Genomic DNA, 48,143 nt, shown 5'->3' on the forward strand with positions numbered 1-48,143 from the left:
ACGATCTTCCACCCCAGCCCCTACCGCGATCTCGTCGACGTCGAGACAGCGACCGCCGGCTGGGTCGACTGGTACAACAACCGACGGCTCCACAGCACGCTGGGCATGATGAGCCCCGTGGAGTTCGAACAAGCCCACGACGCGACTCTCAACCGAGAGCCGCGACCCGCATAGGAGCGGCACAGAACCTGGGGCGGTTCATTCGGCCAGCGCGCGTAGGGCTGAGTGCAGACTGTTGACGGTGCGTTGATCGACTGTTCGGCCGCTGCCGGGGACGGGCTTGAACGGCACGGTGAGCCGGTCGGCTTCGCCCTGGTATCCGAGGTCGGCCAGGACGGCGTGGGTGTCGTCGGTGAACGCGACCAGGGTGTCGAGCAGGCCGGGGTGGGTACGGGCACAGCGGGTGTCGTGCTCGCGGCCCGGTCGTACCGGGGAGGTCCACAACGGCCATCCGTCGGGTGCGGTGACGATCTGGATGTTGCCGCCGTGGCGGTGGTGCTTGCCCGACCACCACAGGTCCACCCCGGCGGTGGGCCCGATCGCTCGGCACCGATCAGTGGTGATCAACGTTCCGTCGAGACTCACGTGGGTGTGGCCGGCTGCGCGGGCGGCCAGCAGGGCTCCATGGAGCCCGGGCGCGGCCGAGGCCAGGACGTCGATGCCCTCGTGCAGGTAGCGGTAGGCGGTTGCGGTGCTGATCGTGTTGTCGGCCGCCAGGCGCGCCACACGGCTCGCATCGAGGAACCACCGCAGGACCAGGACCGCCTGGGCGACGGGGGCCAGAGCACGGCGACCGGTTCGGGTGCCACGGCGGGCACGTTCACCGGCCAGAAGCCGAGCCAGGGAGCCCACGGTGGGCTCCCCGATCGGGAGCACACCGGTGTAGCTGACAGGATCGTGCATGCAGGACCTCGGTGGTGGAGTCGATCTTTGGTCGGACCGACCTGATCTACCGGGGTCCTGCCTGTTCTCCTGCGACCTCGCCGTCTTCGGCGTGTCGACCGATCTGTCACCGCGCTACTGAGAACACCTCAATGGGTGGACGTTGGCTGAGGTCGCCGGTGACGCGACACCGGATGGGATGCAGCGGCTGCTCAACTCCGCGACCTGGGACGCCGACGGGGTGCGCGACGATGTGCGGGACTATGTCGTGAGCCTTTTCCGTCGTGATTTCGCTGGTCAGCGGCTTTTTGAGGGGTCGGGGGCGTAGTGGGGTGAGGCTCCCGGGAGGGCAGCAGTCGTCCAAGATCGACCATCCTGACCGGGAGCCTCGTCGTGTTGTCCTACCCTGCTGCGATCGCGTTGTCGACTCATACTCTTGCCCAGCTCAGCGCGATGATCCGTCGGGAACGGCGTGGGCGGGCAGGACGCTGGTGGCGGCTCACCGCAGGTCAGCAGGCCCTGCTCGGCCTCGCGCATCTACGCAACGGTGACCACCTACGCCCGTCTCGCGGCCGGGGTCAAGATCGCGACCAGTACCGCTTGGCGCTACGTTCACGACACCCTGACTCTGCTCGCTGCGCTGGCCGAAGACATCGGCCAGGTCGGACATCGAATCGGGGCTCTGGCCTGGGTGCTGCTGGACGGGACCCTGGTCCCGATCGACCGCGTCGCCGGTCAGCGCCGCTTCTATTCCGGACGCCACCGCCGCCATGGAGTGAACGTCCAGGTCCTCGCTGATCCGTTCGGTCGCCTGTTGTGGGCCTCACCGCCGTTACCGGGTTCCACCCACGATGTGACCGCCGCCCGCCGAACCGGTGTGATCGACACCCTGGACAGCCGAAACATCGAGACCTGGGCGGACAAGGCCTACCAAGGCGCCGGCGGGACGATCCGGACCCCCTACAAGCGTCACCGGACACGACATCGTCTGTCGACCGGGCAGAAAGCGGTGAACCACGCTCACGCCCGTATCCGCTGCCGAGTCGAACAAGCCGTCGCTGAACTCAAGGGCTGGCACGTGTTGGACCGGCTCCGCTGCTGCCCCCGCTACGCCGGGACCATCATCGCCGCGATCACCGTCCTCAACCGGATCGAGACCCACCACTGACCTGCGGAATCACGATGGAAAAGGCTCTGTGTAGGGGAATTGGTGCGATCGGCGATCGCCGCTGGCGCGGCCGTCGCCGTGGGTGGTGACCTGGAGGTCGTCGGCGCCGATGATCCTGCTGGCGAGGTGTTCGATCTCGGTGGTGGTGAACTGGTCGGGCAGCGCGGCCGGGAGCAGGCGGAAACCGTCGCGGATGGTGTTGAGCGCGGTCGCGAGCCCGGCGACGGTGTCGCGGGCGACGACGTCGATCTGCACGGTGAGGAGGAGACGCTTGTGGCCCCAGCGGGCCGGGTTTCCGATCACCTCGGCGACCGCGCGGGACAGAACGCCGCGGCGCAGCAGCCCGGTGAAGTGCCCGGCGAGCACCTCCGCAGCCTGGTGGAGGTCTTTACCAGGCAGATCGAAATCTTGGCGGGCGATGACCAGCGCCTCACGAGCCCGGCCCGGCGGCCGGGTGGGTGGCGGTGAAGTGAGCACGGCGATCATTCTATTCACCGGCCGTTGTTCACTCACTCTGGGTGATCGAGGTGCCCGGTTTCGGTGATCGGGATGTTCCCGGCGGCGATGGTCCGGAGCACCCATCACACAGGCCCCGACCCACCCGTACAAGGCCCCGACAGGGCGGCCCTGACGGACGGCCGCGGCAGGGTGGGAGCGGCACCGTCTGGCTGGTGAGGTGTGGACACCGCGGTGCTGCCGCGTCGCTTCCGGTCCTGGCCCGCCCGGGGGCGGGCTGCGGTCCGGGTCGACGTGCCCACGACCCAGATCCAGACCAGGACTCGGCGTGCCCTGGCCCTCTGCTGAACCGCACGGGTTCGTTGCACAGGCCTCACTCTGTGGTGGTCATGAACTGGTCGCGGCGTAGTGGGGACGCTGTCTGCTGGCGGCCTCTACTTCGGCACGATGTGCAGGGTGAAGGTGCCGTCGGGCTGTTCGTCGCAGATCCCGATGTCGGGCGTGGTGCGTTCGGCCTCGGCGCAGGCGTGGATGGTCGGGTAGTTCCCGATTTTCTCGATGCTGAGAGAGTCGACGGCGGCGATCCCGGTCTGGATGAGCGCGACGACAGCAGCGCTCGTTCCGACGACGCGCAGAGCGTGCCCGATTTTCATGCAATCGTTCCCGTTCCCGGCCCGCGGTGGCGAAGGCCGGTGACGTCGAGTTCCAGGAGGTCAGCGCTGCCCTGGGCTCTGGTGGTGTTGGTCAGGTCCAGGTGACGGTGATGATCAGCATGGCGGTCACGAGAGCGAGCCCGACGGCGACGACGGCGAGCCAGATCCCGGCGTTGGCTGGTACGGGCGTCGCTCCGGGCGCGGTGGGTGCGTGGGTGGCGGCGGTGGTGTCGTGGGGGCCGCGGTCACGGCGGGTCCCGTTCTTGCGGCGGCGCCGGTCAGCGCTGCGACCGGTGCCGCGTTCGACGCGTCGGGGTGGGGTGGCCAGGGCGTCGTCGAGCGCGGCCCGGTTGAGCACGATGGTCGCGACCTCATCATCGCTCCCGCTGCTCATGCGAGCGGGCCGGTAGCTGCTTGCGCTGTCGCTGCCGGTATTGCCGTGTCGCGGCAGTGGTGCTGGTGGGCGCGGGTCGCTGCGATGGTGCGGGGCCGTGTTGCGGCGGGTGTCCACCGGCTCACTGTGCGCGATATGTGCGTTGTTGACCAGATTGTCGGAGTGAAGTCACCTCGATGGATCGGCAGAGTCACGACGCCGTGGACTCCCCGGGCCGCGGGCGTGCCCTGCTGTTGCGGTGGTCGGGGTTGATGCGCCCGGTCGGGGTGATCGGGACGTTCCCGGAGGTGACAGTGTCGACATCGCTGCCCGCCGTGATCGGCAGGCCTACGGCCCGCGCGGCTCCTGTTTCTGGAGTAGATCCAGACTAGAATCGCGGGGACCGCCGATCGGCTTTGACAGGCCGCGCTGTCGCTGCTGACAGTTGTGGCCCCCGTAGCCCAATGGCAGAGGCAGACCCCTTAGAGGTCGCGCGGATTGGTCACAGCTTGGCCGCGGTCGAGTGTCTGGGGGCGAGGGCGGGTACGGGCCTGCCGATCATGAAGTTATCTACGCTTCGTGATCGTCTGGAGGCCGCGTGCCCACCCTGCCATCATGGCTGACCGAGCCGTTGTGGGACCAGTTCACCGCGCTGCTGCCTCATCGAGACGAGTTCGATCCCACCCATCCGCTGGGCTGCCATCGCCGCCGGATCGCGGATCGGATCGTGTTCGACAAGCTCCTGCAGGTACTGCGGTTCGGCTGCTCGTATGAGGGCATCGCTGACAGCACCTGCTCGGCGACCACCATCCGCGATCGTCGTGACGAGTGGATCAGGCTCGGGGTCTTCGCCCAGCTGCGTCGGATCGTCCTGGACGCCTACGACCGCATCGTCGGTCTGCTGCTGCACGACATCGCCGTCGATGGCGCCATCACCAAGGCCCCCGGCGGCGGCGAGGTCGCCGGTCCGTCGCCGGTGGACCGGCGCAAACAGGGTATGAAACGTTCGGTGCTCGTCGAGGGATACGGCATCCCGCTGGGCCGAGTCCTGGCCGGAGCCAACCGGCACGACTCCCCGCTACTGGGCCCCACCCTCGACCGCCTCGATGCTCTCGGCCCGCTGCCCGACGACATCACCGTGCACCTCGACGCCGGCTATGACTCCGGCAAGACCCGCGACACGCTGGCCGAACGAGGCCTGCACGGCGAGATCGCGCACAAGGGTGAGAAAGCGCCGATCCAGGCCACCCGCCGCTGGCACGTCGAGCGGACCAACGCTTGGCACAACAGCTTCAACCGGCTGCAGCGCTGCTACGAACGACGAGAAATCGTCGTCGACGCGTTCTTCGACCTCGCCGACACGATCGTCACACTCCGTAGCTTGATTCGGCAGGCCTGGACCACACACCGCTGGAACGCCCGACCTGCACGACGTCCATGATCACCAACCAATCCGCGCGACCTCTAAGACGTCGTTTCAGAAGTGGTGGGCCCGGTTCTGCCGGTGACGGCGGGGCTGGCAGCATCGGCTGATGGTCGCGCCTCGTGTGTCTGAGAAGACGAAGATTTTCGAGTTGGAGATCGTCCTGACCGAGGTGGTGCCGGCGGTCCGGCGTCGGGTGCAGGTGCCGGGCGAGGTCGACTTGGCGGTGTTGCACGAGGTGGTGCAGTCAGTGATGGGCTGGACGAACTCTCATCTGCACGAGTTCGAGATCGTCGGGCGCCGCTACGGGATCCCAGACCCGGACTGGCCCGGACAGGATGTCGCCGACGAGACGAAAGAGAAGCTGTTTCGGCTGGTCAAGGCTGGTGACCGGTTCGGTTACGTCTACGACTTCGGTGACAACTGGGCCCACGAGATCACCGTCGAGGCGGTCGCGGCCGTCGAGCCGGGAGTGTGCTATCCGCGATGCGTCGCCGGGCAGGGGGCGTGCCCGCCCGAGGACGTCGGCGGGATCGGGGGGTATGAGGACTTCCAGGCCGTGCTCGCCGACCCTGACCATCCCGACCGCGCCGAGCGCCTGGAGTGGGCGGGCGGGCCGTTCGACCCGCACCGCTTCGACCCTGACGAGGCCGACCGGGCCTTGGAGTGGCTGGCCTGGCGGCCGCTGGCCCCGACCTCGTAGGCGAGTGCCTCAGCGAGGGCTGGGTCGACCATCACTTCGGCTTCGGCTTGGTGAGGCGGCGGTGGCAGATCAGGGCGCAGGCCAGCGATAACAGCGCGGTGATCGTGGATTCGGCGCGGTCGTAGCGCAGCGCGAGGCGGCGGAAGTCCAGCAGCCAGGACATGGTGCGCTCGACGACCCAGCGGACCCGCCCGAGCCGGGTGGAGTCCTCGATCCCGCGCCGGGCGATCCGCACCCCGATCCCACGCCCACTCAGGTAGCGGCGGCAGCGGGGATAGTCGTAGCCCTTGTCGGCGTGCACCTTGTCCGGCCGACGTCGCGGACGCCCCGGCTGTCCCGCCCGTTCGCGGACGCCGGGGTTGGTGTCCAGCAGCGGGGCGAGCATCCGACTGTCGTGGGCGTTCGCCCCGGTGACCAGCGCATGCAGCGGGAGCCCGCCTCGGTCGCAGAGCACGTGGTACTTGCTGCCCGCCTTCCCGCGATCGGTCGGCGAGGGCCCGGTGGCCTCGCCGCGGCGCTTGGCCCGCACGCTCACGCTGTCCACCGCCGCCCGCGACCAGTCCAGCAGGCCCTGCTGGGCGAGGCGGTCGAGCATCACCCGGTGCAGCTGGGCCCAGACCCCGGCCTGCTGCCACTGCCGTAGCCGCCGCCAGCAGGTCACTCCGGACCCACAGCCGAGCTCGGCGGGCAGCGCGTTCCAGCTGATCCCGGTCTTGAGCACGAACACGATCCCGGCCAGAGCGGCCCGATCCGGCACCCGCGGACGGCCTGTCCGTCCCCGCTTGTGCTTGCGCGGCTTGGGCAGCAGCGGCTCCACCAGCGCCCACAGCTCGTCGCTCACCAATCGCTCGACACAAGATCGCCGCGCCACGACCGGACATGATCAGCTACCAGCGCCGATCCACACAGGACCGACACGCCGACTTCTGAAACGACCTCTTAAACGGGTCGCCGGTGGTAACCATTCAGGTCGGTGCTGCGTGGGGCGGTGGCCAGGGGGTTTCCGGTGATGGCGTCGCGGAGTGCGGTGAGGATGTCGTCGCCGTGTTTGGTGACGGTGGAGATGTAGCCGCGGATCCGTAGCCACGCCTTCGCGGTGGTCTCCGAGCGGTGGCAGCCGCTGATCTTGAGCTGGGTCTTGGTCGGTCGGACGTCGCGTTCGGCCTGGTTGTTGGTGAACGGCACGGCGAGGTCGCGCGCGAACAGCAGCACCTGGTCGTCACGGTCGCGCAGGCGTTCGAGCAGGTTACGGGTCTTGGATTGTCGGCGCCCGGGCACGCGGCGGTGCTCGGCGAGCCCGACCAGCAGCGCGTGGCGCCACGAGTCGAGCAGGGGGTCGACGATCTCGGCTGGGATCGCCGACAGGTGCTGCTCGCGGGCCTGGTGGGCGGCGGTGTTGAGCCCGTGCAGGGCGCGTAGTGCCTGCTCTGGCCAGTCCTGGTCGGGGTGCGTCTCGCCGGCGGCGACCAGCTCGCGGGCCAGGTGCGCCCCGCACAGGGCGTGCCGGGCCTGCGGGTAGGCGTCATAGACCGACAGCGCGTCGTGCACGACGGTTCCGCTGAACGCGGGCAGCACATCGAACTCGGCCACAGCGGCGCGTCCGCGGGAGGGGTGCAGGTGATAGGCGGTCAACTTCTCGGTGCCCGCGACGTGCAGCCACCACCGGGCCCCGTTGATGTTGCTGCTGGTCTCGTCGACGTGGATCACGTGCGCGAGCACGATCAGAGATTTGATCAGCTTCTCGACGTCGACCAGCAGCTCGGCCACGGTGGTCAGCACCGAGCTGATCCAGCCGGTCGACGGGCGCGCCCCGGTCACGTCGGCGATCAACTGAGCGGTGCGGGCGACCGGGACGTGCTGGAACACCAGCAGGTACACCGCCAGCGCACGCAGGTTCGGCCCGTAGACCGCCGCCGCGCCCACCCCGGCCGGAGCGGCCGCGGTCGTCGTCGCGCCACAGCCGCACCGCTTCTGGTGCAGCCGGTGCTCGACCACGACCGGGCGGATGGTCGGGATGTCGTGGACCTGGCGACGCACCATCCCGGCCACGTTCGCACCGGATAGTTCGGTGCCGCAGCCGATGCAGGCATCCGGGACGTGATCGACGACCTCGTCCGGGGCCACTGGTCTGGAACAACGCCGATCCGCCCGCACCGGGCTGTTTGCCGGGCTTGCGGCCGCTGCGCCGCCTGGCCATCCTCGACGGCGAGGCCGTGGGCGCGTCCGCCGAGGGAGGCTGCGAGGAGTTGCCCGAGTTGCGACCCAGTCGGCGCTTGAGCTCGGCGACCTCGCCCCGCAACTCCTCGATCGTGCGGGCCTGCGCCTCGATCAGCGCGAGGAGCTCCTCGCGCGACGGCTGCTGCGACCCGGACACCGCACATGATCAGCACACCGCCGACCTCGGGTCACGCACCGACACACCGGTAGATCATCGAGCCAGGACCTGAATGGTTACCGCCGGTGTCGGTTCGACTCTGACCGGGGGCACCGTCGGGGTGCTGAGTAAATGTCATTCCGGCCGGTCACCTCGCCGGACCATCGTATTCCGGCGAACGGTTTCAGGGGTGCGGTGCCGTCGCACCGGCCGACTTCTTTCTGTAGTGTTTACTCTTGTTCGGGTTGCTCCGATTTGCGGTGGCTTCCATGGTGCGGTTCTGGATGTGAGGTCAGGGATATGGCTCAGGTGACTCGGGTGGAGTTGGTGGATGACCTGGAGGGGGCCGGCGGATGAGACGGTGCGGTTCGGGGTGGACGGGAAGTCGTATGTGATTGATTTGAAGTCGGAGAACGTGGAGTTGTTCCGGTCGGCGGTGGCGGATTTCGTGGCGGCGGCGCGGCGGGACACGGCGACCGGCGTGAAGAGTGCGCGTCGCAGCGGGTCGGGGCTGGGTCGGGCGGAGAATCGGGCGATCCGGGAGTGGGCTCGCAACAACGACTATCCGATTTCTGAGCGGGGCAGGATCCCGGCGCACGTGGTCACCGCCTACCACCAGAGCAACTGAGCATGGAGCCTTTTCCATCGTGATTCCGCAGGTCAGTGGTGGGTCTCGATCCGGTTGAGGACGGTGATCGCGGCGATGATGGTCCCGGCGTAGCGGGGGCAGCAGCGGAGCCGGTCCAACACGTGCCAGCCCTTGAGTTCAGCGACGGCTTGTTCGACTCGGCAGCGGATACGGGCGTGAGCGTGGTTCACCGCTTTCTGCCCGGTCGACAGACGATGTCGTGTCCGGTGACGCTTGTAGGGGGTCCGGATCGTCCCGCCGGCGCCTTGGTAGGCCTTGTCCGCCCAGGTCTCGATGTTTCGGCTGTCCAGGGTGTCGATCACACCGGTTCGGCGGGCGGCGGTCACATCGTGGGTGGAACCCGGTAACGGCGGTGAGGCCCACAACAGGCGACCGAACGGATCAGCGAGGACCTGGACGTTCACTCCATGGCGGCGGTGGCGTCCGGAATAGAAGCGGCGCTGACCGGCGACGCGGTCGATCGGGACCAGGGTCCCGTCCAGCAGCACCCAGGCCAGAGCCCCGATTCGATGTCCGACCTGGCCGATGTCTTCGGCCAGCGCAGCGAGCAGAGTCAGGGTGTCGTGAACGTAGCGCCAAGCGGTACTGGTCGCGATCTTGACCCCGGCCGCGAGACGGGCGTAGGTGGTCACCGTTGCGTAGATGCGCGAGGCCGAGCAGGGCCTGCTGACCTGCGGTGAGCCGCCACCAGCGTCCTGCCCGCCCACGCCGTTCCCGACGGATCATCGCGCTGAGCTGGGCAAGAGTATGAGTCGACAACGCGATCGCAGCAGGGTAGGACAACACGACGAGGCTCCCGGTCAGGATGGTCGATCTTGGACGACTGCTGCCCTCCCGGGAGCCTCACCCCACTACGCCCCCGACCCCTCAAAAAGCCGCTGACCAGCGAAATCACGACGGAAAAGGCTCCTTGTCGAGGTTCCTCAGGATGTTCACGCGGCCCTTGGCGGTCAAGGTGCCGGTCCAGTCCGGGCGCCACAGCTTCCCAGGGGGCGCCATCTCCTCTCGGCGGTGGGAGGCGAGCATCCCGCCGACCGACGCGTAGGTCTCCTTCATCGCCGCGAGCGCAATGGCAGCGCCGAGCTCGTGGGCGGCCTCCTTGATCCGCAGCTCGGCGAGGCCATGGCGGATCCGCTCGGAGAACATAGCCAGCGGGCGGCCGCTGTCGAGCCAGATGTAGGACTCGACGACGTCGAACTGGACGCCAACAGAATCGGCGTAGATCAGGGTGGGCAGGCGAACTGGTCGGTGTCCGATTGGCCGCACCCGCACGCTGCGCACCCGGGGCCTGACCAGCTCGTCTCGGCCGCCGATTCAGCCGGCCCCACCAGTACCCCCGGCCCCGAATCGACGCTGCCTCATCCTGGTTTGACCTGTGGCGCGCGCGGCGAACGCTCCGTACCTAACCGTCGCGGCTGAGGCTGATTGCGTGGCGGAAAGATCCGGGCTAAGATCCGGGCGCCGGTCATCATCAATCGATCGAGGCAACAGATGGACGCAAAAAGCCGACGTTCTAGAAGTCTTTATAGGCCAATAGTTGCGCTTTTCGCAGCGCTTCTTACAAGCCTTCTGACCATCAGTGCACAGCCAGCATTCGCGACTTCGGTAGTGTCGAGCAGTAGTTCCGCTGCAACCGGACTCCTCCAGGCACAAGCTGGCTACCGCCCCCTCAACGCGGCAAACGCTCGATATAATCTGTCCGTGCGGACAGGCAAGAATCCGCCGAACTGTCAAGCTCATCACATGATCCCGCAGAAGTTCGTTCGGCAGGCTGGTGTGGCTGGCGTGAATATCCACGACCCGATTCACCTAGTCTGGTGGACCTCTACTCCGGGTATCGCGAATAACCACCAGAGCATGGCGGGACGATACAACCAGGAATGGGACCGATTCTTCGCTGCGAATCGCGCTCCGACAGCTACCCGGATCATCGCAGAGAAGAATCGTCTCAACGGAATCTATCGGAGCCACTACCGCTGCTAGGGCTGCAATGTTAGATTGGATGCGAATCCAAGCGAAGTCCGGGTCTCAGGATATCTGGCTCGACGTCCAGGCCGACAACAAACCTGAGATTATGAGCGACCCATGGCTTATGCCGGATGGTAAGACGAAGGTTGATCCGTTCGTCGAAGAGTGCCGACTGGATGAGATCCCGTTCGCAGTCTGGTTCGCTCCATACACTCATGGCAAGCAGCTAGGTGATATGTTGTGGACTGGAGGCTCTGGGCTCAAGATTGCATCGCGGCGGATGATCGAGGCGTTACAGGATGCAAACATCACAGGGTATCGAATCTTTGATGTCGACGTACGGGATCACGCTGGAAATCCGATCGAAGGATACGTCGGGTTCGCAACTGACCCGGGTCCAACGACTGACATCCAGAATATCTTTGACCAGGATGGTCAGAACTTCGCGTTCATTACCAATAAGCGCGTGGTTGAAGCACTACGAAATCATGGAGCGGACAAACTCGACATCCAGCCGTATAATCCAAGCGAGTTTGACTGACGCCACCACAGGACGGCCCTTAGAGCGTCCGACATAGACGGACTGGATTCCCTGCAAGATCAAGATCGCCCGAGATATCCAGTACCGATACCTACTCTCTCGCCGGCCCTCGACTAGCGCCCTTCCTCTATTGCCGGACGCTCTTAACCGTGCGGTGCGATAGCTCACTCTAGGCTGAGTCAAGAACGCTCCGTCGCTCTACACTCGGGGACAGAATTCAGCGATGGGAGACAGTAAATCATGATCCTGAGATCGACAATTGTTCGGGCCACTTTGCCAGTGCCCGTAGCTCTCAGCCTCGCGATAGGAGGTGGATTCGATATTGCTGCCGCGGCTCCGCAGAAGGATCCAGTACCAGTGGCTGGCGGCACGGCCGTCGCACCCGAGAACCGCAACATCACTATCAATGATGCCAGACTGGACGGAATCCAGCCACGAGGCGGATCCGTTCGCAACGTCGGTGGCGGAACCTGGAGCTACGGCACAGAGGTAGTAAGTGCTGGTAACAAGCGATGCTACTCAAACTACGTTCATCCGAATACCTACCATAGCTCGACAGCCGTAATCGGCAGTAGGACGAATAAGCAGTTCGCTGACCCCGCGGTCTGGAGCAACGCATCTGCGGTCAATTCCTTGGGCCAGACATGCCGAACATACTGGAACATCTACTAGCGGCATGAAGTCGCAGAGGAAAACTGCACTCAAAATCGAACCATCCGGCAACTTCCTTGCGCTGGGGGATCATCCGCACCTCCTGTAATGGTTATGGAGAGGCGAACGATCACCTTGGGCACTATACCACTGGTATGGGATACGTGCGAATCATACTCGGATTGCTGTTCGTTGGAATCACTGCACTTACGGCGACCTCCGCAAGCATCAGCGGCATCCAGCAGCGGAAGGCTGACGATCAGTCAGCTGCAGAGAAGGTCGGTGCGGCTTTCGTCTGGCCCGATGTCGGACCTGCGGCGGATCCGATTCTAGCGTTGCGGGTTCTTACCGAGGCAGCCGAGACTACGCATTCCAATGTAATCCGGACCTCGATTGGACTGACGGAGACTGACCGAACTCAAGTTACCCACTACACTCTGCTTGCAAACCATGGAAGCCGACTCTTCGAGAATTTTTCTTTAAGCTCCGGACGCTGGCCGAACCAACAAGAGCTTCGAGCTGGCACAACGATCGTCACTAACGCGCAGACCCGTGACTCGGCGATGCCCGTGGGTGTGCCTTCAGTTCCCCTCAATGGCTATGACCTGACCTTCGCAGGGATGAGTACGGCCTATAAGATGATCCCTGCCAGCGGACGCTATATAATCGAATCGCCAAATTCCGCCGCGGCCGATCATTTTATACAGATTGTAGCTGATCGCCTAAGGCAAGCTGGCCTCGTCGACCTTTCGAGCGACGACTTACGCACAAATGAGTCGGCAGACTTACAGGCAAGCAATTCTAGTCTTGATCTTGTTACCTGGCTGCTTGTCGCAGTAGCTGTATTTATGACTATCTACCTACTCCTGCGTGACGCGCGTCGGTTAGGTATCTTGCGGCTGAACGGGCACTCGGTCGGTCGCAGTTGGCTCCAGATTGTTGGCCGCCTTCAGATTTCTGTTACGGTGGTCGCTCTTCTCGTCTGCCTGGGCGCGGTAGCGCTTTCGCCGGGCATCGACATCCGACTAACGCAGCAAGTCCTACTAGCCCTCTTCACTTTCACCCTGGCGACGTTTACCGGCACTTTCGTTGCTGCTGCACTAGTGCTGCACGGTGTTCGTATCGGCGATCTAGTTAAGAGGTCATTTCAGAACGAGGTCGACGTGTCTGTTGTAGACGACAAGCGGCTATCTGACCTGCCGTTTGATCTGTCGTCGAGGGGTCAATGGAAACTCGACAAGTCGTTCTGAAACGACCTCTAAGGGCCTGCCCCTGGCAGGAAAAATGACGATCGGAGTTCTACTCTGCGTCGGAACAGTAAGTGCAGTCGTTCTTTCCATGACCCTTGTACAGTTGTGGAATGAGTCGAATCAGCTTAACAAGCAGGAACAGCTCGCATCTTCGTGGTCGGGAAACAGAGATTACGCGATCTTCTATCCCCGACTAGTTGGCCATGACTTTGTCGAGCTCACTAGTGGCGGGAACTCATCGTCCATAGCAGAGGCTCGTGACCTCTATCCAATCTTGGACTCACACGGAGCGCTCTTTGTCGAGTCGTCGAAGTTCGAGAACCCCCAAGAGCTAATGAAGTCACCCTCAGCGCCGCTGCCGCCAGCTCTTCGAGTAAATACGAACTACCTCGCGCGCTACCCGATTTCGGACGAGTCCGGGAAAGCCATCTCGATAAGCCCCAATGAGAAGCGCTGGGTAGTCGCAGTCCCGGCTCAGTACAAGCCGTATGCTTCCGCGATCGAGAAAATGACCCTCGCAAGCCGTAACAGCAATAGTGAGCGTCAAGGCTCTATCCAAGCGGAGTCTAAAATTGTCGGACCAACGCCGATCGGGTACGCCCCGCAGCAGGCCCGGATCATCTGGACCGCTCCTGGGCAGCAAGTCTACAGCTTCAACCAGAACGTGAATCCTGAAGCTGGAAACATGATCACTGACCCGGTGGTTGAGGTTATCACTCCAGCCAACAGCTTGACCATTGATCGGTTCAACTCGATCACTGGATCGATCGGCACCGCCCTCAAAGTCAAGGTAGATGGCAATCCGGCGCTAGGGCGCGTCTCCTAACCCGGCTGGTCGGGCCTGCGCGATGATCAGTAGGTGTCGCGCCGTGCCGTCCTGACCGATGCCCAGTGGGACCGACTCGAGCCGTTACTGCCCTCGTCGGACGGGATGCCAGGGCGCCCGTTCGCCGATCACCGCAGAGTGATCGAGGGGGTCATCTACCGGTTCCGCTGCGGGCTGGCCTGGCGTGATGTCCCGGTCGAGTTCGGGCTGTGGCAGACCCTATGGAAACGCCACCGCCGCTACTGCGGTGACGGCACCTGGGACCAGGTTCTCGCAGCTCTGCTCGCCGATGCCGACTCCGCCGGTCTCGTGGACTGGGCCGTGTCGGTCGACTCGACGATCATCCGCGCTCACCAACACGCCGCGACCCTGCAGCGGGACACAGGGGGCCGGATCGAACTACAAGAATCTGCTGATCGAGCCGCCCGATCACGCCTTGGGCCGCTCCCGCGGAGGGCTCGGCACGAAGATCCACCAGCTCGTTGACGGACACGGCCGCCCGCTGGTCGTACTGGTCGGCCCTGGCCAGGCCGGTGACGCCCCGATGTTCGCGCACCTGATGTCACATCTGAGCGTCGGACGGGTCGGTCCGGGCCGACCGCGGACCCGACCCGAGCGGGTCCGCGCAGATAAGAGGTCGTTTCAGAACGACTTGTCGAGTTTCCATTGACCCCTCGACGACAGATCAAACGGCAGGTCAGATAGCCGCTTGTCGTCTACAACAGACACGTCGACCTCGTTCTGAAATGACCTCTAAGAGCGTCCGGCAGTAGAGGTGGCCGTGTGTCGGTGTTGGTAGAGACACGGACCTGCAAGTGATCATGGGATTGCTGATGTCCTGATGGTCGCCTGGAGAGTCCGTGCCTCTACCTGCAACGACACCCCCACGACCTCATTTGCCGGGCGCTCTAAGGCCTACTCCTCACGCGCCATCCGCGCCCACCTGCGCAGACGACGGATCGTCGCGGTCATCCCGGAGCCGGCTGACCAGCAGGGACACCGGAAACGACGCGGCACACGCGGCGGCCGACCACCGGCGTTCGACCGGGTCGACTACCGCGGCCGCAACGTCGTCGAACGCGGGTTCTGCGAGGTCAAGCAGTGGCGCGGCCTCGCGACCCGCTACGACAAACTCGCCCTGACCTACCGCGGCGGAGTTGCACTGAAGGCCATCGTCACCTGGTTGCGCACTTTAGAGGTCGTTTCAGAACGACTTGTCGAGTTTCCATTGACCCCTCGACGACAGATCAAACGGCAGGTCAGATAGCCGCTTGTCGTCTACAACAGACACGTCGACCTCGTTCTGAAATGACCTCTTAGGAGACACGCCCTAGTGTTGCGGTAACTAGGTTACTTTACTCACGGGCTGGTTTACGGGATCATGAGCTGTGCCGTTGACTGTGACCGTGGACGTTCCGGCCGCCGACCGCGAGGTGTTGGAGTCCTGGCTGCGTTCCTCGTCGGTTTCGGCGGGACTGGCCCGACGGGGCAGGATCGTGTTGCTGGCCGCGGACGGGGTGGCGGTCAAGGACATCGTCACACTGGTCGGGGCGTCGAAGGCGACGGTGATCGGGTGGAAGAAGCGTTACGCCGCTGAGGGGATCGCCGGGCTGGCCGACCGGCCCAAGGCGGGCCGGCCGCCGGTGATCGACGAGGTCGCGGTCGTGCTCGCCACGCTGGAACCGCCGCCTGAGCGGCTCGGAGTCACGCACTGGTCGTCACGGCTGCTCGGTGCCGAGCTCGGGATCTCCCACGTGTGGATCGGCAAGATTTGGCGGCGGTGGGGGCTGCAGCCGTGGAAGTCCGAGACGTTCAAGTTCTCCACCGATCCCGAGCTCGAAGCCAAGGTCCGCGACATCGTCGGGTTGTATCTGAACCCGCCGGACAAGGCCGTCGTGCTCTGCGTCGACGAGAAATCCCAGGTCCAGGCCCTGGACCGGACAGCGCCGATCCTGCCGATCATGCCCGGTATCCCGGAGAAACGGACGCATGACTACGTCCGTCACGGCACCACCACGCTGTTCGCGGCGTTAGAGGTCGCGACCGGGCGGGTCGAGCAGGCGTGCCTGCCGCGGCATCGCCATCAGGAGTTCCTGCGGTTCCTCAAGCAGGTCGCGAAGGCCTACCCGCGGCGCAAGCTGCACCTGGTGGTGGACAACTACGCGACCCACAAGCACCCCGCAGTGAAGGCCTGGCTGGCCCGCAACCCGCGGATCACCCTGCACTTCACCCCGACCTCGGGATCGTGGCTGAACATGGTCGAGGTCTTTTTCGGGGTCATCACCCGCCAGGCCATTCGCCGTGGCAGCTTCGGCAGCGTCAGAGAACTGATCGGCGCGATCGGCCGGTTCATCGACGGCTGGAACGAACGCTGCCACCCGTTCATCTGGACCAAACCCGCAGACGACCTACTCAACCACTGCCGACCCGGTCAAAGAACATCGTTTACGCGACACTAGAGGATCTTCAGCCGATCCTTAGAGATCTTCGATTAGATGACAACTTGCGCTTCCTCGTCACGCCTGATGAAGCCGCGCTAGCAGGGTTGGAAGAGTTGCGTTCGGGTATTGCACGTACATCGGTAGTCGGTGGAGCTACTGCAGTCACGGTGCTTGGGATCACAGCGGCATCGACCACTATTCTCGTTGACCGATACCGCCGAATATATGCCATCAGGCGCCTGCATGGCTTCCCAATTATTGGTGCAAGTCGAGAAATCGCAGTGATGCTATTCTCCAGCTGGGCGGCTCAATCCCTCCTCGCCTTTACTGTAGCCGGTACAACCAGCGCACCTGAGAACATGGACGTGCTCTTCCTGACAACGTCTCTTATTGTTCTCATTGTGATCCTCATTCAGCTCCTCGTTGCAGCAGTAACGGTGCGAGTGCTTGATATTCGGTCGATCGCTGCAAGCGTGAAAGATTAGTGACATGACGCCTGGTGCCGCTGCAGTCCAGCTGCGTGGGATAAGCAAGAAGTACGACACCCGAGCTGTCTTGGATAACTTCGATCTAGAAGTTCATTTCGGTGAGATGGTGGGTCTTACGGGGCCAAGTGGTTCCGGTAAATCAACAGTGTTGAACCTCGCCAGCTTGCTAGAAGTTCCGGACTCTGGCAGCGTCCTCATTTCGGGAGTATCTGCACCGAGTCCGCGCGGGAGGGCCGCCGCCCTTTTACGCCGAAAGAAGCTGGGCTACCTATTTCAGAACTTTGCTTTGATAGATGGGGCGACGGTCGAGTACAACTTGAGGCTTGCCTCAGCCTATGTTCGTGGAGGCACTGCGAAGGTAGATCTGATAGAGCAGGCCCTGGAAAGAGTAGGCTTGTCCGGAACAAGGAAGCGTCAAGTTTATACTCTATCTGGTGGCGAGCAACAGCGAGTTGCAGTTGCACGGTTATTGGTTAAACCGTACGAAGTCGTGATCGCTGACGAACCGACCGGATCATTGGATCTCGAGAATACCACCGCCGTGCTCGATCTCCTCGACAGTTTGGCCGAATTAGGCAAATCGGTTTTGTTGGCGACTCACGATCCGCTAGTTGCGTCTAGGTGCTCCCGAACGATTCAGCTGTAATGACTGAGTCTTTCTCCAGCTGACTAGCCCCGCTCCTTCAGAGACGACCAGAACAAACAGGTTGGGAAAAGCCCATAGTGATCGCTCAGCGCATTATTGACTCACCCCTCCTGTCGACAGCGAGCCGTTTCCATCGTGATTCCGCAGGTCAGTGGTGGGTCTCGATCCGGTTGAGGACGGTGATCGCGGCGATGATGGTCCCGGCGTAGCGGGGGCAGCAGCGGAGCCGGTCCAACACGTGCCAGCCCTTGAGTTCAGCGACGGCTTGTTCGACTCGGCAGCGGATACGGGCGTGAGCGTGGTTCACCGCTTTCTGCCCGGTCGACAGACGATGTCGTGTCCGGTGACGCTTGTAGGGGGTCCGGATCGTCCCGCCGGCGCCTTGGTAGGCCTTGTCCGCCCAGGTCTCGATGTTTCGGCTGTCCAGGGTGTCGATCACACCGGTTCGGCGGGCGGCGGTCACATCGTGGGTGGAACCCGGTAACGGCGGTGAGGCCCACAACAGGCGACCGAACGGATCAGCGAGGACCTGGACGTTCACTCCATGGCGGCGGTGGCGTCCGGAATAGAAGCGGCGCTGACCGGCGACGCGGTCGATCGGGACCAGGGTCCCGTCCAGCAGCACCCAGGCCAGAGCCCCGATTCGATGTCCGACCTGGCCGATGTCTTCGGCCAGCGCAGCGAGCAGAGTCAGGGTGTCGTGAACGTAGCGCCAAGCGGTACTGGTCGCGATCTTGACCCCGGCCGCGAGACGGGCGTAGGTGGTCACCGTTGCGTAGATGCGCGAGGCCGAGCAGGGCCTGCTGACCTGCGGTGAGCCGCCACCAGCGTCCTGCCCGCCCACGCCGTTCCCGACGGATCATCGCGCTGAGCTGGGCAAGAGTATGAGTCGACAACGCGATCGCAGCAGGGTAGGACAACACGACGAGGCTCCCGGTCAGGATGGTCGATCTTGGACGACTGCTGCCCTCCCGGGAGCCTCACCCCACTACGCCCCCGACCCCTCAAAAAGCCGCTGACCAGCGAAATCACGACGGAAAAGGCTCCAGGTCCCCGTTTTGGGCGGATCAGCCCGGGGGCTGCCACGCCGCTTCCGGTCCTCACCCGCCCAGGGGTGGGCTCCGGTCCGGATCGACTTGCCCACGGCCACTACCGTATCGACACCAACCGAGGACCGAACACCGCATCCACCCAGCCCCGCTCCGGCACATCCCCCCACCACCGCCGACCATCAAGACCCGTCCACCCAATCCCGGGCACACCAACATCAACCGGGACGCTATAAAACATGTTCGTTGCATACGAACCAGCAGAACTACACGACACTCCCCGCTGAGCCGGATCAAGAGGAGTGCCAGTTAACGGGCAGATGTGCAGGTCCGCGAAACGCCCCCCCAACGCGGCCCCGTCAAGCTGATAAGCGAACAGCAACGACAAATCGCAGGAGATCCAGCACTCCTCGATAGCCAGGTTGCTGAGACCTGCTGCAACGCAGAGACGCGCTGCCTCAACGAAGCCGCGGCCTACAGCGGTGGCCCACCCCTCCGCGTCGACATCCGCGAACTCCACATCACCGGGATTAGTCACCTCCCTCCTCCTGATCATGATTCGCCTCTACCGGACCCTCATACATGATCCGTTCCCCATCCGGCCCCATATATACAACCTGCTCCCTCTCCCCGTCAGGATTCACACCCGGAACCGACCGAGCCGGACCACCAAAAACCTGATTGATCCACTCAGGACAACGAGGCCGATCCTTCCCGAACTCACAATACGCAGTCACCACGCCGACCATCCCAGAATTCGGTGCAAGCTTGAAAGGCCTGTAATCAATTACCGCTCGGACCCACACTCTCTCACGAACGGCGCAACCACCGATTTTGCACACTCGCCGAGAAAACTCCCCGCGATGAACCCACACCTTATCCCCTGCAGAGAGGACCTGCATCGGCCCACCCACCACCGCAGCTACTACCTGATCATTCTTGATGTTGTGCTTCCAATACACCTTGTCATAGCCGAAACCCTCCTTTGGGGTCTCCGCATACCAGTAACCCCGCCGGTAAAACACCGGGCCGCCAACAGAATTCTTGAACACCTTCCGCACATACGCCTGATACGACACAGGAGGCTTCGGACGCGCCGCCATCGCCCCCGGCTCCAACGCCTCACTCGCCGCAGCCGAAACCCCTACGACAGAAAACAGGCACGTCGCCACAACCGTCAGAATTAGCCCAGATCGGGACATCGCTCGCAAACCATGACTTTTCACACCCATGCAATAACCCTAGTCGCCAGCCGCCACGCGTCCATCGCCTCCTCTCTCACTTTCATTGCACGCCAGAGGCGCACGCAACGTGGCTGAAGGAACACTCTTCGCGCAACACTATGGACGCACATGCCTCCCCTCGGCTCATCCAAAAAATGCATTGACCTCCGCACTTCACCCATGGAGCACTCCGTGCACCCAGCACTCCCGACCCACAGGTCACCCCCCTGGCCTGGCCTGGCCAGGCCCCAGGAACCCATCAACACCGCTCCACAGGCACTACCAGCCACTTCTCAACCGCTCTCGGCCCCCCGGAAAAACCGTGCCGACGCGGCGGCAGTGGCCCATTCGCCGTTGCGGCGGGCTTGAGCCAGGAGGCATCCGACTGTGCCGACGCCGTCGCCGGTGCTGTCGGCTATCTCGCGGTAGGTGAGACCTTGCAGGCGGAGCTTCACAGCTAGCGAGCGTCGCACTTTGGCTCGTCGCTCGTATTCAGGACGCGGCTCAGCAACCATCGCGCGGATAGTGCGTTCGTGAACACCGAACTGCGCGGCAAGTTCGCGAGCCGTTCGAGCGCGGCGGCGGGGGGTGCGGGCCGCCATCAGAAAGCCGCCACTTCAACCGCAGCATGAAGCTGTCGAGATGCTGAGGCCCGAGCTATTCCTCGTGCGAGTCCTCCTTTGCGTCCTCCTTTGCGTCCGCGTGCGGCTTGGATGGCGGAGAAGGTGGTGTTGTAGGCGGTGGGGCCGTCGTTCCACATTTTGGAGTGGTTGATGGTCCAGTCGGTGATGGAGCGTGAGATGTGGCCGAGTTCGGTGTGTCCTAAAGGGGTGCCGAAGTCGGCGTTGCGGATGGCGACTTCGCGGGTGATCGCGGCTCGGTAGCTGTCGGGGTCGCCGAAGTGGTGGCGCATTTCGCGGTAGGCGTAGTGGCGGACAGAATGGAAGAGGGTTTCGTTGCGGGAGTAGCCGATGGGGGTGCGGCGGCGTTGGTTGTGCCATGCCCGTCCGGGCATGTGCCCGGCGGCGGTCAGGATGGCGCCGAATGTGTTGAGGGTGGAGGTTTTCCCGTGGAGCCAGTGGGTGATCCAGCGGGGGTGGAACGGGTTTTTGATGAGCCGTCCGGGATAGGCCGGGTCGCCGCCCACGGCTCGCCGGAGTGCTTCTTCGATGGACAGGCCGTAGCGGACCGATCGGCGTGATCCGTAATTGGCCCGGGCTCTTCATGGTGTGCTGCCGGGCGGGTGACCCCCGAAAGAAGAAAGTGCCTCGTGACCAGGTAGGACAGGGCTTGCTGAGGGCTCTGTTCACCGCGGTCGAGGAGGCACTTTCCGAGTGCAGGCTACAACTACCCGTCCGAAGATCATCGTGACCGCCGACGGTGCCGGGGTGGTGTCGCATGTCGGGTCGCGGCTGCTGGCCGACGTCGCCGACCACACCACACTGACCGGGGAGTTGTCGCAGGCCCTGGATGTGTTGCGTCGACCGGGGACCCGTCATGATCCGGGTCGGGTCCTGGTGGACCTCGCTGTCGCGGTCGCGGACGGGGCCACGACGATCTCCGAGATCGACGTCCTGCGCGATCAGGGCGCACTGTTCGGGGCGGTGGCGTCGGACTCGACGTGCTGGCGGCTGCTCGACCGCCTCGACGACACCACGCTCACGGCCGTGGCGGCGGCACGGGCGAGGGCCCGGGAGGTGGTCTGGGAGGTGGTCTGGGATCAGCACGCTGAACGCCACGGACGAGCGTTCCCAGCGGCCGCGGTGGCCGGGCGAGAGCGTGATGTGCTGGTCATCGACCTCGACGCCTCGATCGTGATCTGCCACAGCGAGAAGGAGCAGGCCGCACCCACGTTCAAACGAACCTTCGGCTACCACCCGCTGATGGCGTTCTGCGACAACACCTGCGAGTTTCTCGCCGGGATGCTGCGCCGCGGCAACGCCGGCGCGAACACCGCCGCCGACCACATCACCGTGCTCGACCAGGCGCTGGCCCAGATCCCCGACCCGCACCGCCACGGCCGCCCGATCCTCATCCGGGCCGACACCGCCGGCTGCACGAAAGCATTCCTCACCCACATCCGTCAGCAACGAGACAGAGCGGTGAGCTGCGAGTTCTCCGTCGGCTGGGCCATCACCGACCGCGAACGCACCGCCATCGCCGCCATCCCGAAGAAGGTGTGGGCCGACGCGGTCGACACCGACGGCGCCCACCGTGACGGCGCCGGTCTGGCCGACCTCACCGGGCTGCTGCCCACCGCGGCGCTGCAGGGCTACCCGAGCGGGACGCGGGTGATCGTCCGCCGCGAGCGTCCGCATCCCGGCGCACAGCTGGACCTCATGGAAGAACACGACGGCTGGCGCTACACCTGCTTCGCCACCGACACCCCAGCCGGACAGCTCGCGTTCCTCGACGCCCGACACCGCGCCCACGCCCGGGTCGAGGACCGGATCCGCACCGCGAAGAACACCGGCCTGAACCACTTCCCATCCCGGACGTTCGCGATCAACGCGGCCTGGCTGACCGTGGTCATGCTCGCGGTCGACCTGCTCGCCTGGACCCAGCACCTCCTGCTCGACGGGCACCTCGCCAAGGCCGAACCGAAGACGCTGCGCTACCGGCTGCTGCACGTCGCGGCCCGCATCACCCGAGGTCAGCGCCGCACCTTCGCCCGAATCCAACGGTCCTGGCCCTGGGCCGAACAGCTCGCCGCGGCGTTCGCCCGGCTGCACGCACTGCCCGTCACCGCAGGATGAACCCCCATTCCCGGCCGGCACGAGCGGCGCGGAGCTCCCGGCAGAACAGCAGGCCGGACGATCCCGCACGCCCCCAACCCGGAAACCCGAAACGATCATGAACCGGAGATCAACAGCCAACCGTCATGAATGACCAGGGTTGGTGACGTTGATCGGGGTCGTGACGGCCCAGGCGGCGTGGGCGTGGCCGTTGACGGGGTTCTCGATGATCACGTTCGGCTGGGGGTGGTGGTCGACGGTGGAGAGCATCCGTAGGACCGCGTCGGGGGTGTCGCCGTCGACGCCGATCAGGCCCCACACCTGTTTGGGGTGCAGCTCGACGTGCTGGCGGGTCATCGCGGCCGCTCGGGTGTGCCGCCAGACGCCGTCGTCGAAGTCGTCGGCGGCGAGTGGGTACCGCGACGTCCATAAACGCTCCCAGATCGCCGTGGCCGCCTCGAATGGAAGTCCCCCGACTAAGAGGTCGTTTCAGAACGACTTGTCGAGTTTCCATTGACCCCTCGACGACAGATCAAACGGCAGGTCAGATAGCCGCTTGTCGTCTACAACAGACACGTCGACCTCGTTCTGAAATGACCTCTTAGAGCGTCCGGCAGTAGAGGTGGCCGTGTGTCGGTGTTGGTAGAGACACGGACCTGCAAGTGATCATGGGATTGCTGATGTCCTGATGATCGTGTGGAGAGTCCGTGCCTCTGCTGCCAGCATCTCTGATCGAGCCCTTGTGGGGCGAGTTCGCCGCTCTGATCGGGTCTGACCGGCCCGAGTTCGACCCGACCCATCCGTGGGGCTGTCACCGTCGCCGGATCTCTGATCGGGTCGTGTTCGACCACGTCGTTGCCGCTCTGGTGCACGGTAGTGGCTACGAACGCATCGCCACGCCGGGTTGCTCGGACCGCACCATCCGCCGCCGTCTCGATGACTGGGCCACCGCGGGAGTCAGCGAGGAACTGCTCCGCACCGCGCTGGCCGGTTATGAGCTTGGCCCCTGGTACCGGACACCTGTCCTGAGGCGGACGCCGTCCGCCGGGAAGGATGTCGTTCGTGCCCGCTCCTCACCCGCCGGAGTTCCGGCAACGCGCTATCGACCTGGCCCGTTCGAAGGTCAAGCCGATCTCGGAAATCGCCAAGGACCTGTCGTTGTCGGAGTCGTGTCTGCGGAACTGGGTCTCCCAGGCCGACGCAGACGACGGTGACCCGCGCTCCACACGTCTGTCGAGCGCGGAGAAAAGTGAGATCGTCGAACTCCGAAAGAAGGCCCGCCGGATCGAGATCGAGAACGAGATCCTCAAGCGTGCTGCCGCGTACTTCGCCCGGGAGAGCATCCTCCCAAAGTAGTTTTCCCGCTGGTCCGTGAACTCGCCGACGATGGATTCGACGTCGCGGTGACCTGCCGGGTCCTTGGCGTCCGCCGCCAGGGCTACTACGAATGGCACTCCGGGGCGACATCGCTACGGACGCAGGAGAACGAACTGCTCCTCAAACACATCGAGAAAATCCACGCAGAGTCCCGGGGCACCTACGGATGGCCACGTGTGCACGCCGAGCTCACCCTCGGACTCGGTATCACGGTGAACCACAAACGCGTCGCTCGGCTGATGCGCCAGGCCGGGATCCAGGGCCTCTACCGGCGACGCAACCACGGCTGCACCGTCCGGGACCAGCACGCCGACCCGGTCGACCGCGACTTCACCGTCGACGGACCGGATGAGATCTGGTGCACCGACATCACCGAACACCCCACCCGAGAAGGGAAAGTCTACTGCGCGGCAGTCATCGATGTATTCTCCCGGAAAGCAGTCGGATGGTCCATCGCCGACAACATGCGCACCGAACTCGTCATCGACGCCCTCGGCATGGCCATACTCCGCCGACGCCCGCAATACCACGCCACGATCCTACATTCCGACCACGGCACCCAATTCACATCATGGGCATTCGGTCGACGTCTGGTCGCCGCTGGAATCGTCCCATCGATGGGCTCGATCGGAGATTGCTACGATAACTCTCTGGTCGAATCATTCTGGGGTACCATGCAACTCGAACTGCTCGATTCCAGAACCTGGAAAACCCGCGCAGAGCTTGCCACCGCCATCTTCGAATGGATAGAATGCTGGTACAATCCGTTACGGCGCCATTCCAGTATTGGGATGCTCTCCCCGAACGACTTCGAAGCAGCCCACACCCCGCCCGACCACACCCACTGACCCCACACCGTCGGTGTCCGGACTACGGGGCCAAGCTCAAGCACAGCTATGAACGGCGTGACACCGTCCTCAGAGAGACCAGTCAGCAAGATTCCGACACCGCCCGCCGTGCACATGCCACCCGACACTAGAATCCACCACGCAATCAACTTCTTCTTCTCAGACGCTAGAAGAAAGCAGATCGCCAACCACACCAGCAGGCCAAGCGGAAGCGCACTGAAGACCGGAATCGGGCGATTCTGCGCCACATGCTCCGCGCCAGCACACCACGTGTAACTCAGCCCGCCGAGCGCTGCAGCAGCTAACCCACCGATCTTCCGAAACTGATTCATTTACACTTCTCGGGCGGTGCGGGGCGCCATCCGATGTTGAGCGTCTGACTCAGATCCCAACACCGACCATCATTAAGAATGCGGCCCGGCCCAGTGAGATTATCATTCCAGATACGCTCTACCGCATTCCCACACGTCCTCGATCCCCACGGAAGTTTCCCACACAGTTCCTGAAGGCCAGCCTTGCCGAGGTTCCAGAAATCAGTTCCTGTCATGTACAAGCGCGGGCCATTATCCCATCCGACGTTCACCTTCCGGTCTCCCACGCTCTCTTCCGGATCCAGGACGATCTTTCCTGGATCCGCTGGGACGAGATACAAAATCGTGTACGAAGAACTCTTAAGCGTGTACTCGTGCGCCGTTCCCTGGGTCGTCCGAACTTCAGCACCCTTGACATATCCTGCCTGCTCCAAGCGGCGCGCTAACTCGCCTCCGATAATACCATCACGTCCCGCACGAGAAATCGCCTCCGGCGAACCTTTAGACGTGTCAACTGACTGTTCCGCAAAAGCGAGTCCACCAATCGAACCCATCAAAACAACCACAACCAACACAGTTCCGATAACACGCCACCCGAACTCTTTCGTTCTCACGGTCGCATACAAACACGCCCCCCCCAATCAGTCAAGACCAACTACGAAAAACGACCACCGAGATAATCCCGACACACCCAGAAAAACACCACAAAAGAACCGAACTGCGGGCCGAAGCTCCTCAGGCGCTCCACGCCCCTGACGGTCACACCCCAACTCCTGCCAGCCGGCACCCCAGCACCTCATCACCGCCGCTTCACAGGCGATTCCAGCCACTTCTCAGTTGCTCTCGGCTCCTTCAGCGCCTCACTCCACCGCCTCACTCCACCGCCTCACTCCACCGCCTCACTCGACACCACCCCGACGACCCGAGAACCCCCAGCCCGACCACCAGGAACCGGAACGCACCACCCAAAAAAGCGCCCTTCAGATTCAATAACACTACACCTGCGAGAGTCGCCTACGGCGCCACGAAAGAGACCGGTAAATCCTGTCTAATAGACAACTGAGACAAGGGTCAATCCCGGCCAATCAACCACCTTAAACGACAACCCACTACCCAGAAAAGAACCGCTCCAGAAAAACCTCCGCCGCACCGCCCGCGACACATCGAAGACACTTTTCAGCACCATCCTGAAAAAACCACACCGGGCCGGCGAAGTGGCGTCCACCAGAGTGGTGTGCGACCGGCCCGGTGGCGGGCAGAGCCTGGGATAGGGCGGCCACCACTCTGGTGGACGCCACTAGGGAGTGTTTCTTAACTCTGCCAATCGGGACTGCGGGATGATCATCGGGTGTTGCGTCGTGTGGTCCTGACCGATGCCCAGTGGGCCAGGCTCGAGCCGTTGTTGCCCTCGTCGGACGGGATGCCGGGGCGCCCGTTCGCCGATCACCGTCGGGTGGTCGAGGGGATTATCTACCGGTTCCGGTGCGGAGTGGCTTGGCGCGATGTCCCGGTCGAGTTCGGGCCATGGCAGACGCTGTGGAAACGCCACCGCCGCTATGCAGGTGACGGCACCTGGGATCACGTTCTCGCAGCTCTGCTGGCCGATGCCGACTCCGCCGGTCTGGTGGACTGGGCGGTCAGCGTCGACTCGTCGATCATCCGCGCCCACCAGCACGCCGCGACTCTCAGGCGCGACACAGGGGGCCGGATCGAACTACAAGAATCTGCGCGTCGAGCCGCCCGATCACGCCTTGGGCCGCTCTCGCGGCGGGCTGACCACGAAGATCCACCAGCTCGTTGACGGACACGGCCGCCCGCTGGTCGTGCTCGTCGGTCCCGGCCAGGCCGGTGACGCCCCGATGTTCCTGCACCTGATGAGTCACCTGCGTATCGACCGGGTCGGTGCGGGCCGGGCGCGGACCCGCCCCGAGCGGGTCCGCGGCGACAAGGCCTACTCCTCACGCGCGATCCGCCGGCACCTGCGCGAACGGCGGATCGTCGCGGTCATCCCGGAACCGGCTGACCAGCAGGGACACCGGAAACGACGCGGCACACGCGGCGGCCGACCACCGATGTTCGACCGGGTCGACTACCGCGGCCGCAACGTCGTCGAACGCGGGTTCTGCGAGGTCAAGCAGTGGCGCGGCCTCGCGACCCGCTACGACAAACTCGCCGTGACCTACCGCGGCGGGGTCGTCCTGAAGACCATCGTGACCTGGCTACGCGCGTTAGGAGACACGCCCTAGCCGGCCGTCCTGGTCGACCGGCCCTGGGCGCGGGCGAGCTCGGACCGGGCCGACAACCTCAGCGCCACCTTCTCCGCTGGAGACGGCTGAGTGACAGCCGTCGGTCGCTGTCACTCAGCCGTCACTGGCTATTTCTGCTGGTCACAACGTGGTGAGTGACAGAGTGACAGCAGTGACAGTGCCGCCGCCGCGGACTTCCTGGCCACGGTCTCTGGAACCAACGGACTCGCCGGAGCCGCCGACGCCGTCCTCGTCCTCGTCCTCGAACGCGCTCGAGCCCAGGCCGATGGGATCCTGCACGTCACCGGCCGCGACATCGACGAACAGGACTACCCGCTGTCATTCGACTCCGACACCGGAACATGGAACGTGCTGGACGGACCCGCCGAGGACTACCAGCTCCGCGACACCCGCGCGAAGATCCTGCGCCACCTACGCGACCATCCAGGCCGCAAGCCCAAACAGATCGCCGACGCACTCGCCCTCGACGCCGCCACCGTCCGCCAAACCTGCCGCCGCATGGCCGCCGACCACCAACTCATCACCACCGTCACCGGGGAATACCGCGCCACCGAAACACCGGCTGCCAGCGGCGACTAGAGCGTGTCTCCTAAGAGGTCATTTCAGAACGAGGTCGACGTGTCTGTTGTAGACGACAAGCGGCTATCTGACCTGCCGTTTGATCTGTCGTCGAGGGGTCAATGGAAACTCGACAAGTCGTTCTGAAACGACCTCTTATCTGCGCGGACCCGCTCGGGTCGGGTCCGCGGTCGGCCCGGACCGACCCGTCCGACGCTCAGATGTGACATCAGGTGCGCGAACATCGGGGCGTCACCGGCCTGTCCGGGGCCGACGAGTACGACCAGCGGGCGGCCGTGTCCGTCAACGAGCTGGTGGATCTTCGTGCCGAGCCCTCCGCGGGAGCGGCCCAAGGCGTGATCGGGTGGCTCGATCAGCAGATTCTTGTAGTTCGATCCGGCCCCCTGTGTCTCGCTGCAGGGTCGCGGCGTGTTGGTGAGCGCGGATGATCGTCGAGTCGACCGACACGGCCCAGTCCACGAGACCGGCGGAGTCGGCATCGGCGAGCAGAGCTGCGAGAACGTGGTCCCAGGTGCCGTCACCGCAGTAGCGGCGGTGGCGTTTCCATAGGGTCTGCCACGGCCCGAACTCGACCGGGACATCACGCCAGGCCCGCCCGCAGCGGAACCGGTAGATGATCCCCTCGATCACTCTGCGGTGATCGGCGAACGGGCGCCCTGGCATCCCGTCCGACGAGGGCAGTAACGGCTCGAGTCGGTCCCACTGGGCATCGGTCAGGACGGCACGGCGCGACACCTACTGATCATCGCGCAGGCCCGACCAGCCGGGTTAGGAGACGCGCCCTAGCCGTTGGATTTCAATTTTGAATCGGCGTGTCGCGCACGCGCTCCGGGTCGAGTCCGGTAAGAAGATCACATGGAGGAGACCCGACCGCGGAAGAAGCCGGGGCCGAAGCCGAAGGGGCCGCGTACCGCGACCCCGGTCTACCTGCCGAATGATCTACGGGCTGAGGCGCAGGAGATCGCGAGGCGCGATGGCCTGCCGCTGACGTCCGTCATCACGCGGATGGTCGCCGAGGCTCTCGGGCGGCCGGTGCCGTCGTACTGCTACCCGCGCCAGCAGATCGAGGCGCAGGAGGAGCTACCGCTGACCAAAGCCTCATAGACACAGGAACGGGGTGGCCCTTGCCGGGGCCACCCCGTGATTCCTGCGCGTCACACGGCCTGCCAGCCGATGTGACGCCGTAGCCCCGGCGAACCGGGGCGGTTCCCTACCTCACTCCAAGAGAAGGGGCGCTTTCGCGTGCCCAAGTCTACCTCGTCTAATTCTACTACGCACGTACCGGCGGGCCGGGCGTATCGCGTGGCGGCCGCCGCCCACCGTCGGGCCGAGTACGGCCGGCGTCGTGCTGCTCGCCGTGTCGACGGCGGCCGGTTCGCGGTGCACCCGGGTTGGCGGGGCCGGATCCCGCACGGCCTGGTGGTGGTCACCGACCAGCCCGCCGCTCGCGAGCTCATCGACCGGGCCGCGGACGCCGAGGGATGGCGTGCGGACCGGCGCCACATCGCTTTGACCGTCCTGCAGACCCTCGCCGACGCAATGGACTGGCGTACTGGTCTGGTCATCGGGGCGACCCGGGAGAAGGCCGCTCAGCGGGCCGGAGCCAGCCTCCGCACGGTGAGCCGGGTCATCGCCTGGGCGAGCCGTGTCGGACTCCTCGTGTGCGTCGAGAAGGGCGCGACGGGCGCGTTCCTCGGGACCCGGTCCAACCGGGCTCCCGCCTACGTGTTCGTGAGCCCGTCCGGGATGCCGATCCCGCAGCCCCGCCGGGTCGCAGATGACCAGGGTGTGGACGAAATTGGCAACCCCCCCGCATCTTGCGTAAGCACTCAAACCCTTGGGCGCGAGGGCGTGAAGCGCGCTTCACCGAAGCGCCCGGCCTGGCCGAGTCGGGACCAGACCAGGGACGGCCGGGGGCGGGCAGCCGCGACGCAGACCGTCTTGGACCGGGCCGGGGTCCGCCGTGTCCCGTCGTGGAAGGCCTCAGCGATGCTGGCGCGCTGGTGGCGTTCCGGCTGGTCGGTGTCCGGGATGCTCTACGCGATCGACCACCACCCGGCCCGGCCCGGAGAGTCCCGCGGTGACGCGATCCGAGGTGCCCGCGACCCGCTGGCCGTGATCGGGCACCGGCTCGCCGCATGGACCGGCCGCGAGCACGAGCTGCCCGCCGCCGTCCAGGCCGTCGACCCGGACGAGCGCCGCCGCCGCGCCGCCCGCCTGGCCGCGCAGCTCGACGAGCCCGCCCAGCAGCCGCGGTACACCGTTTCCACCGCGGCCGGGCGACAGCAGGCCCGGGACCTGTTCGCCGCCGCTCAGCGGGCACGTCGGGCAGCCGCGTGACCCTCGCTGCCCGCCACCCACGGGACGGGCCGAACAACCACCCCCCGATCCCGCGGCCGGTTCGAGCAGCGGCGAGGAGGTGAGCGCCCGTGTGCGCCGATGGCTGCTACAAGATGAAGCAGGACAACCGGTAGGTCTGCATCAAGTGCGGTCACTGACCCCCGGCTCGGAGGTCGGGCCTGCCAAGGAACGGCGGGCCCGACCTCCGATCAGGTCAAACGATCGTAGATCTCCCGCCGGTGCCCGAGGGCGAGGACCAGGACGACAAGTTGGTCGTCCTGGGGCTCGTAGACCACGCGCCAGTCGCCGACCTTGAGCCGCCAGGCTCCGGGCTCACCCTTGAGCGGCTTCCCGGCCGGTGGTGCCGGGCGCGGCTGGTCAGCGAGCGTGCCCACCGCGGCCAGGATGCGGCGGGCCACCTGCGGGTCGAGCTTGCGCAGGGCCTTACTCGCCGAGCCCGTCCAGGTGATGCGCCAGTGGGGAGCGTCTGGCACGTGTCAGCGCTGGTCGAACTCGGCGAGCAGGGCAGCGTGATCGACGGGCGCGCCGGTCTCGGCCTTCGCCTCGCGAGCCATCCGAGACAACCCCCGGTCTTCCAGCTCGTCGAGCAGGTCGAGGACTTCAGCCGGGACGACGGCGGCGACCCGCTTGCCGTGGCTGGTGATCGCGGTCGTGACACCGGCATGCTGAGCGCGGCCCACGACGTCGGCGAAGTGGCGCCGCGCGTCGGTCGAGGACATCTCCGCAGCAGTCATGTTCAAAATGTACCTCTTGTACAAAGTCGTGTCGACGTGGCTGCGTGGATGACCATGCGCCGCTCACCGGATAAACGGGCATTTCGGGTGCTTGCAGGGCAGATAACGACTCCGGGCCGCGTTTCCGCAGTTCAGTCGAGCCGATATCGCACATTATGTTCGATCGAGCCCAGTGAGACCGCTTGCTATCGCTTGCAAGATCTAGCGTCAGGATTACCTAACAAAGAGGCATCGTCAGGGTATCCTGACAGTATGGGGTGGACCTGGGACACTGGTTACGGACCGGCCTACGAACACGAGGGCTACGCCGCCGTAGTCCTCGATGGCGACACGGTCACCGGGATCCACGACGATCTGACCAACAGTCGGTTCGTGGGCTGGCGCGCCGCGTGTGTCTGCGGTTGGCGCGGGGAGAGGTTCTGGTCCCGCGCGGAGGTGGTGGCCACGGACTCCTGCTACGCCGAGCAGGTCGCGCTCTATCCGAGTTCAGCCAGTGTCGCCCCGGAGTCGGTGGAGGGCCCCGAGGAGGGCGAGGGTGCGCAGGGACAGTGGCGTACGCACCTGGGCGAGGCGCTGCCGGGGCTTGCGGTGCACGATGCCGCGGTTCGGTTGGCTGAGATCCGCGAGGAGCTGGACACCGCGGTCGGCCGGGCCCGGGCTGCCGGGGCGTCCTGGACAGTGATCGGTGACGCGGCCGGCCTGACCCGCCAGTCGGCCCACGAACGCTGGGGAGCGGCCTTCCCGCCCCCGCCCCGTTCGACGGAGGCCAGGACGAGGAGCACGCGATGAGCACCTGCACCCACCCCGGGGCGCACGTCCACGGCTTGGTCGGTTCCGGACCGGTCGCCGTGGCGCCCGAGGAGACCCGTCTTGCCCTGGAACCGGCCGAGTGGGGCCACCTCGACGGACCGTTGCGCCGCGGGGAGCGCATGTCGGCTGCGATCGGGGCGTGCAGCAGTTGCGGGGCGCTGGTGGTGTCGGTGTCGACCTGGCACCCCGCCGACGGTCAGGGGGAGCACGCGGTGCAGTACCGGACTCCCTGGACTGCGATGCACGGTCCGAACTCGGCTGAGGCGGTACCGGCCGATCCTGCGGCGCGGCCGCCGCTCCCGGTGACGCTGGTGGGGTTCGGCGGTCAGGATCTGACGCCCCGTTGAAGCTGAGCCAAGGGACCGGCGGGTGCTATCGGGGGAGCCAGTCCCACCGGTCCGGGGACCGACGGGCGGCTGCGGCCGCGAGCGAACCCAGTGGTTCTGAGGCGAGGTCGTGCACGCAGGTGAGTAGCTCGACGGCGCGGTCCCCGAGCTGATGGCGCGCGGCTGCGGCTTCGTCGTGGGGAGTGGCCCCGCAGACGGTGCAGCAGTACCGCCCGAACCCGGTCCGGGTGATCTGGCAGTCGCGATCGAGCGCGGTCACCACCTCCACCAGGACGTCGGCGGGGTCCCTGCCGGTCCCGGCCAGCCGCCGACCGGAGGCACACGAGAGTTTCCCGGCGCCGTCGATGTCGGTGATCGGCAACGAGGGCCGGAGCATTTCCGTCCATTCCCGGGTGGCCCCGTTCTCCGTCATCTGCGGTGACGGATTGATGATCCCGTTCTCGTCCCACACAGGGCTGTCCGGATCGCCCCACACCTGGTAGCTCCGTTCGAGACGGGCGCATTCCTCCGGTGTGAGAACGACCCCGGTCGCGATTACGCGGGTCACCACTGCCGACCGGCACCGCCGGAATGTCTTGGGGAAGTGGCGGTAATCCGGGTCCGGCCGGTCGACTTCCGGCCGCACTTCGTAGACGTCTCCCGGAATCGTGCGGCCGAACGGATCCACGTAGCGGCTCGCGTAGGCACGGGCGGAGCCCTCGTCAGCCGTGACGTACACCCAGTCCGGCGAGTACTCCGCCCCCGCCATCGCGTAGGTGTAGGCGATGCCGAGCGCCGTAGCGCTGACCAGGCGCGCCCCCGGGCGCAGCCCTGGCGTCCCGCCGTGGAACCAGCGTCCTGCACCGCGACGCCCCGGCGTCGTGTCCTTCGACCGTCGCGCGCCGCTGCCGCGACGCCTGTCTCTCGATGTCGCCACAGGCGCACCATACGAGCCGCCACCGACACCCAGCTGTCCGTTGCACGCTCAACCACAACCCAACATCAGCACCTGCACTCAGCCACTTTTCGATCATCAACACACCTATGCACAGTGTTATGATCTTGGTCGGCTCCGGTACGATGGGCTCGTGCTGCGCATCACCGCCATCGGCTCCGGAGCGGTCGAGTACCTGCTCCGCGGGTCGGGCTGCCGCGAGCACGAGCACCGTCACCAGGCGCCCGTTGCCGGGTCGTCTGCGGAGGCGACGGCCGGGCAGGTCGGGCCGGGGTACTACACGGCCGCGGTGGAGCATGGTGAGGCGCCGGGCCGGTGGGCCGGTTCGGGCATGGAGGCAATGGGGCTGTCGTTCCGCGCCGGGGACGAGGTGGTCCCGGACGACGTGCGGGCGGTGTTCGGTCAGCTCCGTCGTCCGGAGTCGGCCGAGGCGGAGCCGGAGTTCCTGGGGCGCCGGCCTGCGCTTTTCCGCACCGAGGCGGAGCGGTACAACGCTCTGGTCGCGAAGGAGTCCGGGGCGGTCACGCCGGAGCGTGAGCGGGAATTGCGGGCCGAGGCTGCCACATCCGGACGTAAGCCGGTGGCGTACTACGATTTCACGTTCTCTGCCGTGAAGTCTATTTCCGTGTATGAGGCTGCTTTGCGGGTGACCGGTCAGACGGAATTGGCTGACAAGGTGGTGGAGGCGCATAATCGAGCGGTTCAGGTCGCGCTGGATTACGCCGAGTCGCGGGTGATTTTCACGCGGACCGGGTCGCACGCTCGCACGGTGACCGGGAATGAGTCGATCGGTCGGCACGAGGCCGGTACCGGCGCGGTGTGGACGGTGTGGGCTCACTCCACGAGCCGGGAGAACGAGCCGCAGATGCACACGCACGCGGCCCTGTTGAACCGGACGGTGACCGAGTCCGGGAAGATCGGCGCGCTCGACGGCGCGAGTTTCCGGGCCTACAAGGAGGCCATCGCCGCGGCCTACGAGCGGGCTGCCGAGCAGTTCGTGACCGAGGAGACCGGGGCACGGTTCGAGCTGCGCCCGGACGGCAAGGCCCGTGAGATTGTCGGTGTCGACCCCGAGGTGATGGCAGAAGCGTCGACGCGGCGGGGGCAGGTGACCGGGCTGGTCGCCGAGCGGGTCGAGGTCTACCGGGAGCGGCACGGCAAGGAGCCGGACGCGGCCGCGATGAAGCGGATCACGGACATGGCCGTGTACGAGACCCGGAAGGCGAAGGGGCCGGAGTCCGGGCCGGACGCGGTCGCGCGGTGGAGCGAGCAGCGGACAGAGCGGTTGGCCGCGATGGTGGCCGACGTCGAGGCGGCCGGACAGCAGGCGGCCGGGCCGGTGTCCGCGGGTGGTCACGTGTCCGGTGGGGCGGTGGCCGCTGACCGGCTTGCCGGTCACGGCGTGGCCGCGGGTGCGGACACGGCCGCGGACGTGGCCGCTGCGCACCTGCGGGACGTGTCCGCGTCGGCCATCGAGGACGTGCAGGCGTCCTACTCGGTGTGGACGCTGGGGAACCTCGCGGCCGCGATCGACAAGCGCCTGGGGTCCGCGGCCGATCTCGGCGTGGCCGCCGAGGATCGCCCGGCCCGGTTGGAGGAGATCGCGCGGGAGGCGCTGCGGGCGGTGGAGGTTGTGCAGGTCTCCACGCCGGACCCGGTCGAGGTTCCGGAGTCGTTCCGGCGCGCGGATGGCGGGTCGATCTACCGGCGCGCGAACGCCGAGCGGTACACGACGGCCGCGCATCTGGCCGCGGAGCAGCGCGTGTCCGCCCGGATGGCCGCCCCGCTGGCCGGTGCGGTGACCGCGGACAGCGACGGGCTGGACGTGGAGGCACTGCGGTCGCGGCTGGCCGCGGCCGGCCTGTCCGGGGACCAGGTCGACGCAGTGGCCGGGATCATCGGGTCCGGCCGTCTCGGTGACTGCCTGGTCGGCCCCGCCGGTACCGGGAAGTCCCGCACGGTCGGTGAGCTCGCCCGGGTGTGGGCAGAGCACGCCGATGGCCGCGTGCTCGGTCTCGCCACGTCGCAGATCGCGACGCAGAACTTGGCCGGGGACGGGCTCGAAGCGCTCAACACGACCCGGTTCCTCAACGGCTTCACCCCGGACGAGGCGGGGGAGGTCCGGGACCGGCTCACCGGACGGGACCTGGTGATCGTCGACGAGGCCGGGATGTCGTCGACGCAGGAGCTGGACCGGATCGTCGAGCTGTGCTCCGCCGCGGGGGCGAAGGTGGTCCTGACCGGTGACCATCACCAGCTCGACGCGGTCGGTGCCGGTGGCTTGTTCCGGCAGGTGATCGCCGAGCGCGGCGCGTACGAGCTGCGCGAGGTGCACCGGTTCCGGTCGGAGTGGGAGCGCGAGGCGAGCTTGCAGTTGCGCGCCGGGGACCCGGCGGCGTTCGACGCCTACAACGACCGTGGCCGTGTGCACGCGGGCACGTGGGAGGAGATGCAGGCCCTCGCCGCCGAGCGGTACCTGTCGGACATCCTGGACGGCAAGGACACGCTGCTCATCACCGGTACCAATGAGGGGGCGGGGGAGCTGTCGGCGTCGATCCGGGACCGGTTGATCGAGCTGGGGCGGGTCGAGGAGGCTCCGGTCGCCTACGTGCGCGGCGCCAAGGGAAAGCAGGAAGTGTCGATCGGGGACCGGGTGCAGGCACGGCTCAACGACTACCGTGCCCGCGTCGACCGTGGCCCGGGCGCGGCCGTGGAGCCGGACCCGGTGACGAACCGGGCGCTCTACACGGTGGTCGGGCGGCACGCGGAGTCCGGGGCGCTGCTCGTCCGGGACCAGGGCGGCGCGACCGCGCATCTGCTGCCGGGCTACGTGCGGGAGCACGTGACGTTGGCCTACGCGGTGACCGAGCACGCCAGCCAGGGCGTCACGGTGCAGCGCGGGCACTACCTGCCCGACCGGGATGCGACCCGGGAGGGCGCGTACCCCGGTCTCACCCGTGGTGCGGAGGAGAACCACGTCTACCTGCCCGCGGTGCGGGCGGCGGACGAGCACGACCCGGAGCGGGTCGAGGAGTCCGCGCGGGAGTGCTTCACCAGCATCTACACCGCCAGCTCGGCGCAGCGCAGCGCGACGGACACGCTGCGCGAGGGGCAGCGGAACGCGGGCTCGTTCGCGATGGCGGCCGCGACGCTGGACGCGGTGTCCGATGACCACGCCCGCGGCCGGTACGGCGCGGTACTGGCCGAGGTGCTCGGCCCGGACGTCGGCGGCCGCGGCCGCCGACGACCGGGCGGCGTACGGCCGGTTGTTGCAGGCGACGCGGGAGGCGGAGATCGCGGGGCACGACCCGGCCGCGGTGCTGGCCGAGGCGGTCGGGGTGCGCGGCTTGGACACCGCCGAGAGTGTGCCGGACGTCGTCCGGTGGCGGGTCCGGCAGCTGACCGAGGCCCGGGTTCCGGAGCGGGCCGTGGACCCGGCGGACTGGACGACGCGGGTACCGGCCCCGGACGGGACCGAGGCCGGGCAGTACGTCGCGGACCTGGCCGCGGCGGCGACCGAGCGTCAGACCCGGTTGGGTCGACAGCTCGCCGAGGAGCCGACCGGGTGGGCGTTGAGCCAGCTCGGCGACGTTCCGGAGGTTGGGCAGGTCGCCGAGCGGGCCGCGTGGGAGCGATCCGCGGGTGCGGTGGCCGCGTACCGGGAGATGGAGCGGGTACCGGCCGATCAGGAGTCGATCGGTGCGGCGCCGTCGCGGGAGTTCCCGCTCCGGCGGGCGTTGTGGCAGTCCGCGCGGGACGCGCTCGGCCCGGTCCCGGACTATGTTGTCGACCACCGTGCGCTCACCGATGGGGAGCTGTACCAGCGCACCGAGCGGTGGGCGCGGGAGCAGGCCGTCGCGCCGGAGTTCGTCGCGGACAAGATGCGGGAGGCGTACCGGGCCGCGCATGAGCAGCGGGTGCGGGTCAGCGCGCGGACCGCCGAGATCGGCGCCGCGGGCGATGGTGACCCCGACCTGCCCCGGAAGATCGAGGAACGTGCCTCGCTCCGTCGGATGATGCAGTGGCAGCAGCAGCGGGCCGCCAACCTCGAGACCGGCCACGCGCACCGGTCGAAGTGGGCCGAGGCGCACCGCGACGTCGCCGAGGATGCGCAGCTCGCCGCCGAGGAGCTGGCCCGGCGAAACCGGGCGGCCGACCGCGCCGGCGTGGTCACGCCGGATCCGCGCAAGGTCGGGCCGGACGCCGCGCCCGGCCGTGGGCAGGAGCCGTCCGTGCGGCGGCCGGCCCCAGCCGATCACCGGGACGTCGAGGGCCGGGACGTCGAGGGCCGGTCGAGCGGCGCGGCGCGGCGGGCGGTGCCGACCACGGCCGAGGGGATCGAGACGCTCCGGACGGCCCGGCAGACGTCCGACGAGCGGCGTGCCTACCAGCGCGGCCACGACGCCGCGCAGGACACCGCTCGCACGCAGGGGGCCGCCGCCGCGGCGGAAGCGGAGCGGCAGCAGCGCACAGCCGGGTACGACCACGTCCGCACCCAGCGTGAGGCCGCCACGGTCGAGCGCGGCGTCGAGCAGGACGGGCCCACGATCGAGATGTGACCGGCCGGGCCCGCTACTGGGGCGGGTCGGTTGTGGTGGCCGTGTGCCGGGCGATGAGCGCGGCCTCCTGGTCGAGCGCGTCGAGCAGTTCCGGGCTCGGCTGTTCCCAGGTGGTGCGCGGTCCCCACGGGGACCGGCACACCTCGTACTCCTGCCCGGTGATCCGCTCGTGCATCGGCGGGTCGAGGATCTCGAAGTCGTACCCGCCCGGGGGCGGACCCCACCGGCACCCGAACCGGTCCTCCGTCCGCCCCTGCAACACCTGGTCGTACAGCGGGAGGACAGCGCGGATGCCGCGGCGCAGGCGGTGCACGTCGACCGGGAGGCGGCGACCGTCCCGCACCGACACACCGATCCGGCCGACGTAGAGGTGATGGTGGACCCGGACCCGGTCCGGGTCCCCGTTCATGGTGGTCTCACCGTGGGCGGTGAGGTCGAGGCGGGCCGGGACCGGGGCTCCGTGCTCGTCGAGGACGAACCCGCCGAGCCGCTGCACCTGCTGCACGGTGCGGGCGATCGCGTCGTCGTAGACCCGCAGGCAGGCCGCTGCGTCGGTTCCGCGGCCGGTGCGGAACAGGTCGTCGACGAACGCGGAGAACGACAGCGGGGCGCGGAACTGCACGTCGAGCGCGTCCGCGGGTGGTGCGTCGGCGGGGTCTTCCGGGTCGAACAGACGGCCGGGTTCGAGCCAGGTCTCCCCGATTCGTCCGAGGTCAGCCATCGTGTCCGCCTCCTAGGCGCGTCGCCGGTCGCAGGGTAGAGGACCCCACCGACAACTTCCCCCGTCTCCGACAACGCACAGCGCGGCGCTACATGCGGTAACGGTCCGAGAGGCTCGGGCCCGGCGGTATCCAACTCGCATTCACGACAGGGTCGATCCCGAGGTGACGGGCATGTTCCTGCACCGGCGCCGGGTCCGGGATCCAGTCCGCCTCGATCGTGTCGACACACAGCGGGCAGACCGGAGCGCAGGCGACTCCGTACCGGGTGTTGATCGCGTACCGGGCCATTTCCGGGTCCTGCTCCGCACATCCGGCGCACTTCACGTACCGAGGCAGCGGAGGGCATCCGCTGGTGTCATACGGCGTCTTGCCCATCGTCTTGACCTCCCCGCGCGGCGCGTGCCGCACTCCGGCCCTCCGGCCTTGTATTCAGTAGTGCAGTGTTGCAGTAGCTCCGTCTTGCAGTAATGCAGTAACAGCGTAGTTACTGTCTGCCGTAGCCGGTGGGATCCTCGGCGATCCGGTCCCGGACAGCGTCGGCGAGCCCTGGGGTTGCGTCCAGCTCGGCGAGTAGGGCCCGGACCACGACCGCGCCAGGCAGGTCCGCGGCCATGCCCAGGGCCTCACGGAGAGCGTTTCGTCGGGCCCGGAGCCGCTCGTGAGCCAGTGGGGACAGATCTACCGTCATCCGTACCGGCTTCGTCCGCGGTGCGATGCTGGCAGGGCGCCCCGGGCGAGCTGCCGCCCGGGGCGGCGGAGCCTGATCGTGGGGCGGGGAGAGCGGTCCCGGGTCTCGCTGGGCCTCGCCCGAGTCGGCGGCCGGTGTGCGGTTCGCCGCGCGGGCTGCACGTGCCCGCAGGTCGTCGCGTCGGGTCACCAGTCACCCCGCCCGGCGATCTCGGCGGCGGCGTCCACCACGGCGGTATCCTCGGCCCGCAGCGTCACCGGCCCGCCGATGGCCTGGGCGTAGCGCTCGGCCATCGGGATTACCGCGCGGCAGGAGTAGCGCCGCGACTCGTCCAGCATCTCCCGGTAGACCGCCGCGCTGGTGGTGCCCGTCCGAACTCGGTTCCACAGCACCGACACCACCGCCGGGCGGGCGCGCAGCGGCTCCACCTCGTCCAGCGCGTCCCACACCGTCGGCAGGACGTCCCACTCCGACGAAGTGGGGGCGAGGGTCACCACCACGTCGGTTGCGGCGCGCATCGCCGAGTAGACGATGCCGCGCTGAAGCTCCAGCGGCGGGGTGTCCACGACGGCGACGTCGTAGCGGTCCGGCGACACGATCCCGGGCAGGTCAGCGTGCAGCTTGTTGGTGGCCAGCCCGACCACGGGAATGGACCAGTCCGCGTCCTGTGCCCAGCGGGTCAGCGTGCCTTGCGGGTCGGCATCCACCGCGATCACGCGGCGGCCGGCCCCGGCCCATGCGTGCGCGAGAAGGCCGGTGCTCGTGGACTTCCCGCTACCGCCTTTCAAGTTCGTGACGGTGACCACGCGCAGCCCAGGCCCGGGAGAAGGAGGTGAAGGAGTCATGCGACGAGCGTACGTACTGCTGTACTGCGTGCAGTACTGCCGTAGCTACTGCCGTAGCTACTGTGGGGAAGCGACACACCCGCGCCCCTGCCGGGGCGTGCCTCCGGCGGCCCCTCCGGGGAGGGCCTCAGCTCCAGGATGAGGGGGAAGGGCGTGGGTCATCCCGTCACGACGGCGCCCCAAGGGACAACCAGGTCAGGGGCCCCGCGTCAACCGGAAGAGCTGGTTGACACGGAACCCCTGACCTGGTCGGGCAGAGCCCGCCGACGCGACGGGATGCCCCACAGACACCCGAGCGGGGCGGGCGCCCCCAACCGCAGACCGATCAGCCGGCCTCACGCGCCCGGCGCTCCGCAACGTCCTGGTCGACAGCCCGTCGCCAGAACGGAGCCCAGTGGTCCGGGTGGATCGGATCCCACACCACCTGGATAGTGTCCGATCCGTGCCGGTCCTTGACCGGCGCTTTCCGGGTGACCTTCCCGGTCAGGGGCCGCCCATCGTCGGTAACCGAGGGACGGCCGGCGGCGTCCGCACCGTCATGCCGTCCCGGTTCACAGTTCCACTCAAGCCCCGATCGTTCGTTCAGCTGTCGCCGCGAGCCGGCGAGTGGCTCCTCCCCGAGATTGAGGTTCCCCCGCTTTGCCGGAGTGTCTGAACACTGGTTCGATCTTGAGGGCCAGGAAGGAAGGCACTGGTGCCCGCACCGAAAAAGTACCCCGATGAGCTGCGCGAACGAGCGGTTCGGCTGTATCGGGAGTCCGACCCTCGCCCGACGTTCCGGGGGCTCGCCGAGCAGCTCGGGGTGCATCACGAGGCCCTGCGCAACTGGGTCCGTCAGGCCGAGGCAGACACCGGCGAGCGCCATGATCGGCCGTCGACCGACATGCTCGCCGAGAACCGCCGGCTCGCGCGGGAGAACGCTGAGCTGCGGCGGGTCAACGAGGTCCTGCGCGCGGCGAGCGCCTATTTCGCCAGCGAGATCGGCCCGACCCGGAGGAAATCATGAGCTTCGTCGATGCCCATGATTTCCCCGCCGGTCTCGTACTACGGGTCCTGAACATCGCGGCCTCGACCTACTACGACTGGCGCGCCCGCCGCGCGAACCCCTCTCAGCGGCAGCTCGACGACGCCGTCCTGCTTGAGCAGATCGTGAAGATCCGCTCGGTGAGCGAGTTCGCCACCACCTACGGATCCCCGCGGGTGTGGCTGGAGCTGCGCCGCCAGGGCGTGCACGTCGGGCGCAAGCGCGTCGCTCGGATCATGCGCGAGCACGGCCTTCAGGGCGCGCACCTGCGTCGCGGCTGGAAGGGCGGCTCGACCCGGCAGAATCCGGCCCACCGCCCGGCGCCGGACCTGCTCGAACGCGACTTCACCGCGACCGCGCCCAACCGGGTGTGGGTGGCGGACCTGACTCGCATCGTCACCGGTGAGGGCGTGTTGTGGCTGGCCTCGGTGCGGGACGCGTTCTCCAACCGGGTCGTCGGCTGGGCCACCGACCCGCGAGCCACGACGGTGCTGGTGCTGACCGCGCTCAACCACGCGCTGCGCTCCCGGAGCCTGCGTCCCGGTCAGTTGATCTTTCACAGCGACAAGGGGGCCCAATACACGGCACTGCGATTCACTCAGCGCCTGGTCGACGCGGGTGTCGCCCCGTCGACAGGGTCCACAGGGGACAGCTATGACAACGCCCTCGCCGAGAACCTGTGGTCCACGCTCAAGATCGAGCTGCTCTACTGGCCCGGGACGGGCTTCGCGACCCGCTGCGAGGCCGAGCATGCGCTGATCCGCTACCTCGACGGCTGGTACAACCCGCGCCGGATCCAGGCCCGCCTCGGAGGGCTCTCACCCGACGAGTACGAAGACGACTATCGTCGCGCCCAGCGCGACGCCGACAGGTAACCCGCACTCCGGCAAACCGGGGGAAGCTCACGATACGGCCAGCAGCTGTTCCTGGCCAACACCCACTACCGGCCGCGCGGTTCGAAACCAGCCCCCAAGCCACGCCGATTGCGAACGGTCACCGCCCAGGACGAGTTCGTCCCGGTGGCCGAGCACCAGATGGCGCTGTTCCCAGCACTCCCTCGCCTGATGAGCCTGCGCGATCTCGCGCCACTGCCCGAGTCGGATCTCGCCCACCAGCTCGACGCAACGCTGCAGGGCCACGCTCGTGAACACGGCTGGAGTCCGCGGCTGAGGAACGTCGTTGCAGGGTCGCTGCGAGCGCTGCAGCAGTGGCAGGACACTCCAGGAGCGGTGATCTCCGCCAGAACCGCGCAGGAGCTGCTCTCCCAGGCCGGCGTCACCACAGTCACCTCCACCCTGGAGGTCCTCGACGCCGCGGGACTGCTGAACGACGATCGAGTCCCGGCCGTGCGCCGCTTCTTCCTCGACCGGATCGACGGTCTGCCGGAGCCGATGCACGAACAGCTCGACACCTGGTACTCCGTGATGATCGACGGGAGCCAGCGGGCACCGCGGCGCCATCCCCGCAGCCACCGGACGATCCGGCTCAACATCCGCGGCATGGCCCCCCTCCTTCATGGTTGGGCGGCAGCCGGTCACACCTCGCTCGCCACGATCACTCGTGACGACGTACGCGCCGACTTGCCCAACGAACCGGTCGCCCGCCTGCACGCACTCGCAGGGCTGCGTTCGCTGTTCACCGTCCTTAGAGGTCATTTCAGAACGAGGTCGACGTGTCTGTTGTAGACGACAAGCGGCTATCTGACCTGCCGTTTGATCTGTCGTCGAGGGGTCAATGGAAACTCGACAAGTCGTTCTGAAACGACCTCTTAAGGGACGACGCGCAATCTTCACCAACCCGACCACCCGGATAAACGCCCGACCGGAACTGAGGAACCAGCCTCTCCCGGTCGACACCTCGACCTTGCGCGCGGCGCTCAACGATCCCGACCCCGCCCGCGCGTTCGCCGTCGCCATGGTCGCGTTCCACGGCATCAGCGCCCAGGAGCTCCGGCAGATCAAGCTCACCGACATCGTCGACGGCTACCTGCGACTGCCCGACCGCGGGATCCCACTGGCCGAGCCGGTCCGGGTCCGACTGCGCGCCTACCTCGACCACCGTGTCGAGCGATGGCCAATCACGGCGAATCCGCACCTGCTGATCAACCGGCGGACCGCTCCGAGAACGACCCCCGTCGACGCTCGCCACCCCTGGCACAAGCTGCAGGTCAACGCCCAGGCAGTCCGAGAGGACCGGATCCTGCACGAGGTGTTCGCGACCGCCGGGGACCTCCGCCGCATCTGCGAGCTGTTCGGACTCAGCGTCACCGCCGCCGCGCGTTACACCAGCGTCCTCGACCACCCCGACCTCGCCGAGACCAACAGTTGACGAACCCACGGGCCGCAGTACGCTCATGACGTCGCCACAACCCTCAGGTTCGGCTTGTCAGCTCCGTGGGACTGCGGGAACTTCCGACGGGCTCCGCGGAGTCCGGCGTTCGTGTCGAAGATCGCTTTCTCGGTCGCGGAAAGCACCGTCTGGATCTTCATGCCGGGTCGGTTCTCCAGCTTCCACAGTGCCCGGCCCTGGCCCTCCATGGCCCAGCCGGTGATCACGGCCTGCTCGCGCTCGGACAGACCGAGCTCGTCGCCGAGCTCGTCGCCGACCCGGGTGGACTGGCCGAGCAGGATCCGGGTCGAGCACAGTGCGAGGAGGTCCTTGGCGATGGAGACCTCCTGGGAGCCGGCGGCGCCGACCGAGAGCAGGTCGGAGGGCTTGTGCATCACCAGCAGCTGGATCTTGCGTTCCGCGCGCGACAGGCGCAGGTCGGAGTCGACGGCGTGGACGGCTCGGAGCCCGAGGCGCATTTGGCGCCAGACCTCGTCGCGGACGACGATGCGCACGTCGCCGTCGTCTTGGAGGTCGGTGATCATCGACGACCAGGAGCCGAGGCAGGTCAGGGCGACCGCGATCGCCTGGTCCCCGCGGCTCCGAAGCAGGGACAGGTCCATGGACTGGACGGGTGCGTCCCAGTCGAGGTCGAAGTTCGTCGGCTCATCGAACAGCCCCGAGAGCGGGCCGACGACGAGGTTCGAGAGGGCGTCGGTGATGGGGCGGGTGTGGTCGAGGAATTGGCGGTGGTCGGCGAAGCGCAGCTCGCGGCACAGATCCGGGTCGGGGTTGGCGAGCTGGGCCACGACCTGCGGGATCGTGATCGGCCGCAGATCCGAATAGCCGTCCGCCGCGCCGACCAGGCGCCGCAGGGTGGTGGAGATGACCAGCTCGTCGGTGACGGTGGGCGGGTAGCCCTGGGCTTCGGCTAGGGCGTGTCTCCTAAAGTGCGCAACCAGGTCACGATGGTCTTCAGGACGACCCCGCCGCGGTAGGTCAGGGCGAGTTTGTCGTAGCGGGTCGCGAGGCCGCGCCACTGCTTGACCTCGCAGAACCCGCGTTCGACGACGTTGCGGCCGCGGTAGTCGACCCGGTCGAACGCCGGTGGTCGGCCGCCGCGTGTGCCGCGTCGTTTCCGGTGTCCCTGCTGGTCAGCCGGCTCCGGGATGACCGCGACGATCCGTCGTCTGCGCAGGTGGGCGCGGATGGCGCGTGAGGAGTAGGCCTTATCTGCGCGGACCCGCTCGGGTCGGGTCCGCGGTCGGCCCGGACCGACCCGTCCGACGCTCAGATGTGACATCAGGTGCGCGAACATCGGGGCGTCACCGGCCTGTCCGGGGCCGACGAGTACGACCAGCGGGCGGCCGTGTCCGTCAACGAGCTGGTGGATCTTCGTGCCGAGCCCTCCGCGGGAGCGGCCCAAGGCGTGATCGGGTGGCTCGATCAGCAGATTCTTGTAGTTCGATCCGGCCCCCTGTGTCTCGCTGCAGGGTCGCGGCGTGTTGGTGAGCGCGGATGATCGTCGAGTCGACCGACACGGCCCAGTCCACGAGACCGGCGGAGTCGGCATCGGCGAGCAGAGCTGCGAGAACGTGGTCCCAGGTGCCGTCACCGCAGTAGCGGCGGTGGCGTTTCCATAGGGTCTGCCACGGCCCGAACTCGACCGGGACATCACGCCAGGCCCGCCCGCAGCGGAACCGGTAGATGATCCCCTCGATCACTCTGCGGTGATCGGCGAACGGGCGCCCTGGCATCCCGTCCGACGAGGGCAGTAACGGCTCGAGTCGGTCCCACTGGGCATCGGTCAGGACGGCACGGCGCGACACCTACTGATCATCGCGCAGGCCCGACCAGCCGGGTTAGGAGACGCGCCCTAGGGCGGTGAGCAGTCGGGTTCAGCGGGCCAGGATGCCGGTGAGCTCCTCACGCTGGCGTTCGGTGTTCCAGGTGTTCCAGCGCGATCGGAGGGGGCCGAGGTCGAGGGCGTTGAGGCGGTGGTGGCTGCCGCGCCCGAGCGTGATCGGGGTGATCCCGAGTGCGCGGAGCAGTGGGGTGTATTCGCCTTTCACGTCTCCGGAGATGAGGGAGCGGACGCCGAAGAGCATCATGCGCAGCATTAGAGCGTCCGGCAGTAGAGGTGGCCGTGTGTCGGTGTTGGTAGAGACACGGACCTGCAAGTGATCATGGGATTGCTGATGTCCTGATGGTCGCCTGGAGAGTCCGTGCCTCTACCTGCAACGACACCCCCACGACCTCATTTGCCGGGCGCTCTTAGAGGTCGTTTCAGAACGACTTGTCGAGTTTCCATTGACCCCTCGACGACAGATCAAACGGCAGGTCAGATAGCCGCTTGTCGTCTACAACAGACACGTCGACCTCGTTCTGAAATGACCTCTAAGAGCGACGACGGTGGAGGATTTTCCGCGGCCGGGTTCGCCGAACACGACCAGGTTGGGGTTGGTGACCATCTGGCGCAGGACCCACTCGCTGGGGTGGACGTAGAACGCGCCACCGGACTGGGTGTCGTAACCGAGGCGGGCGCCGATCGCGGGCACCCCGTTGGAGGCCAGCAGCGGAAACAGCCCACCCACCTCGGCGGTGGTGGCCCGGTAGACCGGTGCCCGTCGGGCTGCATCGACCGCGGCCCAGCCGCGGCCGGGTTCACGGGGCCCCTGGCGAGGGGCGGTGGCCTGGTTGACGCGCTGCCGCCGTCCGCGGCGGTCGCTGTCCTGGGCCGGGTCACGGTCGGGCGCAGGTGTGCTGAGGGGAGCCACGGCCGGGTCTTCCCGCACTGGGTGCCGGTGATCGCCAGGACATCACCGCGAGCGGACGGCTCGGGTGGGAGTGTGGGCCGTCCGGTCATCGGGTCTTCTCCCCGGTCAGTGGCCTGTTCCAGGCGTGGTCGGTGTTGTAGAGGTCGAGTTCGTCGCGGGTGAGGGTGAGGTGGATGGGTAGGCCGGTGCGGCCGCCGGACTTGATCAAATATTTGCCGCGGCCGGGGTGGAGTTGGCCGGGGACCCAGGTCGGCGGGGCGGCCCACCCTCGCACCATCTGGGATTCCGCAGCGCTGAGTGGGGTGATGGTGCGGAGGCGGTCGAGGTCGGCGGCGTTCATGCCGCCGAGGACGGTGATGGCGTTGCGCCCGGCCATCCCGCGGGCCTTCGCGCGGTCCTCCGGAGTCGGGAGGGCGTCGAGGGAGTGGGTGACCTGGGCGGAGATCTCCCCACGGGAGCGGCCCAACCTGGTGACGCGGTCGGAGAGTTCGACCAGGCCGGGAGCGACGCGTAGCGCGCGCCAGAGTTCGTCCTGGACCCGGAACACGGTGCGCCGACGGCCGAGGGTGGTGGCGGCGGTGATGACTCCGGCGGCCCATGCCCAGGCCGAGAGCATGGCGGCGACGACGACGTCATCGTCGTCGTGATCGAGCGCGGAGATGTCCAGGGACAGTGCGGGAGTGTCCAGGTCGGCGCGCACTGAGGAGGGCCGGTCGAACAGTCCGCGCATCGCACCGGAGCAGAGCAGAGCAGAGCGAGGGTGTTGACCAGGCCGCGGGCCTCGCGGTGGTAGTCGGTGACGCTGTCGCAGGCGGTGACGGCGAGCAGCGTGGCCGGCGGGCTGGTCAGCACTCTGTGGTTCCCCCGAGATCGTGGAGGGTTCCCTATGCCGCGTCTCGAGTGAGGGCGGCGTTCTCGTAGACGATCGGTGCGAGCCCGGCGGCGGCGCTGTGTCGTCGCCGGTGGTTGTAGAAGCCGTAGCACCAGTCGATAACCACCGCCCGAGCCTTCGCAGTGGTGTCGAAGTCGTTGCGGGACAGCACTTCCCACTCCAGGCTGGAGAAGAACGCCTCCGCCGCGGCGTTGTCGAAACACGACCCGACCCATGGACTGGCGGATGTCCAGGCGGCGACACAACGTGGCGAACGCGCCGGCGGTGTAGGTCGAGCCGCGGTCGGTGTGAAAGATCACCCCTGCGATCCCGTCCGCGCCGCCGCGGGCCGCGACGGCCATCCGGATGGCCTCACACGCCAGCTCGGCGTTGGGGTGCAGCCCGGTGGCCGCGCCGAGCAACCTGCGCGAGTACAGGTCGATCACCGTGGCCAGATACAGCTTCCCGGCCGCGGTGGGGATCTCGGTCATGTCCCCGACCCAGCGGCGGTTCGGCTCGGCGGCGGTGAAGTCGCGGTTCAGCAGGTCCGGGAACTTCGGCGCCGCCTTGTCCTGGCGGGTCAGCCCGTTGCGCCTCCGGATGCGGCGGGCGACCAGGCTCTGTCGGCGCATCGAGTCCGCCACGGTCTTCTCCGACACCTTCCACCCCGCCTCACGTAGGTCCGCGTGCAACCGCGGCGAGCCGTGCAGACGCTCGGCGGCGTCGAACCCGGCCCTCACGGCGGCGTCGAGCGCGCGTCGGCGCTCCTCAGTCGCAGTCAGGCCGCCACCGGGACTGGTGGCGCGACTCAGCCACTTGTACAGCCAGGAGATCGACACGCCGAGCAGCGCGCAGGCCAGCGTGTGCGGCACCCGGTGGAAGGTCCTCTGGTCGGCGATGAAACGTGCCACGCTCACTTCGTCGCCTCCTTGACCCACAGGACCACGGATCGTTTGAGGACATCACGCTCCATCCGCAGCTCGGCGTTCTCCGCCCGCAGCCGCTTGAGCTCGGCGATGTCACCCCGGGAGAGGCCTTCGGTGTCCTCGCGGGCCTCCCGCGCTCGGGCCACCCAGTTGCCCAGTGTGCCCTCGTTGACCCCCAGGTCGCGGGCGATCTGGGCGATCGGCTTGCCGGTCTCCTCGACGATCCGGACCGCACCGTCACGGAACTCCCGGTCGTATCGCTTCCGTACCTCTGGCATCGCCACCCCTTATAGCTGATGCCTCCCCGATCATGGGGGAACCGCACTCCGAGGACAT

The 48,143-nt window shown here is 66.8% G+C and carries 49 protein-coding genes and 12 pseudogenes; 33 read left to right on the forward strand and 28 right to left on the reverse strand.

The window, feature by feature from the left end; genetic code table 11:
• On the forward strand, positions 1–174 hold a 174-nt coding region (locus KPF47_RS12950; RefSeq protein WP_224389140.1), incomplete at its 5' end, for an integrase core domain-containing protein.
• Between the two features lie 27 nt (positions 175–201).
• Here KPF47_RS12950 and KPF47_RS12955 read toward each other — a convergent pair.
• Positions 202–928, reverse strand: a pseudogene (locus KPF47_RS12955) (transposase family protein); the annotation flags it as partial.
• Between the two features lie 96 nt (positions 929–1,024).
• On the opposite strand from KPF47_RS12955, the pseudogene KPF47_RS12960 reads away from it, so the two are divergent.
• Positions 1,025–1,204 (forward strand): annotated as a pseudogene (locus KPF47_RS12960) (IS701 family transposase); the annotation flags it as partial.
• A 71-nt stretch (positions 1,205–1,275) separates the two neighbouring features.
• A pseudogene (locus KPF47_RS12965) lies at positions 1,276–2,050 on the forward strand (transposase family protein).
• Between the two features lie 9 nt (positions 2,051–2,059).
• On the opposite strand, the gene KPF47_RS12970 reads toward KPF47_RS12965, so the two are convergent.
• The 3 genes from KPF47_RS12970 to KPF47_RS12980 form a co-directional block, all read right to left on the reverse strand.
• Positions 2,060–2,536, reverse strand: a complete 477-nt coding sequence (locus KPF47_RS12970) for a hypothetical protein (protein WP_224389113.1) — start codon at positions 2,534–2,536, stop codon at positions 2,060–2,062.
• A gap of 404 nt (positions 2,537–2,940) precedes the next feature.
• Positions 2,941–3,159, reverse strand: coding sequence for a hypothetical protein (locus KPF47_RS12975; protein ID WP_224389114.1), 219 nt, complete (start codon positions 3,157–3,159; stop codon positions 2,941–2,943).
• A gap of 91 nt (positions 3,160–3,250) precedes the next feature.
• Positions 3,251–3,553: a hypothetical protein gene (locus KPF47_RS12980; protein WP_224389115.1), complete on the reverse strand. Its 303-nt coding sequence runs from the start codon at positions 3,551–3,553 to the stop codon at positions 3,251–3,253.
• A 577-nt stretch (positions 3,554–4,130) separates the two neighbouring features.
• Here KPF47_RS12980 and KPF47_RS12985 point away from each other — a divergent pair.
• Together KPF47_RS12985 and KPF47_RS12990 are read left to right on the forward strand one after the other, a co-directional pair.
• Positions 4,131–4,973: an IS5 family transposase gene (locus KPF47_RS12985; RefSeq protein ID WP_224386276.1), complete on the forward strand. Its 843-nt coding sequence runs from the start codon at positions 4,131–4,133 to the stop codon at positions 4,971–4,973.
• A gap of 91 nt (positions 4,974–5,064) precedes the next feature.
• Positions 5,065–5,658 carry a plasmid pRiA4b ORF-3 family protein gene (locus KPF47_RS12990; RefSeq protein WP_224386178.1) on the forward strand — a complete coding sequence of 198 codons (594 nt, stop codon included), beginning with the start codon at positions 5,065–5,067 and terminating at the stop codon, positions 5,656–5,658.
• Positions 5,659–5,689: 31 nt separating this feature from the next.
• On the opposite strand, the gene KPF47_RS12995 is transcribed toward KPF47_RS12990, so the two are convergent.
• From KPF47_RS12995 to KPF47_RS13005, 3 genes and pseudogenes are all read right to left on the reverse strand, one after another.
• A complete protein-coding gene (locus KPF47_RS12995; protein ID WP_224387494.1) occupies positions 5,690–6,529 on the reverse strand; it encodes an IS5 family transposase in 840 nt (279 codons plus the stop codon).
• Positions 6,530–6,597: 68 nt separating this feature from the next.
• Positions 6,598–7,812: an IS66 family transposase gene (locus KPF47_RS13000; protein ID WP_308015389.1), complete on the reverse strand. Its 1,215-nt coding sequence runs from the start codon at positions 7,810–7,812 to the stop codon at positions 6,598–6,600.
• Between the two features lies 1 nt (position 7,813).
• Positions 7,814–8,032 (reverse strand): annotated as a pseudogene (locus KPF47_RS13005) (DUF6444 domain-containing protein); the annotation flags it as partial.
• A 373-nt stretch (positions 8,033–8,405) separates the two neighbouring features.
• Between KPF47_RS13005 and KPF47_RS13010 the strand changes: the two are divergent.
• Entirely contained in the window at positions 8,406–8,660 is a 255-nt protein-coding gene (locus tag KPF47_RS13010; protein ID WP_374108840.1) for an Lsr2 family protein, read from the forward strand.
• A gap of 32 nt (positions 8,661–8,692) precedes the next feature.
• Here the strand turns inward: KPF47_RS13010 and KPF47_RS13015 are convergent.
• Both KPF47_RS13015 and KPF47_RS13020 read right to left on the reverse strand, forming a co-directional pair.
• Positions 8,693–9,467 (reverse strand): annotated as a pseudogene (locus KPF47_RS13015) (transposase family protein).
• A gap of 105 nt (positions 9,468–9,572) precedes the next feature.
• On the reverse strand, positions 9,573–9,953 hold the full coding sequence (locus KPF47_RS13020) for a hypothetical protein (RefSeq protein WP_224389117.1): 381 nt from the start codon (positions 9,951–9,953) through the stop codon (positions 9,573–9,575).
• A gap of 802 nt (positions 9,954–10,755) precedes the next feature.
• Between KPF47_RS13020 and KPF47_RS13025 the strand changes: the two genes are divergently transcribed.
• The 10 genes from KPF47_RS13025 to KPF47_RS13070 all read left to right on the forward strand — a co-directional run bounded on the left by KPF47_RS13025 (position 10,756) and on the right by KPF47_RS13070 (position 17,492).
• Positions 10,756–11,190 carry a hypothetical protein gene (locus tag KPF47_RS13025; protein WP_224389118.1) on the forward strand — a complete coding sequence of 145 codons (435 nt, stop codon included), beginning with the start codon at positions 10,756–10,758 and terminating at the stop codon, positions 11,188–11,190.
• 240 nt (positions 11,191–11,430) lie between these two features.
• Positions 11,431–11,862, forward strand: a complete 432-nt coding sequence (locus KPF47_RS40910; protein ID WP_224389119.1) for a lactococcin 972 family bacteriocin — start codon at positions 11,431–11,433, stop codon at positions 11,860–11,862.
• A 143-nt stretch (positions 11,863–12,005) separates the two neighbouring features.
• On the forward strand, positions 12,006–13,091 hold the full coding sequence (locus tag KPF47_RS13035) for a hypothetical protein (RefSeq protein WP_224389120.1): 1,086 nt from the start codon (positions 12,006–12,008) through the stop codon (positions 13,089–13,091).
• 88 nt (positions 13,092–13,179) lie between these two features.
• A complete protein-coding gene (locus KPF47_RS13040; RefSeq protein ID WP_224389121.1) occupies positions 13,180–13,917 on the forward strand; it encodes a hypothetical protein in 738 nt (245 codons plus the stop codon).
• 33 nt (positions 13,918–13,950) lie between these two features.
• Entirely contained in the window at positions 13,951–14,403 is a 453-nt protein-coding gene (locus tag KPF47_RS13045; protein ID WP_224389122.1) for an IS5 family transposase, read from the forward strand.
• On the forward strand, positions 14,354–14,587 hold the full coding sequence (locus KPF47_RS13050) for a hypothetical protein (protein WP_224389123.1): 234 nt from the start codon (positions 14,354–14,356) through the stop codon (positions 14,585–14,587). The genes KPF47_RS13045 and KPF47_RS13050 overlap by 50 nt, the downstream gene beginning before the upstream one ends.
• Before the next feature lie 171 nt (positions 14,588–14,758).
• Positions 14,759–15,184: a transposase gene (locus KPF47_RS40915; protein WP_374108841.1), complete on the forward strand. Its 426-nt coding sequence runs from the start codon at positions 14,759–14,761 to the stop codon at positions 15,182–15,184.
• Between the two features lie 127 nt (positions 15,185–15,311).
• A complete protein-coding gene (locus tag KPF47_RS13060; RefSeq protein WP_255659546.1) occupies positions 15,312–16,376 on the forward strand; it encodes an IS630 family transposase in 1,065 nt (354 codons plus the stop codon).
• 44 nt (positions 16,377–16,420) lie between these two features.
• On the forward strand, positions 16,421–16,843 hold the full coding sequence (locus KPF47_RS13065) for a hypothetical protein (protein ID WP_224389124.1): 423 nt from the start codon (positions 16,421–16,423) through the stop codon (positions 16,841–16,843).
• A gap of 4 nt (positions 16,844–16,847) precedes the next feature.
• Positions 16,848–17,492: an ATP-binding cassette domain-containing protein gene (locus tag KPF47_RS13070; RefSeq protein ID WP_224389125.1), complete on the forward strand. Its 645-nt coding sequence runs from the start codon at positions 16,848–16,850 to the stop codon at positions 17,490–17,492.
• Between the two features lie 148 nt (positions 17,493–17,640).
• Here the strand turns inward: KPF47_RS13070 and KPF47_RS13075 are convergent.
• Both KPF47_RS13075 and KPF47_RS13080 read right to left on the reverse strand, forming a co-directional pair.
• A pseudogene (locus tag KPF47_RS13075) lies at positions 17,641–18,415 on the reverse strand (transposase family protein).
• Between the two features lie 1,950 nt (positions 18,416–20,365).
• A pseudogene (locus KPF47_RS13080) lies at positions 20,366–20,956 on the reverse strand (replication initiation protein); the annotation flags it as partial.
• Positions 20,957–21,098: 142 nt separating this feature from the next.
• Here KPF47_RS13080 and KPF47_RS13085 point away from each other — a divergent pair.
• Positions 21,099–22,520 (forward strand): IS1380 family transposase, encoded by a 1,422-nt coding sequence (locus tag KPF47_RS13085; protein ID WP_224389126.1) that lies wholly within the window; start codon positions 21,099–21,101, stop codon positions 22,518–22,520.
• A 123-nt stretch (positions 22,521–22,643) separates the two neighbouring features.
• Here KPF47_RS13085 and KPF47_RS13090 read toward each other — a convergent pair whose 3' ends face one another.
• Positions 22,644–22,856 (reverse strand): replication initiation protein, encoded by a 213-nt coding sequence (locus KPF47_RS13090; RefSeq protein WP_224389127.1) that lies wholly within the window; start codon positions 22,854–22,856, stop codon positions 22,644–22,646.
• Positions 22,857–23,206: 350 nt separating this feature from the next.
• Here KPF47_RS13090 and KPF47_RS13095 point away from each other — a divergent pair.
• The 3 genes and pseudogenes from KPF47_RS13095 to KPF47_RS13105 all read left to right on the forward strand — a co-directional run.
• Positions 23,207–23,497: pseudogene (locus KPF47_RS13095) on the forward strand (IS5/IS1182 family transposase); the annotation flags it as partial.
• A 64-nt stretch (positions 23,498–23,561) separates the two neighbouring features.
• Positions 23,562–23,855 (forward strand): transposase, encoded by a 294-nt coding sequence (locus KPF47_RS13100; RefSeq protein WP_178373333.1) that lies wholly within the window; start codon positions 23,562–23,564, stop codon positions 23,853–23,855.
• A 47-nt stretch (positions 23,856–23,902) separates the two neighbouring features.
• Positions 23,903–24,724, forward strand: a complete 822-nt coding sequence (locus KPF47_RS13105) for an IS3 family transposase (protein ID WP_308015390.1) — start codon at positions 23,903–23,905, stop codon at positions 24,722–24,724.
• 328 nt (positions 24,725–25,052) lie between these two features.
• On the opposite strand, the gene KPF47_RS13110 is transcribed toward KPF47_RS13105, so the two are convergent.
• Complete coding sequence (locus KPF47_RS13110; RefSeq protein ID WP_224389128.1) at positions 25,053–25,610, reverse strand: hypothetical protein; 558 nt, start codon at positions 25,608–25,610, stop codon at positions 25,053–25,055.
• A gap of 773 nt (positions 25,611–26,383) precedes the next feature.
• Between KPF47_RS13110 and KPF47_RS13115 the strand changes: the two are divergent.
• The 3 genes and pseudogenes from KPF47_RS13115 to KPF47_RS38730 all read left to right on the forward strand — a co-directional run bounded on the left by KPF47_RS13115 (position 26,384) and on the right by KPF47_RS38730 (position 28,007).
• Positions 26,384–27,281, forward strand: a pseudogene (locus KPF47_RS13115) (IS5 family transposase).
• Between the two features lie 369 nt (positions 27,282–27,650).
• On the forward strand, positions 27,651–27,881 hold the full coding sequence (locus KPF47_RS13120; RefSeq protein WP_224389129.1) for a winged helix-turn-helix transcriptional regulator: 231 nt from the start codon (positions 27,651–27,653) through the stop codon (positions 27,879–27,881).
• Positions 27,882–27,884: 3 nt separating this feature from the next.
• Entirely contained in the window at positions 27,885–28,007 is a 123-nt protein-coding gene (locus KPF47_RS38730; protein WP_255659617.1) for a hypothetical protein, read from the forward strand.
• Here KPF47_RS38730 and KPF47_RS40920 read toward each other — a convergent pair.
• Together KPF47_RS40920 and KPF47_RS13130 are read right to left on the reverse strand one after the other, a co-directional pair.
• Complete coding sequence (locus KPF47_RS40920; protein WP_224389123.1) at positions 27,980–28,213, reverse strand: hypothetical protein; 234 nt, start codon at positions 28,211–28,213, stop codon at positions 27,980–27,982. The genes KPF47_RS38730 and KPF47_RS40920 overlap by 28 nt on opposite strands.
• A complete protein-coding gene (locus KPF47_RS13130; protein ID WP_374108842.1) occupies positions 28,164–28,616 on the reverse strand; it encodes an IS5 family transposase in 453 nt (150 codons plus the stop codon). Before KPF47_RS13130 ends, KPF47_RS40920 begins: the two co-directional genes overlap by 50 nt.
• 120 nt (positions 28,617–28,736) lie before the next feature.
• On the opposite strand from KPF47_RS13130, the gene KPF47_RS13135 reads away from it, so the two are divergent.
• Both KPF47_RS13135 and KPF47_RS13140 read left to right on the forward strand, forming a co-directional pair.
• On the forward strand, positions 28,737–28,985 hold the full coding sequence (locus tag KPF47_RS13135; protein ID WP_178373289.1) for a hypothetical protein: 249 nt from the start codon (positions 28,737–28,739) through the stop codon (positions 28,983–28,985).
• Between the two features lie 885 nt (positions 28,986–29,870).
• Positions 29,871–30,221 (forward strand): hypothetical protein, encoded by a 351-nt coding sequence (locus KPF47_RS13140; protein WP_224389130.1) that lies wholly within the window; start codon positions 29,871–29,873, stop codon positions 30,219–30,221.
• 209 nt (positions 30,222–30,430) lie between these two features.
• Here KPF47_RS13140 and KPF47_RS13145 read toward each other — a convergent pair whose 3' ends face one another.
• Both KPF47_RS13145 and KPF47_RS13150 read right to left on the reverse strand, forming a co-directional pair.
• Entirely contained in the window at positions 30,431–30,715 is a 285-nt protein-coding gene (locus KPF47_RS13145) for a type II toxin-antitoxin system RelE/ParE family toxin (RefSeq protein WP_224389131.1), read from the reverse strand.
• A gap of 3 nt (positions 30,716–30,718) precedes the next feature.
• Positions 30,719–30,961 carry a type II toxin-antitoxin system Phd/YefM family antitoxin gene (locus KPF47_RS13150; RefSeq protein ID WP_202417232.1) on the reverse strand — a complete coding sequence of 81 codons (243 nt, stop codon included), beginning with the start codon at positions 30,959–30,961 and terminating at the stop codon, positions 30,719–30,721.
• A gap of 267 nt (positions 30,962–31,228) precedes the next feature.
• On the opposite strand from KPF47_RS13150, the gene KPF47_RS13155 reads away from it, so the two are divergent.
• Together KPF47_RS13155 and KPF47_RS13160 are read left to right on the forward strand one after the other, a co-directional pair.
• A complete protein-coding gene (locus tag KPF47_RS13155; protein WP_224386164.1) occupies positions 31,229–31,765 on the forward strand; it encodes a hypothetical protein in 537 nt (178 codons plus the stop codon).
• Complete coding sequence (locus tag KPF47_RS13160) at positions 31,762–32,133, forward strand: hypothetical protein (protein ID WP_224386163.1); 372 nt, start codon at positions 31,762–31,764, stop codon at positions 32,131–32,133. The genes KPF47_RS13155 and KPF47_RS13160 overlap by 4 nt, the downstream gene beginning before the upstream one ends.
• 25 nt (positions 32,134–32,158) lie before the next feature.
• Here the strand turns inward: KPF47_RS13160 and KPF47_RS13165 are convergent, their stop codons facing one another.
• On the reverse strand, positions 32,159–32,881 hold the full coding sequence (locus KPF47_RS13165; protein ID WP_224386162.1) for a hypothetical protein: 723 nt from the start codon (positions 32,879–32,881) through the stop codon (positions 32,159–32,161).
• A gap of 319 nt (positions 32,882–33,200) precedes the next feature.
• Here KPF47_RS13165 and mobF point away from each other — a divergent pair, with 319 nt between their 5' ends.
• Positions 33,201–36,977: a MobF family relaxase gene (mobF, locus tag KPF47_RS13170; RefSeq protein ID WP_224389132.1), complete on the forward strand. Its 3,777-nt coding sequence runs from the start codon at positions 33,201–33,203 to the stop codon at positions 36,975–36,977.
• 7 nt (positions 36,978–36,984) lie between these two features.
• Positions 36,985–37,626 carry a hypothetical protein gene (locus KPF47_RS13175; RefSeq protein WP_224389133.1) on the forward strand — a complete coding sequence of 214 codons (642 nt, stop codon included), beginning with the start codon at positions 36,985–36,987 and terminating at the stop codon, positions 37,624–37,626.
• A 13-nt stretch (positions 37,627–37,639) separates the two neighbouring features.
• Here KPF47_RS13175 and KPF47_RS13180 read toward each other — a convergent pair whose 3' ends face one another.
• Together KPF47_RS13180 and KPF47_RS13185 are read right to left on the reverse strand one after the other, a co-directional pair.
• On the reverse strand, positions 37,640–38,347 hold the full coding sequence (locus KPF47_RS13180; protein ID WP_178373283.1) for a hypothetical protein: 708 nt from the start codon (positions 38,345–38,347) through the stop codon (positions 37,640–37,642).
• 874 nt (positions 38,348–39,221) lie between these two features.
• Positions 39,222–39,842: a ParA family protein gene (locus KPF47_RS13185; protein WP_308015391.1), complete on the reverse strand. Its 621-nt coding sequence runs from the start codon at positions 39,840–39,842 to the stop codon at positions 39,222–39,224.
• A 733-nt stretch (positions 39,843–40,575) separates the two neighbouring features.
• Between KPF47_RS13185 and KPF47_RS13190 the strand changes: the two genes are divergently transcribed.
• The 4 genes from KPF47_RS13190 to KPF47_RS13205 all read left to right on the forward strand — a co-directional run bounded on the left by KPF47_RS13190 (position 40,576) and on the right by KPF47_RS13205 (position 43,233).
• Positions 40,576–40,887: a transposase gene (locus tag KPF47_RS13190; protein WP_224388530.1), complete on the forward strand. Its 312-nt coding sequence runs from the start codon at positions 40,576–40,578 to the stop codon at positions 40,885–40,887.
• Positions 40,884–41,780, forward strand: coding sequence for an IS3 family transposase (locus KPF47_RS13195; protein WP_224388541.1), 897 nt, complete (start codon positions 40,884–40,886; stop codon positions 41,778–41,780). Before KPF47_RS13190 ends, KPF47_RS13195 begins: the two co-directional genes overlap by 4 nt.
• A gap of 144 nt (positions 41,781–41,924) precedes the next feature.
• On the forward strand, positions 41,925–42,590 hold the full coding sequence (locus KPF47_RS13200) for a hypothetical protein (protein ID WP_224389135.1): 666 nt from the start codon (positions 41,925–41,927) through the stop codon (positions 42,588–42,590).
• 178 nt (positions 42,591–42,768) lie between these two features.
• On the forward strand, positions 42,769–43,233 hold the full coding sequence (locus KPF47_RS13205) for a hypothetical protein (protein ID WP_224389136.1): 465 nt from the start codon (positions 42,769–42,771) through the stop codon (positions 43,231–43,233).
• Between the two features lie 23 nt (positions 43,234–43,256).
• Here KPF47_RS13205 and KPF47_RS13210 read toward each other — a convergent pair whose 3' ends face one another.
• From KPF47_RS13210 to KPF47_RS13245, 8 genes and pseudogenes are all read right to left on the reverse strand, one after another.
• Positions 43,257–44,273 carry a hypothetical protein gene (locus tag KPF47_RS13210; RefSeq protein ID WP_224389137.1) on the reverse strand — a complete coding sequence of 339 codons (1,017 nt, stop codon included), beginning with the start codon at positions 44,271–44,273 and terminating at the stop codon, positions 43,257–43,259.
• Positions 44,165–45,062, reverse strand: a pseudogene (locus KPF47_RS13215) (IS5 family transposase). The gene KPF47_RS13210 and the pseudogene KPF47_RS13215 overlap by 109 nt, the downstream one beginning before the upstream one ends.
• Positions 45,063–45,131: 69 nt before the next feature.
• On the reverse strand, positions 45,132–45,353 hold the full coding sequence (locus KPF47_RS13220; RefSeq protein ID WP_224389138.1) for a hypothetical protein: 222 nt from the start codon (positions 45,351–45,353) through the stop codon (positions 45,132–45,134).
• 240 nt (positions 45,354–45,593) lie between these two features.
• The gene (locus tag KPF47_RS13225; protein WP_224389139.1) at positions 45,594–46,010 is read right to left on the reverse strand and encodes a hypothetical protein; all 417 of its coding nucleotides are present in this window, start codon (positions 46,008–46,010) and stop codon (positions 45,594–45,596) included.
• Between the two features lie 85 nt (positions 46,011–46,095).
• Positions 46,096–46,740, reverse strand: a complete 645-nt coding sequence (locus tag KPF47_RS13230) for a hypothetical protein (RefSeq protein ID WP_224389144.1) — start codon at positions 46,738–46,740, stop codon at positions 46,096–46,098.
• A gap of 154 nt (positions 46,741–46,894) precedes the next feature.
• Positions 46,895–47,098: pseudogene (locus KPF47_RS13235) on the reverse strand (IS3 family transposase); the annotation flags it as partial.
• A gap of 19 nt (positions 47,099–47,117) precedes the next feature.
• Positions 47,118–47,819, reverse strand: a pseudogene (locus KPF47_RS40925) (IS3 family transposase); the annotation flags it as partial.
• Positions 47,795–48,085: a transposase gene (locus KPF47_RS13245; protein ID WP_178374588.1), complete on the reverse strand. Its 291-nt coding sequence runs from the start codon at positions 48,083–48,085 to the stop codon at positions 47,795–47,797. The gene KPF47_RS13245 and the pseudogene KPF47_RS40925, both read right to left, overlap by 25 nt.
• Between the last annotated feature and the right edge of the window lie 58 nt (positions 48,086–48,143).

The sequence above is a fragment of the Pseudonocardia sp. ICBG1293 genome, from assembly GCF_020131355.1.
In the GTDB taxonomy this organism is placed as follows: Bacteria; Actinomycetota; Actinomycetes; order Mycobacteriales; family Pseudonocardiaceae; genus Pseudonocardia.

What these genes read in the sequence shown, in the direction of transcription:
- KPF47_RS12970 (WP_224389113.1), bottom strand. Translation starts at nt 2,536, where the DNA reads ATGATCGCCGTGCTCACTTCACCGCCACCCACCCGGCCGCCGGGCCGG.
- KPF47_RS12975 (WP_224389114.1), bottom strand. Translation starts at nt 3,159, where the DNA reads ATGAAAATCGGGCACGCTCTGCGCGTCGTCGGAACGAGCGCTGCTGTC.
- KPF47_RS12980 (WP_224389115.1), bottom strand. Translation starts at nt 3,553, where the DNA reads ATGAGCAGCGGGAGCGATGATGAGGTCGCGACCATCGTGCTCAACCGG.
- KPF47_RS12990 (WP_224386178.1), top strand. Translation starts at nt 5,065, where the DNA reads ATGGTCGCGCCTCGTGTGTCTGAGAAGACGAAGATTTTCGAGTTGGAG.
- KPF47_RS13025 (WP_224389118.1), top strand. Translation starts at nt 10,756, where the DNA reads ATGAGCGACCCATGGCTTATGCCGGATGGTAAGACGAAGGTTGATCCG.
- KPF47_RS40910 (WP_224389119.1), top strand. Translation starts at nt 11,431, where the DNA reads ATGATCCTGAGATCGACAATTGTTCGGGCCACTTTGCCAGTGCCCGTA.
- KPF47_RS13040 (WP_224389121.1), top strand. Translation starts at nt 13,180, where the DNA reads ATGACCCTTGTACAGTTGTGGAATGAGTCGAATCAGCTTAACAAGCAG.
- KPF47_RS40915 (WP_374108841.1), top strand. Translation starts at nt 14,759, where the DNA reads ATGGTCGCCTGGAGAGTCCGTGCCTCTACCTGCAACGACACCCCCACG.
- KPF47_RS13070 (WP_224389125.1), top strand. Translation starts at nt 16,848, where the DNA reads ATGACGCCTGGTGCCGCTGCAGTCCAGCTGCGTGGGATAAGCAAGAAG.
- KPF47_RS13090 (WP_224389127.1), bottom strand. Translation starts at nt 22,856, where the DNA reads ATGACCCGCCAGCACGTCGAGCTGCACCCCAAACAGGTGTGGGGCCTG.
- KPF47_RS13135 (WP_178373289.1), top strand. Translation starts at nt 28,737, where the DNA reads ATGGAGGAGACCCGACCGCGGAAGAAGCCGGGGCCGAAGCCGAAGGGG.
- KPF47_RS13140 (WP_224389130.1), top strand. Translation starts at nt 29,871, where the DNA reads ATGCTGGCGCGCTGGTGGCGTTCCGGCTGGTCGGTGTCCGGGATGCTC.
- KPF47_RS13150 (WP_202417232.1), bottom strand. Translation starts at nt 30,961, where the DNA reads ATGTCCTCGACCGACGCGCGGCGCCACTTCGCCGACGTCGTGGGCCGC.
- KPF47_RS13155 (WP_224386164.1), top strand. Translation starts at nt 31,229, where the DNA reads ATGGGGTGGACCTGGGACACTGGTTACGGACCGGCCTACGAACACGAG.
- KPF47_RS13160 (WP_224386163.1), top strand. Translation starts at nt 31,762, where the DNA reads ATGAGCACCTGCACCCACCCCGGGGCGCACGTCCACGGCTTGGTCGGT.
- KPF47_RS13165 (WP_224386162.1), bottom strand. Translation starts at nt 32,881, where the DNA reads ATGGCGGGGGCGGAGTACTCGCCGGACTGGGTGTACGTCACGGCTGAC.
- KPF47_RS13180 (WP_178373283.1), bottom strand. Translation starts at nt 38,347, where the DNA reads ATGGCTGACCTCGGACGAATCGGGGAGACCTGGCTCGAACCCGGCCGT.
- KPF47_RS13195 (WP_224388541.1), top strand. Translation starts at nt 40,884, where the DNA reads ATGAGCTTCGTCGATGCCCATGATTTCCCCGCCGGTCTCGTACTACGG.
- KPF47_RS13220 (WP_224389138.1), bottom strand. Translation starts at nt 45,353, where the DNA reads ATGCTGCGCATGATGCTCTTCGGCGTCCGCTCCCTCATCTCCGGAGAC.
- KPF47_RS13230 (WP_224389144.1), bottom strand. Translation starts at nt 46,740, where the DNA reads ATGCGCGGACTGTTCGACCGGCCCTCCTCAGTGCGCGCCGACCTGGAC.
- KPF47_RS13245 (WP_178374588.1), bottom strand. Translation starts at nt 48,085, where the DNA reads ATGCCAGAGGTACGGAAGCGATACGACCGGGAGTTCCGTGACGGTGCG.